Source organism: Pseudomonas fluorescens, from assembly GCF_000730425.1.
Lineage (GTDB): Bacteria > Pseudomonadota > Gammaproteobacteria > Pseudomonadales > Pseudomonadaceae > Aquipseudomonas > Aquipseudomonas fluorescens_X.
Genome location: NZ_CP008896.1, coordinates 510326 through 566224 on the forward strand (window position 1 = coordinate 510326; position 55899 = coordinate 566224).

The 55899-nt window shown below is 60.2% G+C and carries 55 protein-coding genes (2 of these 55 only partly in view); 21 read left to right on the plus strand and 34 right to left on the minus strand.

All coding sequences use genetic code 11. The features are described 5' to 3' along the window. The 3 genes from HZ99_RS02115 to HZ99_RS02125 form a co-directional block, all read left to right on the plus strand. On the plus strand, positions 1-187 hold the 3' portion of the coding sequence (locus tag HZ99_RS02115) for an AzlC family ABC transporter permease (protein ID WP_032860728.1). 509 nt of this gene lie to the left of the window's left edge; the window shows 187 of its 696 coding nt (coding positions 510-696); its start codon lies off the left edge, out of view; its stop codon occupies positions 185-187. Further along, on the plus strand, positions 184-495 hold the full coding sequence (locus HZ99_RS02120) for an AzlD domain-containing protein (protein ID WP_038441003.1): 312 nt from the start codon (positions 184-186) through the stop codon (positions 493-495). Before HZ99_RS02115 ends, HZ99_RS02120 begins: the two co-directional genes overlap by 4 nt. 82 nt (positions 496-577) lie before the next feature. After that, positions 578-931 (plus strand): hypothetical protein, encoded by a 354-nt coding sequence (locus tag HZ99_RS02125; RefSeq protein ID WP_038441004.1) that lies wholly within the window; start codon positions 578-580, stop codon positions 929-931. A gap of 124 nt (positions 932-1055) precedes the next feature. Here HZ99_RS02125 and HZ99_RS02130 read toward each other — a convergent pair whose 3' ends face one another. The 6 genes from HZ99_RS02130 to modA all read right to left on the minus strand — a co-directional run bounded on the left by HZ99_RS02130 (position 1056) and on the right by modA (position 7202). Beyond that, on the minus strand, positions 1056-1760 hold the full coding sequence (locus tag HZ99_RS02130) for a YoaK family protein (RefSeq protein ID WP_038441005.1): 705 nt from the start codon (positions 1758-1760) through the stop codon (positions 1056-1058). Between the two features lie 80 nt (positions 1761-1840). Next, positions 1841-3475 (minus strand): ABC-F family ATP-binding cassette domain-containing protein, encoded by a 1635-nt coding sequence (locus HZ99_RS02135; protein WP_038441007.1) that lies wholly within the window; start codon positions 3473-3475, stop codon positions 1841-1843. Positions 3476-3642: 167 nt separating this feature from the next. Beyond that, positions 3643-4647 carry a DNA topoisomerase IB gene (locus HZ99_RS02140; RefSeq protein ID WP_038441009.1) on the minus strand — a complete coding sequence of 335 codons (1005 nt, stop codon included), beginning with the start codon at positions 4645-4647 and terminating at the stop codon, positions 3643-3645. A gap of 66 nt (positions 4648-4713) precedes the next feature. Then, positions 4714-5793 (minus strand): molybdenum ABC transporter ATP-binding protein, encoded by a 1080-nt coding sequence (modC, locus tag HZ99_RS02145; protein ID WP_038447787.1) that lies wholly within the window; start codon positions 5791-5793, stop codon positions 4714-4716. Positions 5794-5798: 5 nt separating this feature from the next. Beyond that, positions 5799-6479 carry a molybdate ABC transporter permease subunit gene (gene modB / locus HZ99_RS02150; RefSeq protein ID WP_038441011.1) on the minus strand — a complete coding sequence of 227 codons (681 nt, stop codon included), beginning with the start codon at positions 6477-6479 and terminating at the stop codon, positions 5799-5801. Continuing rightward, positions 6480-7202: a molybdate ABC transporter substrate-binding protein gene (gene modA / locus HZ99_RS02155; protein WP_235205590.1), complete on the minus strand. Its 723-nt coding sequence runs from the start codon at positions 7200-7202 to the stop codon at positions 6480-6482. It lies immediately after the preceding gene. A gap of 319 nt (positions 7203-7521) precedes the next feature. On the opposite strand from modA, the gene HZ99_RS02160 reads away from it, so the two are divergent. Then, positions 7522-11277 carry a hypothetical protein gene (locus HZ99_RS02160; protein WP_038441015.1) on the plus strand — a complete coding sequence of 1252 codons (3756 nt, stop codon included), beginning with the start codon at positions 7522-7524 and terminating at the stop codon, positions 11275-11277. Here the strand turns inward: HZ99_RS02160 and HZ99_RS02165 are convergent. The 5 genes from HZ99_RS02165 to HZ99_RS02180 form a co-directional block, all read right to left on the minus strand. Next, positions 11274-12344, minus strand: a complete 1071-nt coding sequence (locus HZ99_RS02165) for an NAD(P)H-dependent flavin oxidoreductase (protein ID WP_038441017.1) — start codon at positions 12342-12344, stop codon at positions 11274-11276. The genes HZ99_RS02160 and HZ99_RS02165 overlap by 4 nt on opposite strands. Positions 12345-12426: 82 nt before the next feature. Continuing rightward, complete coding sequence (ada, locus tag HZ99_RS02170) at positions 12427-13503, minus strand: bifunctional DNA-binding transcriptional regulator/O6-methylguanine-DNA methyltransferase Ada (RefSeq protein ID WP_051903006.1); 1077 nt, start codon at positions 13501-13503, stop codon at positions 12427-12429. Between the two features lie 87 nt (positions 13504-13590). Beyond that, positions 13591-14259, minus strand: a complete 669-nt coding sequence (alkB, locus tag HZ99_RS02175; RefSeq protein ID WP_038441019.1) for a DNA oxidative demethylase AlkB — start codon at positions 14257-14259, stop codon at positions 13591-13593. A gap of 32 nt (positions 14260-14291) precedes the next feature. Beyond that, positions 14292-14459 carry a hypothetical protein gene (locus tag HZ99_RS28925; RefSeq protein WP_181883275.1) on the minus strand — a complete coding sequence of 56 codons (168 nt, stop codon included), beginning with the start codon at positions 14457-14459 and terminating at the stop codon, positions 14292-14294. A 29-nt stretch (positions 14460-14488) separates the two neighbouring features. Then, entirely contained in the window at positions 14489-14791 is a 303-nt protein-coding gene (locus HZ99_RS02180; protein WP_003173824.1) for a DUF1883 domain-containing protein, read from the minus strand. 214 nt (positions 14792-15005) lie between these two features. On the opposite strand from HZ99_RS02180, the gene HZ99_RS02185 reads away from it, so the two are divergent. From HZ99_RS02185 to HZ99_RS02200, 4 genes are all read left to right on the plus strand, one after another. Continuing rightward, positions 15006-15356, plus strand: coding sequence for a hypothetical protein (locus tag HZ99_RS02185; protein WP_029294633.1), 351 nt, complete (start codon positions 15006-15008; stop codon positions 15354-15356). A gap of 181 nt (positions 15357-15537) precedes the next feature. After that, positions 15538-16188, plus strand: a complete 651-nt coding sequence (locus tag HZ99_RS02190; RefSeq protein ID WP_038441024.1) for a c-type cytochrome — start codon at positions 15538-15540, stop codon at positions 16186-16188. A gap of 68 nt (positions 16189-16256) precedes the next feature. Then, on the plus strand, positions 16257-17108 hold the full coding sequence (locus tag HZ99_RS02195; protein ID WP_404942447.1) for a c-type cytochrome: 852 nt from the start codon (positions 16257-16259) through the stop codon (positions 17106-17108). A 73-nt stretch (positions 17109-17181) separates the two neighbouring features. Beyond that, positions 17182-17412, plus strand: a complete 231-nt coding sequence (locus HZ99_RS02200; RefSeq protein ID WP_038441033.1) for a hypothetical protein — start codon at positions 17182-17184, stop codon at positions 17410-17412. Between the two features lie 9 nt (positions 17413-17421). On the opposite strand, the gene HZ99_RS02205 is transcribed toward HZ99_RS02200, so the two are convergent. The 3 genes from HZ99_RS02205 to HZ99_RS02215 form a co-directional block, all read right to left on the minus strand. Then, on the minus strand, positions 17422-17703 hold the full coding sequence (locus HZ99_RS02205) for a hypothetical protein (RefSeq protein ID WP_038441036.1): 282 nt from the start codon (positions 17701-17703) through the stop codon (positions 17422-17424). Positions 17704-17869: 166 nt separating this feature from the next. Then, positions 17870-18505 (minus strand): fimbrial protein, encoded by a 636-nt coding sequence (locus tag HZ99_RS02210; protein ID WP_080727767.1) that lies wholly within the window; start codon positions 18503-18505, stop codon positions 17870-17872. 536 nt (positions 18506-19041) lie between these two features. Beyond that, positions 19042-19227, minus strand: coding sequence for a hypothetical protein (locus HZ99_RS02215; protein WP_038441038.1), 186 nt, complete (start codon positions 19225-19227; stop codon positions 19042-19044). A gap of 308 nt (positions 19228-19535) precedes the next feature. Between HZ99_RS02215 and galU the strand changes: the two genes are divergently transcribed. Beyond that, positions 19536-20375, plus strand: coding sequence for a UTP--glucose-1-phosphate uridylyltransferase GalU (galU, locus tag HZ99_RS02220; protein WP_029294645.1), 840 nt, complete (start codon positions 19536-19538; stop codon positions 20373-20375). A gap of 101 nt (positions 20376-20476) precedes the next feature. Continuing rightward, entirely contained in the window at positions 20477-21835 is a 1359-nt protein-coding gene (gene gorA / locus HZ99_RS02225; protein WP_038441040.1) for a glutathione-disulfide reductase, read from the plus strand. 1 nt (position 21836) lies between these two features. Here gorA and HZ99_RS02230 read toward each other — a convergent pair whose 3' ends face one another. Further along, the gene (locus HZ99_RS02230; protein ID WP_038441042.1) at positions 21837-22844 is read right to left on the minus strand and encodes a DNA-binding protein; all 1008 of its coding nucleotides are present in this window, start codon (positions 22842-22844) and stop codon (positions 21837-21839) included. A 197-nt stretch (positions 22845-23041) separates the two neighbouring features. On the opposite strand from HZ99_RS02230, the gene HZ99_RS02235 reads away from it, so the two are divergent. The 3 genes from HZ99_RS02235 (at position 23042) to ahpF (ending at position 26350) form a co-directional block, all read left to right on the plus strand. Beyond that, complete coding sequence (locus HZ99_RS02235; RefSeq protein ID WP_038441044.1) at positions 23042-23974, plus strand: site-specific integrase; 933 nt, start codon at positions 23042-23044, stop codon at positions 23972-23974. Between the two features lie 132 nt (positions 23975-24106). Beyond that, the gene (gene ahpC, locus HZ99_RS02240; protein ID WP_038441046.1) at positions 24107-24670 is read left to right on the plus strand and encodes an alkyl hydroperoxide reductase subunit C; all 564 of its coding nucleotides are present in this window, start codon (positions 24107-24109) and stop codon (positions 24668-24670) included. A 126-nt stretch (positions 24671-24796) separates the two neighbouring features. Further along, on the plus strand, positions 24797-26350 hold the full coding sequence (gene ahpF, locus HZ99_RS02245; protein WP_038441047.1) for an alkyl hydroperoxide reductase subunit F: 1554 nt from the start codon (positions 24797-24799) through the stop codon (positions 26348-26350). 123 nt (positions 26351-26473) lie between these two features. On the opposite strand, the gene gloA is transcribed toward ahpF, so the two are convergent. Then, positions 26474-26995: a lactoylglutathione lyase gene (gene gloA, locus HZ99_RS02250; protein ID WP_038441049.1), complete on the minus strand. Its 522-nt coding sequence runs from the start codon at positions 26993-26995 to the stop codon at positions 26474-26476. A 192-nt stretch (positions 26996-27187) separates the two neighbouring features. Between gloA and HZ99_RS02255 the strand changes: the two genes are divergently transcribed. Next, positions 27188-27724: a DUF4946 domain-containing protein gene (locus HZ99_RS02255; RefSeq protein WP_038441051.1), complete on the plus strand. Its 537-nt coding sequence runs from the start codon at positions 27188-27190 to the stop codon at positions 27722-27724. Positions 27725-27923: 199 nt separating this feature from the next. Here HZ99_RS02255 and HZ99_RS02260 read toward each other — a convergent pair whose 3' ends face one another. From HZ99_RS02260 to HZ99_RS02270, 3 genes are all read right to left on the minus strand, one after another. Next, positions 27924-28289, minus strand: a complete 366-nt coding sequence (locus tag HZ99_RS02260; RefSeq protein WP_038441053.1) for a histone-like nucleoid-structuring protein, MvaT/MvaU family — start codon at positions 28287-28289, stop codon at positions 27924-27926. A 198-nt stretch (positions 28290-28487) separates the two neighbouring features. Then, entirely contained in the window at positions 28488-30029 is a 1542-nt protein-coding gene (locus HZ99_RS02265) for a cyclic diguanylate phosphodiesterase (RefSeq protein ID WP_038441055.1), read from the minus strand. A 225-nt stretch (positions 30030-30254) separates the two neighbouring features. After that, entirely contained in the window at positions 30255-31130 is an 876-nt protein-coding gene (locus HZ99_RS02270) for a LysR family transcriptional regulator (RefSeq protein ID WP_038441056.1), read from the minus strand. A 77-nt stretch (positions 31131-31207) separates the two neighbouring features. Here HZ99_RS02270 and HZ99_RS02275 point away from each other — a divergent pair, with 77 nt between their 5' ends. The 3 genes from HZ99_RS02275 to HZ99_RS02285 all read left to right on the plus strand — a co-directional run bounded on the left by HZ99_RS02275 (position 31208) and on the right by HZ99_RS02285 (position 34941). Next, positions 31208-32137 carry a DMT family transporter gene (locus HZ99_RS02275; protein WP_038441058.1) on the plus strand — a complete coding sequence of 310 codons (930 nt, stop codon included), beginning with the start codon at positions 31208-31210 and terminating at the stop codon, positions 32135-32137. A gap of 269 nt (positions 32138-32406) precedes the next feature. Then, positions 32407-33483, plus strand: a complete 1077-nt coding sequence (gene hppD / locus HZ99_RS02280) for a 4-hydroxyphenylpyruvate dioxygenase (RefSeq protein WP_038441060.1) — start codon at positions 32407-32409, stop codon at positions 33481-33483. 249 nt (positions 33484-33732) lie between these two features. Then, entirely contained in the window at positions 33733-34941 is a 1209-nt protein-coding gene (locus HZ99_RS02285; protein WP_327156635.1) for a dermonecrotic toxin domain-containing protein, read from the plus strand. A gap of 50 nt (positions 34942-34991) precedes the next feature. Here HZ99_RS02285 and rarD read toward each other — a convergent pair whose 3' ends face one another. Continuing rightward, on the minus strand, positions 34992-35876 hold the full coding sequence (gene rarD / locus HZ99_RS02290) for an EamA family transporter RarD (protein ID WP_038441062.1): 885 nt from the start codon (positions 35874-35876) through the stop codon (positions 34992-34994). A gap of 133 nt (positions 35877-36009) precedes the next feature. Here rarD and HZ99_RS02295 point away from each other — a divergent pair, with 133 nt between their 5' ends. Continuing rightward, complete coding sequence (locus HZ99_RS02295) at positions 36010-36486, plus strand: Lrp/AsnC family transcriptional regulator (RefSeq protein WP_038441064.1); 477 nt, start codon at positions 36010-36012, stop codon at positions 36484-36486. Positions 36487-36514: 28 nt separating this feature from the next. On the opposite strand, the gene HZ99_RS02300 is transcribed toward HZ99_RS02295, so the two are convergent. The 11 genes from HZ99_RS02300 to HZ99_RS02350 form a co-directional block, all read right to left on the minus strand. Next, positions 36515-37525 carry an aldo/keto reductase gene (locus tag HZ99_RS02300; protein WP_038441066.1) on the minus strand — a complete coding sequence of 337 codons (1011 nt, stop codon included), beginning with the start codon at positions 37523-37525 and terminating at the stop codon, positions 36515-36517. Positions 37526-37579: 54 nt separating this feature from the next. Then, positions 37580-38752 (minus strand): acyl-CoA dehydrogenase family protein, encoded by a 1173-nt coding sequence (locus HZ99_RS02305; RefSeq protein WP_038441068.1) that lies wholly within the window; start codon positions 38750-38752, stop codon positions 37580-37582. Positions 38753-38760: 8 nt separating this feature from the next. Beyond that, positions 38761-40401 carry a dipeptide ABC transporter ATP-binding protein gene (locus tag HZ99_RS02310; protein WP_038441070.1) on the minus strand — a complete coding sequence of 547 codons (1641 nt, stop codon included), beginning with the start codon at positions 40399-40401 and terminating at the stop codon, positions 38761-38763. Next, positions 40398-41249, minus strand: a complete 852-nt coding sequence (locus tag HZ99_RS02315) for an ABC transporter permease (RefSeq protein ID WP_038441071.1) — start codon at positions 41247-41249, stop codon at positions 40398-40400. Before HZ99_RS02315 ends, HZ99_RS02310 begins: the two co-directional genes overlap by 4 nt. Next, positions 41246-42574: an LLM class flavin-dependent oxidoreductase gene (locus tag HZ99_RS02320; protein ID WP_038441073.1), complete on the minus strand. Its 1329-nt coding sequence runs from the start codon at positions 42572-42574 to the stop codon at positions 41246-41248. The genes HZ99_RS02315 and HZ99_RS02320 overlap by 4 nt, the downstream gene beginning before the upstream one ends. Positions 42575-42600: 26 nt before the next feature. Further along, a complete protein-coding gene (locus HZ99_RS02325) occupies positions 42601-43842 on the minus strand; it encodes an acyl-CoA dehydrogenase family protein (RefSeq protein ID WP_038441074.1) in 1242 nt (413 codons plus the stop codon). Positions 43843-44026: 184 nt separating this feature from the next. Continuing rightward, entirely contained in the window at positions 44027-44950 is a 924-nt protein-coding gene (locus HZ99_RS02330) for an ABC transporter permease (protein WP_038441075.1), read from the minus strand. Beyond that, positions 44947-46659: an ABC transporter substrate-binding protein gene (locus HZ99_RS02335; RefSeq protein ID WP_038441078.1), complete on the minus strand. Its 1713-nt coding sequence runs from the start codon at positions 46657-46659 to the stop codon at positions 44947-44949. The genes HZ99_RS02330 and HZ99_RS02335 overlap by 4 nt, the downstream gene beginning before the upstream one ends. Positions 46660-46675: 16 nt before the next feature. Beyond that, entirely contained in the window at positions 46676-48736 is a 2061-nt protein-coding gene (locus HZ99_RS02340; protein WP_235205555.1) for a TonB-dependent receptor family protein, read from the minus strand. A 442-nt stretch (positions 48737-49178) separates the two neighbouring features. Further along, the gene (locus HZ99_RS02345) at positions 49179-50021 is read right to left on the minus strand and encodes a hypothetical protein (protein ID WP_038441080.1); all 843 of its coding nucleotides are present in this window, start codon (positions 50019-50021) and stop codon (positions 49179-49181) included. Between the two features lie 174 nt (positions 50022-50195). Beyond that, positions 50196-51506: an MFS transporter gene (locus HZ99_RS02350; RefSeq protein ID WP_038441081.1), complete on the minus strand. Its 1311-nt coding sequence runs from the start codon at positions 51504-51506 to the stop codon at positions 50196-50198. Positions 51507-51676: 170 nt separating this feature from the next. On the opposite strand from HZ99_RS02350, the gene HZ99_RS02355 reads away from it, so the two are divergent. The 3 genes from HZ99_RS02355 to HZ99_RS02365 all read left to right on the plus strand — a co-directional run bounded on the left by HZ99_RS02355 (position 51677) and on the right by HZ99_RS02365 (position 54625). Further along, positions 51677-52777, plus strand: coding sequence for a sugar diacid recognition domain-containing protein (locus HZ99_RS02355; RefSeq protein ID WP_038441082.1), 1101 nt, complete (start codon positions 51677-51679; stop codon positions 52775-52777). A 138-nt stretch (positions 52778-52915) separates the two neighbouring features. After that, positions 52916-54052, plus strand: coding sequence for a glycerate kinase (locus HZ99_RS02360; protein WP_038441085.1), 1137 nt, complete (start codon positions 52916-52918; stop codon positions 54050-54052). Between the two features lie 60 nt (positions 54053-54112). Then, positions 54113-54625, plus strand: a complete 513-nt coding sequence (locus tag HZ99_RS02365; RefSeq protein ID WP_038441086.1) for a GNAT family N-acetyltransferase — start codon at positions 54113-54115, stop codon at positions 54623-54625. On the opposite strand, the gene HZ99_RS02370 is transcribed toward HZ99_RS02365, so the two are convergent. From HZ99_RS02370 to ccoN, 3 genes are all read right to left on the minus strand, one after another. Beyond that, complete coding sequence (locus HZ99_RS02370) at positions 54613-55314, minus strand: aspartate/glutamate racemase family protein (RefSeq protein WP_038441088.1); 702 nt, start codon at positions 55312-55314, stop codon at positions 54613-54615. The two genes, HZ99_RS02365 and HZ99_RS02370, sit on opposite strands and share 13 nt — an antisense overlap. 184 nt (positions 55315-55498) lie before the next feature. Continuing rightward, positions 55499-55720 carry a hypothetical protein gene (locus tag HZ99_RS02375; protein WP_038441090.1) on the minus strand — a complete coding sequence of 74 codons (222 nt, stop codon included), beginning with the start codon at positions 55718-55720 and terminating at the stop codon, positions 55499-55501. Further along, a protein-coding gene (ccoN, locus tag HZ99_RS02380; RefSeq protein ID WP_038441092.1) for a cytochrome-c oxidase, cbb3-type subunit I crosses the window boundary here: on the minus strand, positions 55720-55899 show its end. It continues 1248 nt past the right edge of the window; the window shows 180 of its 1428 coding nt (coding positions 1249-1428); the start codon falls outside the window, past its right edge; its stop codon occupies positions 55720-55722. The genes HZ99_RS02375 and ccoN overlap by 1 nt, the downstream gene beginning before the upstream one ends.

Consider the following 55899-nt stretch of genomic DNA (forward strand, 5'->3'; position numbering starts at 1 on the left):
CGCGACCTTTATCGCCTTGATCACCCCGGTAGTGCGCGATGTGCCAACGGTGGTGTGCGTGGCCGTGGCCTTGCTGTTCTCGGTGCTGCTCAGCTACTGGCACTGGGAGTCGGCGGTGGTGGTGTCGGGGTTGTTGGGGATGAGTGCAGGGTATGCCTGCAAACGCTTGGGAGTGGGGCAACGATGATTTTCGTGATGATTATCGGCATGGGCCTGGCGGTGTTTTTCAACCGTTACCTGTTTCTGGAGCCGCGTTTGCCGGTGCGCCTGAACCGCGGCGCCCGGGAATTTCTTGGTTTCGCGGTGCCTGGCATGTTGACGGCGATTTGCGGGCCGATCATTTTCCTGGCCGAGCATAAGCTCGACCTGAGTCCCACCAACCCTTACCTGCTGGCCGGGATCTGCGCGGTGGCCCTGATGTTCTGGACCCGCAGCGTGTTGACGACGGTGCTGCTGAGCATGGGGCTGTTCTACCTGTTTCGCTGGTTGCTTTAGGGGGGCTTGCCGACGATAGCGGCCGAGAACTCACCACACACGTTCAATGATACAGTCGCGTTTTTTTCAAGGAAGCGATGGCATGCGGAAGGTGGTGATAGGTGCGTTGGTGCTGGCGGCGCTGGCCGGTTGTGCAGGCTCTAAGATGAAAGACGCGCGCTCTGGTGCGCCTTATAAAACCCTGGCCTCAGACAAGGCGGCACTGATCGTCGCCCAGTGCATCCAGTTCGGTTGGCAGGACGAGGCCGTATTCGGTGTCGATGCTGGCGGCTTCATGGAGCCAGCCCAAGGTGGGGGCCATACGGTCTACACCACGGGCGGCGACTACTTTGTCGATGTGCGCAGTGCAGGCACCCGCACCACCGTCAGTTACTACGCTGCCGAGGACAATTGGGCCGCCAAGCGTCGCCTGGCAGCCCTGGCCACTTGTCTGTAGATTTCTTCAGAAATACCCGGCGGACACACCGTCGGCTTTGCCTTAAAATGCCCGCGCTTGCCCGACATGATGGCTCTTTACCAGTACATGGATGTCGAGGTCTAAATGTCGGGCAAGCATCTTTTCACCGTGGCATATAGCCTAAGTGCCACCGCCTGGGAATCTTCAACGACACCAGGCCCAGCAGCGCCGACAACAGGCCGCTGACCAGCAGGGCCCTGATTCCCAACTGATGCTCCAGCAAGGCGCCGATCACCGCGCCGACAAACATCCCGGCCCAGGGAATCAACTGTACACGCCAGCCATTGCGGCGCTCCCCCAGCATCCAGCGCCCCAGCCCGCGCCCGAAACGCGACAGTGCGCCGGTCACGTACGTCAGCCCCACAGGCAGGCCGTTGACCTGTTCCACTGCCGCATTGAGCATGCCCATGGCAATGATCGCGGCCAGTACTGCCGGCAACTGTTCAGCCATCGGCCACGCCGCCGCGCCGCACAACAGGGTGGCAATACACAGCAACAGCGGCAGCGCGTGGCGCTTGCTGATACGGCTGATGATCACACCCAGCGCATTACCCAGGATAAACGTCGCCACCAGCAGGGTAAGGCGCCCGGTGAGCCCCAGGTCACCCTCACTGATCGCCACCGCCAGCCGCGTGGTGTTGCCGCTCATGAACGAGACAAAATCGCCACTGGCCATAAAACCGATAGCGTCGGTCATGCCCGCCAGCACCGAGAGGCTGGCCACTAGCGTCAGGCCAATGCGGCCCCGCCATTTGTGCTGGTGCTGCAGAGCGGTATTGACCATGGGTTTAGGGGAGGAGGGCAGCACGTCGAGAGGTTCCTCAGTGAGATTATCCGGCCACTACCGTAGGACGCTTTCCTGCCGACTGCAATGATTTGGCACATCCTTCAGTTCATCTCCAAGCGCCAGCCCATGGCTTGCCAGGTCAGCACATGAGTCGGCTTGAGCGCCTTGAGAAACGCCGCGTCATGGGAGACCGCAATCAGTGCTCCAGTAAACCCTTGCAAAGCCTGCTCGAAAGCCATCACCGACTCCAGGTCCAGGTGGTTGGTGGGTTCGTCCAACAGCAACAATTGCGCCGGGGTCTTGCGCCATAAGGCAATCGCCATGGCCGCCTTCAGGCGCTCACCGCCACTGAGCTGGCCGGTGGGTTGGGTCACGCGCAAGGCATCCAACTGCAACAAAGCCAGGCGTGTGCGCAACTCGGCTTCGGCCAGTGGCGTGTCCATCCACTTCAGTTGTTCGACGATCGATTGCCGGTCATCGAGCAGCGCCAATGGTTGGTCGAGATAGGCGCAGGGCACGTGAACCGTGCATTCGCCGCTGACGGGTTGCCATTGGCCCGCCAGTAGCTTGAGCAGGGTGGATTTGCCGCAGCCGTTCGGCCCGTTGACGGCGACCCGTACCGGCCCACACAGGCTGGCGTTGATGAAGGTGCTCGGCGCGCGCGGGTCGAGCCAGGGCAACTGACTGTCGACCAACGTTAATACCTGGCGACCCGCTGGCAATGATGTGCCGGGCAAGGCGAGGAAGGTCGGGGTTTGGTCTACCACCCGCTCGTGGGCCGAGCGCACGCGTTCGTTCAACGTCTGTTTTTGCTGGACATGGGCGCTGCGCACATTGCTCACGATTTCGTTGGCGGCGCCTTTCCAGCGGGCCTTGGTGAAGGCGTCGACGTTGGCGGTTTCCGCATATTTACGGGCGCTGGCAGCGTGGCGCTGGAAGCTGTCAATAGCCTTTTTCAGGCGCTGGTGCTCACGCCGTCGATCCAGCCGGGCATGCTCCAGGGCCGCCTGGGCGGCGTGTTGTTCGGCATCACGCTGCGCACGATAGTCGTCGTAGTTGCCGCCATAGAGCCGGGCTCCGAGGGGGGACAGTTCGATGATCCGCTCCAGGGTATTGAGCAGGCGCCGGTCATGGCTGACCACCACCAAGCCGCCGCGCCAGCTACTGAGGGTCGCTGACAGCCAGTCGCGGCCGGCGCTGTCGAGGTGGTTGGTGGGTTCGTCGAGAATCAGTAACTGCGGCATGCACAACAGGGCGCCAATCAGGGCGATCCTGGCCAGTTGGCCGCCGCTGAGTTGCCCGGCGGGCTGGCTGGGATCTATCTCGGACAAACCGGCACCGTCGAGGGCCTGGCGCAGGCGTTCGGCCAGGTCCCAGCGATCATCGATCAGTTCCAGGTCGCCGGGCAGCGCTTGCCCTCTGGCCAGGCGCTCAAGACCAGCCAGGATTGGCGCGCAACCGCAGACCTGGGCCACGGTCTGCCCCGGCAACAGCTCGATGGTTTGTGGGACATAGGCGATACGGGCCGACGATTTGATAACGCCGCAGGAAGGAAGAAGCACGCCGGCCAGCAGGCGTGCCAACACACTCTTGCCCATGCCATTACGGCCGACAATCCCGGTCGGGGTGTGATCGATAGACAGGTTGAGGTCTTTCAGCAACGTCGCGCCATTGGCGAACTGGAAACCCACGTGATGCAAGGAAACAAGTACAGGCAGCCGGTTGACGTCAGTCATCAGCACCTCCAGAACAATGTGGCACAAGCCAACAAGCGCGCCAGGCGGCTCATTGCGTTTACATGTTGGAAGGCTTAGTTGTTCACGTCGGCGGTCGTCCTGCGGGAGGAAAGGCCCCATAGGCTAGCGCAACTGAGTTACTTTTCCTACACCTGTGCTGCCAGCGCCTACAGTTGCTCAAGAAACATCGCCAGCCCGACCTCTTCAGCTTTCAACCCTTTGCGCACCCTGGGCCTGGGCAGTTTCGCCAGGCTACCCAGGGTGAAGTGCTCCAGCACGGCGGGGTGGATGTAGCACTTGCGGCACACCGCAGGGGTATTGCCCAATTGTCGGGCGACGTGCTTGACCATCTCCACCACATGCTTTTTCGCATCTGACTCCGGTTGCCACGCCAGTTCCCGCAGCACTGCCAGGGCCAGGGCACTGCCGGCCCAGGTGCGATAATCCTTGGCGGTAAAGTCGGCGCCGGTGAGGCTGTGCAGGTACGCGTTGACGTCGGTGGAACTGACGGTATGCCGCTCGCCGTCTGCGTCCAGATACTGGAACAGGTCCTGCCCTGGCAACTCCAGGCAGCGCTTGAGTACGCCAGCCAGGCGCCGGTCCTTGACGCTGACCTGGTGTTCGACACCGCTCTTGCCACGGAACTGGAACTGGATTTCGCTGCCCTTGATGTCCACATGGCGGGTGCGCAAGGTGGTCAGGCCATAGGAGCGGTTATCGCGAGCGTATTGGCTGTTGCCGACGCGGATTAGCGTAGCGTCCAGCAACAGTACGACAGTGGCCAGGACCTTCTCCCGGTTAAACCCCGGCGCTTCGATTTGCGCTTGCAGGTGCTTGCGCAGTTTGGGCAACGCATTGCCAAAATCCTGCAGGCGCGAATATTTGTCGCTGTCGCGCACTTCACGCCAGCGTGGGTGATAGCGGTATTGTTTGCGGCCTCGGGCATCGCGCCCGGTGGCCTGCAGATGGCCCTTGGGGTCGGCGCAGATCCAGACGTCGGTATAGGCCGGCGGGATGGCAAGGGCGTTGATGCGCTGGATTTCGTCGGTGTCGGTGATGCGTTGGCCGTTGCTCTGGAAATACTGGAACGTGCCCCGCAGTTTGCGGCGACTCAGGCCCGGCTGATGGTCGTCAACGTAGTGCAGGTCGCGGGGCAGGGTGGAGTCGGGCATGGGACGCAGTCCTTGGCAGCAAATCAGGCCGGTATGGCTGATTGACCGCAGCACTGTGCCGTCCGTTCAAGCCAGTACGGCGACGGCCTTGATTTGTGCCCACAATGCCTGGCCGGGATGCACTTGCAATTGGTCTCGCGAGTAGCGGGTGATCCGCGCGAGCAACGGCGTACCCGCCGCGTCGAGCCGTACCAGCACGTGGGCGCTGTTATCGGCGGGAATCTCCTGGGTCACCGTTACGGGTAAGCAGTTGAGGATACTGCTGTGCTCCCCGGGCTGCAGGCTGAGGCTGACATCCCGGGCCTGGACCTTGAACCGCAAGTATTTGCCCTGCTCCAGCGGGGCGTGGGCCACGCGCATCTGCAGTGGGCTGTCGGGCAGTTGCAGGGTCAGCAGTTGATAGTGGGCGTCATGGCCACTGACCGTACCGTTGATCACCACGCCGGCATCGTCGCCCAGGGCCAGCGGCAGGTCGAGCCGCGCCAGGGTTTCGCCAATCGGCCCACTGGCCAGGGCCTTGCCCTCACTGAGCAGGACAATGTGATCGGCCAGGCGGGCCACTTCATCCTGGGCATGGCTGACGTACAGCACCGGGATTTCCAGTTGGTCGTGCAGGCGCTCCAGGTAAGGCAGGATCTCGTCTTTGCGCTGGCTGTCGAGGGCGGCCAGGGGCTCGTCCATCAGCAGGAGCTGCGGGCTGGTGAGCAGGGCGCGGGCGATGCCGACGCGCTGGCGCTCACCGCCGGACAAATGCTGGGGATGGCGATCGAGCAGGTGGCCGATGCCCAGCAATTGCGTGGCCTGGGTCATGTCTACGCGGCGTTGGGCCTTGGGGATACGCTTGAGGCCGAATTCCAGGTTGGCCAACACCGACAGATGGGGAAACAGGCTGGCTTCTTGAAACACATAACCCAAGGCACGTTTGTGCGGCGGCACAAACAGGCCATTGCGGCTGTCTTGCCAGATTTGATCATTGATTTGCACAAAGCCATCGCCGGCCCGCTCCAGCCCGGCAATACAGCGCAGGCAGGTGGTCTTACCCGAGCCTGAGTGCCCGTAGAGCGCACTCACGCCACGGCCCGGCAGCTTCAGGTCTACGTCCAGGGCAAACCCGGAATATTTCAATTGCAGGCGTACCTCGATCATCGACATCAACTCCAGCCCGCTTTGGTTTTACGGCTGGAGTAGAGCGCCAGCAACACCAGGAAAGAAAACACCACCATCGCCCCGGCCAGCCAGTGGGCCTGGGCATATTCCATGGCTTCGACGTGATCGTAGATCTGCACCGAGACCACGCGGGTCTTGTCGGGGATATTGCCGCCGATCATCAGCACCACGCCAAACTCGCCCACGGTATGGGCAAACCCGAGGATCGAAGCGGTGATAAAGCCGGGACGGGCCAGCGGCAGGATCACCGTGAAAAATGTATCCCAGGGATTGGCGCGCAGCGTGGCGGCGACTTCCAGGGGACGGCTGCCGATGGCCGAGAATGCGTTTTGCAACGGTTGCACCACAAACGGCATGGAATAGATCACCGAGCCAATCACCAGGCCGGCGAAGCTGAAGGTCAGGGTGCCCAGGCCCAGCCATTGGGTGAACTGCCCGAGGTAGCCATGAGGGCCCATGGTCAGGAGCAGATAGAAGCCAATGACCGTGGGTGGCAGCACCAGCGGCAGGGCGACGATCGCGCCGATGGGGCCGCGCCACCAGGAACGGGTGCGCGACAACCACAGGGCAATAGGAGTGCCGATGACCAGCAGGATGGCCGTGGTCAGCGACGCCAGTTTCAGGGTTAGCCAAATGGCAGAGAAATCGGCACTCGATAGCGGCATTTACAGTTGATAACCGTAGGATTTGATAACGGCAGCGGCTTTGGGGCCCTTGAGGTAGTCGACCAGTGCCTTGGCGGCCGGGTTGTCCTTGCCTTTGTTGAGAATCACCGCGTCCTGTTTGATCGGGTCATGCATCTGGCCGGGTACGATCCACGCCGAGCCGCTGCTGACTTTGCCGTCTTTATAGATCTGCGACAAGGCGACAAAACCCAACTCGGCATTGCCAGTGGAAACAAACTGATAGGCCTGGGTGATGTTCTGGCCTTCGACGAGTTTGCTCTTGACCTGATCGGTCAGGCCCAGCTTGGCCAGCACCTGGGTGGCAGCGAGGCCATAAGGGGCTGCTTTCGGGTTGGCGATGGACAGGTGCTGGTATTCATTTTTCTTCAGCACTGCGCCCTCGGTATCCACATAACCTTCCTTGGCCGACCATAGCGCCAGGGTGCCCACGGCATAGGTAAAGCGTGAACCCTTGACGGTGTCGCCTTCGCTTTCGAGTTTTTGCGCGGTGGTGTCGTCGGCGCTGAGGAACACTTCAAACGGTGCGCCGTTTTTGATCTGGGTATAGAACTGCCCGGTTGCTCCATAGGCGGCGACCAATTTGTGGCCCGTGTCCTTTTCGAAGTCAGCGGCAATGGCCTGGATCGGTGCGGTGAAGTTGGCGGCGACCGCCACCTGGACTTCATCGGCCTGGGCCATTGCGGTGACGAACACGGCAACCATTGTGGCCAGGCACGTCGGGATAAAGCGAGGGGTACTGAACATCATGAGCGGCTCCGCGAGAGGGGGGGATTCAACGGGTCTGACACGGAAGCAACGCTCTGTGTTCAGGCGTTGTATGTATAAGTATATAGCGCAAAAATGGCAAGAAGAATCAACTCGCTGGACCTGCCTCGGGCCTCGGGAGTTGTGCGGTGTAGCGCGCTGACTTTTCTCTTCTCTCCTCAAACCTGTCCTTACAGCTTAAAGCGGTGCATGTGCTGATAATTGGGCCTTATCTGGGGTAATTGCCGCCCTGAAAAGAGCTTCAAGGGAGAGCTACATGGAAAAGGAATATGCCTACATCGATAGAAAAGCTGATGAACAGGGCAGTAGCGAGGCTTATGTACAACGCTGGCTTGATCGTGTTCTCGACAATTCGACGCTTGACCTCAATGCCAAGCATTTAATTAAAACCCAGTCAAAGCTGCCCGTGGAGTTCCGGATATTTGACGGTACTGAGGAGGGGGAGGAGCGCACCCCGACGATTGTGGTGCGAGAGGAGGTGGCCTTATGGCACATCCTCAATGACCGGTACCCCTGGTGCAGCTTTTATGGCAAGGCGCAAATGGACGGTAACGTTGAGGCGGCCGTGCAAATGCCCAAATTTTACGGCGCGTTGGCGCGGGAGTTGACGGCTGCGAAGTTTTTCATGAGCCGGGTCCGCTCCAGCGGCCAGCACACCGTGAATCAATTAGTCCGCCATAACCTGGATTTGCCAGACAGAGCACTGCTCAAAACCGAGGTTGTACTGCTGTCGGTCTGGGGGGTGAGTAAGCGCTTGTTGGCTGAGATCTGGTTTGAGGTTTTGCCCACTGAACTGGGCGCCAGCCGGTGGCCAAGAATGATCAGCGGTGAATGGCCTGGCATGCGCATAGGGGTGAGGAGCGGTGATCGCTACAGCTATTCATCTGATCCTGCCGATAACCAACTGTGGCTCAAACGTTTCGATGAGGAGGTGCTGGATGTGGACATCAGCATTTATCCGCGTTGGTCGGCATATACCCTGCAGCTGCCTGACGATGACATGGAGTCCGATCAGATTGTTGAAGTCATGCTGAGCAACATCCCGGGAGAGTCACGCAAATCAAGGTATGTAATCAACGTCCCAGCAAAGTTTGGGCGCAAGGATCAGTGGCAGTATTACGTCGGGATCTACCTCAGTTACCGCTGTCCCTGGTTGCTGTATGGCGTCTTGAATCAAGAGGGCGTGGTCAAGCCGGTCAGAAATCAGCAGAACCACTGGTTCGCCCGGTGCGATGCCACGCAGATAGTGGTTGATGTTCGCCTGTTACCCTATGAAATGGCGCAATGGACGGTAGACCTTGCCCCGGGCCAGCCCCTTCCCGTGGCCATACAGTCATGGCAAAAGTGGGATGCTCTGATGACAGGGGTTGGAACCGTAGAGCTGACCACCGGTTATGTGCGCACACTTATCGACCGCAGCCTGGCGAAGTCCGGCTTGCCTGAGCAAACCCAGGAGGACTTCAGGGCTCAGACGGCTTTCCGGTACAAGTACCAGGCGGGGTATCCGGTCTATTCGCCGAACTTCACCGCGTATGTTCCGCCGCGATACCGGTACTTTTCGTTTAACCAGATAATGGTTGGCGAGCCCCAACGCATTGCATTCTTGCAGGAAACGCTGGCAGCTGTGCAACTGCGTAACCAGATACTTTCCGAAGCTGAAGTAAAGGCGCTGGCCGGGTTGAGGGATACCCTGTTGAGTGAGTTTTTTGCCGATATCGACAACTTGCTTAACGCCGTGCAGTACAAACAGTTGTTCAATGACACCTGTAGTGCGTTGAGCAGGGTCAGAGTCGGCAGGTTCCTGGCCGCTGACAAGGCACAGGACTCAGCATTACGAGAGTGTGCATTTGCTTTTTTGCATGGCGAATTGAAGCCTCGCCTGCTGTTGTTCCACGGAAAAGTAATACCCAACATCATCGTGCTCAAGCACAGCTCGCAGAAAGCCTTGTTGGTATCGCTGAACATGGAAGAACAGCCATGGGTGAAGTGGGAGCCCAGTACCGTACCTGGCCAACCCAGCGATGCGTTGGTGGCGTTCATGACAAACCACCTCCCTTTTCCGGAAAAAGCCAACACGACCCGCAGCGACTTTTTTCCGAAGAAAAACCGGTATGGCTATCACTACCGCCGCAACCCAGCAGAACCGGTGTCTTTTCGCGAGACAGAGAATATCAACAGTTCTTTGCTGGAGGCGGCGATTGATGAGCTCAAACAGCAGATGAACTATGTGGTGTTTTCTTCCAATGAAGAACGTCGCAGGGACCAGGCGCGGCTATTCAAGACCACCTTGCGCGCCGTTTCCGGATTGGTGATCGCGGCTGTAGGGCCCCTGTCGGGAGTGGGTGCGTTACTCCTTGCAGGCGGTGCACGGTTGATAGCGAACATGGGCGATGCCAGTGTCAGCTATTTTTTGGGACAAGAGGCCGATCGCCCCCACGACTACGCAGCCTACGTCCAGGAATGCAAGTTGGGTGTGCTGTTAGGACTGGTTGACCTGGGCGCAGATATAGCCCTGGCCAGGAACAAAATGCGGGTGGTATTGAAGCAATCGACCCTGGCGAGCAAAACAATAGTTCCCTTCTTTGTCCGACATCACGTCACGGATTCGCCCATTAAATTGGAGCTGGAAAGTGGGTCTGACCTGTTTGTTCCCAGCCCCGACAGCGTCAGCGAGTTGCGCGACCGGCTGGAAAAGACCTACCGGGATGGCATCGGGCTGCCTGTCCTGCGCGATGCAATAAGAGCTTCGAGCCCCTCGGGTTACATCGAATCGCAACAGTGCGCAGACTATTTGCAGGGCAAATCCTGGGGCGTCCAGATGATTGGCATATTGATCTTTTCCGAGCTCAACGATAACGCTCCGCGAGGTCATTTTGCTCTGTCTGTCAGGAACAACGGTGATGTCGGCGTACTGGATATGACGATAAGACATTCGGCCCCGAACGCTGAAGGGCGCGCCTACTTTGGAACATTCGACAGTTGGCAGGTGTACTTGCGCTCTCTGGTGGGCCTGCGGGAGAAACTGGTGGTCTGCAAGGTCTACGATAATTTGGCCATGGCCAGCTATGAGATTGATGCGTTGTTTGCTCTGGGTGTCAGTTGGGGGCACTTTTTCAATACGGGGAATTATCGCCTGATCTCCTTGCCTTCACGGTTTATTCCCCTGTTGGAACAGCAACTGAGGCGGCTCTGGACCGGCGTCTTCCTACAGCATTCCAGCATTCCTGTACCCATCCCCAGTGTTATCGAGAGCGGCCCGGCCCCGTTCGGGCAGGATGAGCTGCTGATGCAGGTTAGTACGCTCAACAGTTTTATCAGTGAGCCTGAGCAGCTGCTGCGCAGTAGTATCGGGGTCGATGGTATTGGTGGGTTGCGCTCCCAACTGCTGGGCTATTTGCAAACCTGGCGCACTGACGCGATGGAAGGGTATCGCGAGCTCATGGACGGGGTTGTCGTTGAAGAGGCAGATTTGGTGCGTGGTGCGTTGTTGCACCTCGATGCGCTGCAGGTCGGCGTGGACAGTCCGTTCTCCACCGCGCAAAACGCGATGGCTGATTGTGTCGACTGGATCGCCACCCGGGCAGATCAAGTGGATGAAACCTGGCGAGGGCAGTTGAAGGCACAGATCGAACGTTATGTCTCGGGCGACCAGGCCAACAGTGATATCTACCAGAGGGCGGCATTGGATCTGTTGCATGTGGCCCTTGCCAGCGGCAAGGAACGCCAGACTCAGCACAGGCGCCATGCCAACTATGAGCGCTTGTCGATCACCAGCGGTCAGACCCTGTTCCTTACAGGCCTGCGGTTTATCCAGGGGATGCCGCAGGTGCACCAGGCCGAGGGGCTTTTCGCCCTCATCATGACCTGTCAGCCCTATGGTGACAGCAACGAACTGTTTGCACGGATTATGTACGGCATCAGCGCATTGCGGCAGCAGCGCTTCTGCGTCCTTAGTCTTTCCCACGAGAGTCGGCTCAGCGGTCTGGAAACCACAGAGCTGGCAGTTGTCTAGACAGTTTTGCGGGTCAGTTGGCTGCACGCTTGCGTGGCCAGTTGGCGGGTCAATTGCGCTGTCGACAGTTGGTGCTTCAGGCCAACCGCCTGGCCTGCCCACAGGCTGCTGAAGCCCGCTTCATCCTTGGCCCGCAGGGGCAGCAACGCGCCGCCAGCGAGGGGGAAGGCCGGCGCTGCCGGATTGATTGCGCCCAATTCGGCCATTACCCGATTGACGATCCCGCGTGCCGGCCGACCGGTGAACAGGTTGGTCAACGCCGTTTCGCTTGCCTTGGCCATGTGCAGTGCCTGGCGATGGGAGGGCGTGACAGTGGCTTCGGCCGTGAACAAGTACGCGGTGCCAATTTGCACCGCTGAGGCGCCGAGGGCGAACGCAGCGACTATCCCACGTGCGTCACCGATCCCGCCGGCAGCGATCACTGGCACCTTGACTGCATCCACCACCTGAGGCACCAGGGCCATGGTGCCGATCTGGCTGCTAAGGTGCTCGCTGAGAAACATTCCACGGTGCCCCCCGGCCTCGTAACCCATGGCGATGACCGCATCACAGCCATGCTGTTCCAGCCAGATGGCCTCTTCGACGGTGGTTGCCGACGACAATACTTTAGCGCCGGTGGCCTTGACCCGGTCCAGCAGCGTTTTTTCCGGCAGGCCGAAGTGAAAACTGACTACTTCGGGGCGGAACTCTTCCACCACCTCGCAACTGGCCTTGTCGAACGGTGCGCGGTTGGAGACCGGAGTGGGCGCGTCAAAGTCAGCACCCAGCTCGCGGTAGTAGGGCTCCAGCAAATCTTTCCACCGGCGGTCGCGCTCGGGGTTGGGGGCCGGCGGCTGGTGGCAGAAGAAATTGACGTTCAGCGGGCGAGTGCTGGCCTGGCGAATGGTGGTTAGCGCCTGGCGCAGTTGTTCGATGCTCAAGGTGGCCGCCGGCATGGAGCCCAGAGCGCCGGCCTGGCTTGCGGCAATCACCATCTGTGGGCCGGTGCTGCCGGCCATGGGCGCCTGAATGATCGGCAGTTCAATGCCCAGCAGGTCGAGAATGCGGGTATCTGGCCAAGTGTTCATGGATCGCTTCTCCAGGGGTGGAACGTTCAGGAAGGCTGTCGGGCATTTTTAGCAGGTGCGCCCGGGGCAAGGCCAGTCTGTATTATTCACTGGACGCGCACGCTTGTTCATGCAACGTGTGGCGTTCGCGCTGGAGCAACTGCTGCTTGCGCTCCACGCCCCAACGGTAACCCGAAAGATGGCCATCGCTGCGCACCACGCGGTGGCAGGGAATCGCCACCGCCAGGCTATTGGCGCCGCAGGCCTGGGCAACGGCACGAAAGGCACTGGGTGCGCCGATGCGCTTGGCAATCTCGGCGTAGCTGGCGGTGCTGCCTACCGGGATTTCCCGCAGCGCCTGCCAGACCCTTTCCTGAAAGGCGGTGCCGCGCAGGTCCAGCGGTAGGTGCAGGCCCAGAGCTGGCGCTTCGATAAACCCCACCACTTGGGCAATCAACTGTTCAAAATCCGGGTCGGCACCAATCAGGTTGGCCTGCGGGAACTGGTCCTGCAGATCGCGCGCCAACTGGTCCGGATCGTCGCCCAAGAGGATCGCGCAAACTCCGCGATTGCTCTGGGCCACCAGAATCGCCCCAAGGGAACACTCGCCGACGGCAAAGTGAATATCGTTATGGATGCCTCCGGCCTTGTAGTCGCTGGGTTTCATGCCGAGCAACTGGTCGGCAGATGCGTAGAAGCGACTGTTTGAGTTGAAACCCGCGTCGTATAGCGCATCGGTCACCGACTGGTTGTCCTGCAGGTGGGCCCTGACTTTGCGTGAGCGATGGGCGCGCGCATAGCCCAGGGGCGTCAAACCGGTCAGGGTCTTGAATACCCGGTGAAAGTGGAACGGGCTCAACCCGGCGCCGCTGGCCAGTTCTTCCAGGGAGGGCGGGGTCTGGGCCTGTTCGATGTGTCGACAGGCGGCGGCAACCAACTGCGCATGGCGCTGCGCGACCTGGGTCTGATCGGCCGACGTGCGTTTGTTGGGCCGGTATCCGGCGGCTTCGGCTTGCTGCGGCGTGTCGAAAAACTCGACGTTCTTGCGCAGTGGCTGGCGTGCGCTGCTGCTGGGACGGCAATACACGCCGGTGGTCTTGACCCCGTAGACAAAAAATTGGTCAGCCTTGGGGTCACGGGCGACAATGGCGGCCCAGCGCAGGTCATCTTCAGTGCTCATGGCATTAGCTCGGCAATGGATCAGTGGCCAGGATAATCACGGGGTAGCGCCCGGACACTCCGTTGCTTGCGGTTGAATTCGCCGGGGTCAGCCGGCCGTGCGAAACGTCAGGTTGATCCGCTGTGGCCCCATGCGCGGGTGCACGCCGTCCTTGATTGGCAGCACACCATGAAAGCGCAGGCGATCGACACCACCCCATACCGCCACATCGCCATGGAACAGCGAGATTTTCTGCGTCTTGTCACTGCGTTGGTGGCCCCCAAACAGAAACACCGCCGGCAGCCCCAGAGACAGCGAGACCACTGGGGCACTGTAGTCGCGTTCGTTCTTGTCCTGATGCAGGGACATCCTGGCGCCCGGCACATAGCGGTTGATCAGGCAGGCGTCGGGTGCAAAACCGTCGAAGCCGGCCGCGCTGGCGGCGTTGACCGCTAGCTCGCGCAGCACCGCAGGCATGCTTGGCCAGGGTTGTTGACGTTCGGGGTCGAGGGGGCTGTAGCGATAACCCTGGCGGTCGGTGGTCCAGCCCAACTCACCACAACTGCTCAATGCCGCCGACATGGTAAAGCCACCGGGGGTAACCATCTGCCGGAAGGGTGCTTGGGCGAGGACTGCACGTAACTCGGGCAATAGCCGCTCAAGCCAGGGCAGGCCATAGCCCCTGAGGACGTAGGATTGTTCGCCGACTTGCTCGCGACGGGCCGGTTGTTGCAAGGCCTCGTCGCTGAACAGATCGCCGGTGGAATGAGGGTCCATGTCGCAGAATCACTCCGGTGCTGGTGATGGTTTTACAGGGCCTTGCTCACGGTGATCTCAGTGATTTCGTCACTGGCATCATGAATTTTCGCCAAGGCCGCCTGGGCTTCTTCGATGCTGGCCGCGTGCAATTGGGCAAATTCGAAGCGGCGTTCACCGTTGAGTTTGTACTTGATGACGTATTTGGTGGTTTGAGTCACGGTCATTCCTGTGGCTTGGGGCAGCGCAATCAGCTGAGTTTGGTGCTGGTACGGCGAACGATACGGATTTTATGGGACAAGGCCGGTTTACGGGTAACGCTGATGGCACGGCGCGTCACCACATCCAGGGTAATGTTCCAGAACCCGGTACTTGGCGCGGTGATCTTGGCCGGGAACTTGTCGAATGCGCCACCGTGATACGTGTGGCGGCCACCGTTTTTGAAGCTGCGAAAATTCGCATCGCTCATCAGACGGATATTACAGGTCTGCGAGCATTCAATGACGACAATGTCCCCTTCGTTCAAGTGTTCGCGCTGGTGGATGAATTTCATGAGGGGGTGTCTCCAGAAGGGCTTTTTCTGAAAAATCAGAACGATACGTAGGTTAAGATGGAGTTTATCAGCCCCAGCACGTTTATTATCGGGCCGTCGTCGACGTCTTCGACAATTTAAAACAGTTATTTACCGATATATCAGGGATAAATCCTACGTTGGCGGGAGAAAAATACCATCTCCGCTGTCGTAGGATCTTTATCGGAGGTTTTGTATGAAGTGGAGTGTATTGGTTCTGGCCCTGGCAATTGGTGGGTGTGCTTCGGTTTCAGACATCAAGCAGACACCGCCAACCCTGGCGGTTATCTCCGGGAAAAAACCGCAGGAGTATGCGGCGTGTGTCGTGCAAAAGCTGTCGTCGACCCGTCGTCCGTCGCAGATCGAGCCTCACAAGGAAGGCGTGCGGGTAATTGTGCCGCAGAAATTTTCTGCTGACCCATCGGCCATTTTTGAGATTGAAGATCGCTCCAGCGGCAGCAGCATCAAGCTCTATGAGAGCATGTCCAATGTGCCGATTCGTCCGGGTGACGTGAAAAAAGCTGCGGAAGACTGCATTTCCGGCTGAGTTCACGGCGCCGCTCATACGCGATCAACTCCGATCAGGAAGCCCGGCCTGCTGCTGCAGTGCCGGGTTTTTATTGTCTGAAATATCTTACGTGGCGGTTGTGACTGTCAGCTCATTACCCTACCATTTGTAGGCTTATGCATTGTAGGTCTAAGCATATAACTATAAAAATGGAGTCGTGATGATGTCTGTGGAGAGAGTGTTGATGGGTGGCGCCTTGCTGCTCATGCTCGGCAGCGCGCAGGCGCTGGAGGGCAAAAAAGTGTTCAGTGAAGGTGGCGCGCAGCCCGGCGCGGCAGCTTGCATGGCCTGCCACGGGGCCGATGGTCTGGGTTTGGCCGTCGCGGGCTTCCCTAGGCTAGCGGGGTTGTCGGCAGTTTACTTGAGCAAACAACTGCATGACTTTCGCAGTGGGACGCGGAGCAGCCCGGTAATGACGTCGTTGGCCAAGGCGCTTACCGAGGAAGAAATCGCGGCAGTGAGCCAGACACTGGCGGCGATGCCCGCGCCAGTCGTAGAGAGCGGCCATCGTGGTGCTATTCCCTCCCATCCCGCCGAAAAACTGGCATTGCAAGGTGCCTGGGAGCGGCAGATTCCAGCGTGCGTCAGTTGCCATGGCCCGTCGGGTGTCGGTGTTGGCGAGGCGTTCCCGCCGCTGTCCGGGCAATCGGCTGCCTACCTGGCTGCCCAGCTCAATGCCTGGCGCAATGGCACCCGGCACAATGACCTCAATGACCTGATGGGGCATGTGGCCAAATCCCTGACGGATGATGAAGTGCAGGGGATCGCCAGTTACTTCGCCTCCTTGCCTGGCCAGGAGGTCAAGCCATGAAGAACCTGTCATTTGTACCCGTGTTGGCTGCGCTGATCTGTGTGCCGGTGTTGGCGGCACCGATTGCCATGGAAGATCAGTCGCAATTGCAGGTACCGACGGCGGTGCCTGCTGCCACGGCGTTCCAGCCGCCCCAGGAAAGTGAGTTGCCCGACAACGCCTACGGCAAGCTGGTGATGCAGGGCTATGCGTTGTTTGTCGACACCAAGCGCCTGGCGCCGCAGTTTGTCGGTAACGGCCTCAATTGCAGCAACTGCCACCTGGATCAGGGGCGCCTGGCCAATTCGGCGCCGCTATGGGGTGCTTACCCCATGTACCCGGCTTACCGAAAGAAGAATGACAAGGTCAACACCTTTGCCGAGCGCTTGCAGGGTTGTTTCCAGTTCAGCATGAACGGCGGCAAGCCCCCAGCAGCGGACAGCCATGAGATTACCGCGCTGTCGACGTATGCCTACTGGCTGGCGAGCAAGGCGCCACTGGGCGTGGAGTTGCCGGGGCGCGGCTACCCCGAGGTGCCGCAGCCGGCCAAGGGCTATAGCCTGGCCCAGGGTGCCGAGGTGTACAAGGCACAGTGTGCGGTGTGCCATGGCGCCGAAGGCCAGGGGCAGAAGGTTGGCGACAACTATGTGATGCCGCCGCTGTGGGGGAGGGATTCCTACAACTGGGGCGCCGGAATGCACCGAATCAATACGGCAGCTTCCTTCATCAAGCACAACATGCCACTGGGTAAGGGCGGCAGCTTGAGCGATCAGCAGGCCTGGGATGTGGCAGCCTACGTCAATCGCCATGAACGTCCGCAAGACCCGCGTCTGGTAGACGGCTCGGTGGAGAAAACCCGCGTCAAGTTCCACGCCAACGACGGCGTGAACCTGTACGGGCAAACGGTAGATGGCGTACTGATTGGCCAAGGCATCCGTTAAACTACTGGCTGCCCATAAAAAATGCCGCTGAAACCTCAGGCTTCAGCGGCATTGTCATTTTGGAAAGTCAGTCATGAAACGTGAACGTGTCAAAGAGCGGCATGCAGAGGGTCACATCTCTGCGACCCATGTGATTCAAAATCCGGCCAACTCCGGGGAGTGGATCGTATTTTTCAAGAAAAGCGGGGGACGCAGTTTTTTCCTGGTGGATGACCAGGATGAGGTCGAGTCCTTTGAGCGTCTGGATGACCTGATCGACACTGTCCGTGGGCTGGGGATCAAGTTCGCCGAGATTCACATGTAGCCACCCAGGTTACTTGCAGACCACCACCACACTGCGGCTTTTGAAGTTGCCGACATCCGCACCCAGGGTCTTGTCACTTTCCTTCAAGGCCGGCGTACCTTCGGTGCCAACAATGCGGTAACCGGTGCCCGCGCAAGAGGCGTCGGCCTTCTCATAGCAACTGGCCCAGGAGTTGGCCTCGCCCGAGCAATCAATGGTTAGCCCTTGCTCACCGTTTTTCAGGTAGGTATCGGACGTGGTGGTGCAGCCGGCAAGCGCCAGTACCGAAGTCAGTGCCAGGATTTTGTTCATGAATTGGGTCGTCGTCGAGGGTGTTGGAGGGGCGCTGACACTGTCGTGGGGCGTTGATGCCAGAGTATAACGGACTGCCAGTGGGTACTCGCAGAAATAGTATCTGCGACTGCGCAAGCCTCAGGATGCCACGGGATGATTTCGCCTTCGCCTTGTCGCCATTAGGTTACGGCACACCCATCACGAGCACGCCACTTCCGCTGACCGCACCGGGAGTCGGAAGGGATCCGGCTCGCCGAACGAGTGCGAACGTCACATCATCCCCGCCTACGCTATCGGTAATGCGTAATAGGAATGAACTGCCTACTTGGACAGCAGCCCCGCCACGTAAGAGTGCCGTGCCGACATCCGGGTTGGTCATTGTCAGGAGGTTGGCGTTGAACGACGATGGGATGCCTTTGTAAGTAATGGTGATGGGTGTAGTAATCCCCGGATCCGGGCATGCATATGTGAGTCGGCGGTCACGGCGGACGGTGGTAGTGAGTGGATCCGTACCGATTGCCCTTTGGTGTACATCGCCAAAGTCGATCTTGATCGGATTGTTATTGTTGATCGTGCAGGTGGACGGGGAGACAGTGAAGTTGTTATTGGCAATGTACCTGACTGCGAGTCTCGCCCCTTCGAGCAAGATGTAGGGCTGGTCCGTTTCCAGTCGCACGTTTACGGGAACTTCCAGGTTTATAGTGCCGCTACCGATTAAAGTTACCCACGCTCCGCCATTTACACGGCAATCAACCGCTCTCGCTATCGGCGTAACGCACATCAGTACGAAAAGCATAATGGCTGTATGTCGTCGTTTCATGTTGATATCTCGTTGCTTCTCCATCCAGGCACCGTCCAGCGAGCATCAGCCGACACTTTAAAAGTCATCCAGAAGAGAGTTGAGGTTTGCCTGAGGTTGTTTTCTGTCTATATCAGATTTAAGAGAACAGGCACCCGAGTGGACCGATCCCAAAAACGTAACGGTTCCATCCGCCGCTTGAGCTGTGGAAATCGAACCTGCGAATAAGCCGAGAGGTAACAGTGCAGTTTTAAATTTAATTTTCATTAATTTTAAAAATGGCTATAAAAATCAGGCTACATGATTTTATGTGGGGGGGGGGGCAGGAAGTTGCTATAGGAATCTGGCTATTTTTTAAAAAAATAGTGCCTGTCAGGCCTTGTCAACTAATTTGCCGTTTCGGGAAATTAGTTATTTCACTCGACTTGTCCAGCGTTGAGCGTTTTTATCAACGTGCATTTGGTAGCAGTGTGAGGTGGCCCCGACGGGTTGGCAGGTCGGGATAGCGAACACAAAAAAGCCCCGATCAACGGGGCTTTTTTGGGTGTCGCAGAGGCTTACTTCCCCTTCGGCCTTTTGCTCGATGCGTGACCGGCTTCGTCCACAAACACTTCGGCTACCGCAATAGCCTGGCTTTCGGCGGCGAATGCCCCGGCGACGCTGTCTCCGTGAAAATTGATCAGGTGCCAGCCATCTGCTCGTTTAGTGATCAGGTAGCCGTTTACGCCTTTGGGTTCTGACATCGATTGACAATCTCGTGGTCTGGTTCAAGCGGGTAATGATAGCGCCAAATGCCATGGGGGCGCGCAAGTTGTTGCAGGTCAGTGCTATGCACCCTAAAGCGTGCTAAAACAAATGAAGCCCTTTTAAACAGGGGCGCGCGTCTTGCTTGCTCACTGCGCTGCCGACGCGAATTACAGGATCGGCGGAACTTACGTCGACATTTTTTCTCTATGATGACAGCGCAATGCCAGTAGCCCCCATTGTAAGGTGGCTACGGCCTGATTAGACTGCGCCGAATTTCGTACGCACAGCCCTTTTAAGGACTCATATGATCAAGAAATGCTTGTTCCCAGCAGCCGGTTACGGTACTCGCTTCCTGCCAGCGACTAAGGCCATGCCTAAAGAAATGCTGCCGGTGGTAAACAAGCCACTGATCCAGTACGGCGTCGAAGAGGCACTGGATGCCGGCCTGAACGAAATCTCCATCGTGACCGGTCGTGGCAAGCGCGCGCTGGAAGACCATTTCGACATCAGCTATGAGCTGGAAAACCAGATCAAGGGCACTGACAAGGAAAAGTACCTGGTCGGTATCCGCAAGCTGCTCGATGAATGCTCGTTCTCCTACACCCGTCAAACTCAGATGAAAGGCCTCGGCCATGCCATCCTCACCGGCCGCCCATTGATCGGCGACGAGCCATTTGCCGTGGTCCTGGCGGACGATCTGTGCGTGAACCTGGAAGGTGACGGTGTCTTGACCCAAATGGTCAAGCTGTACCAGAAGTACCGCTGCACCATCGTTGCTGTTCAAGAAGTAGACCCTTCGGAAACCAACAAGTACGGCGTAATCGCTGGCGATGACATTGGTGATGGCTTGATCCGTGTACGCGACATGGTCGAGAAGCCGGCGCCGGAAGATGCACCTTCGAACCTGGCAATCATCGGTCGCTACATCCTGACCCCGGACATCTTCAAGTTGATCGAAGAAACCGAGCCGGGCAAGGGCGGCGAAATCCAGATTACCGACGCATTGTTGAAACAGGCCAAGGACGGTTGCGTCATTGCCTACAAGTTCAAGGGCCGTCGTTTTGACTGTGGTGGCGCAGAAGGCTACATCGAGGCAACCAACTTCTGCTACGAGCACTTCTACAAGACTGGCAAGGCTTATTGATTCTAGCGTTGCCTGTTGAGTCTCAGGAAAGCCACCTTCGGGTGGCTTTCTGGTTTTTTGGATGCAAGCGGGTATCCTGACATCCTGCCGAGGAGAGTGAAATGGCCTACGATTTTGATCTTTATGTAATTGGCGCCGGTTCCGGTGGTGTTCGAGCGGCACGCTTTGCCGCAGGTTTTGGTGCGAAGGTGGCCGTGGCGGAAAGCCGCTATCTGGGCGGGACGTGCGTCAACGTTGGTTGTGTGCCAAAAAAACTGCTGGTGTACGGTGCGCACTTTGCCGAAGACTTCGAGCAGGCCAGCGGCTTTGGCTGGTCCCTGGGCGAGGCGGACTTTGATTGGGCGACGTTGATCGCCAACAAAGATCGCGAAATCAACCGCCTCAACGGGATCTACCGTAACCTGCTGGTCAGCAGTGGCGTGACCCTGCACGAAGGCCATGCGCGTCTGACCGGGCCGCACGAGGTCGAGATCAATGGTCAGCGCTTCACTGCCAAGAATATCCTGATCGCCACTGGCGGCTGGCCGCAGATTCCTGAGATCCCAGGGCACGAGCATGCGATTGGTTCCAATGAGGCGTTCTTCCTTAAAGCGTTGCCCAAGCGCGTACTGGTGGTGGGTGGTGGCTACATCGCAGTGGAGTTCGCTGGGATTTTCCACGGCCTGGGTGCGCAGACGTCGCTGCTGTATCGCGGCGATCTGTTCCTGCGTGGATTCGATGGCGCGGTGCGCAAGCACTTGCAGGAAGAACTGACCAAGCGCGGCCTGGACCTGCAATTCAATGCCGATATCGCGCGTATCGACAAACAACCCGATGGTAGCCTCAAGGCCACCTTGAAAGACGGCCGTGTGCTGGAGGCCGATTGCGTGTTCTACGCCACCGGTCGGCGCCCGATGCTGGATAACCTGGGTCTTGAACACACCGGGGTCAAGCTGGATAAGCGTGGTTTTGTCGAGGTCGACGACCTGTACCAGACCGCCGAGCCGTCGATCCTGGCCATTGGTGACGTGATCGGTCGCGTGCAGTTGACGCCAGTGGCCTTGGCCGAAGGCATGGCTGTGGCGCGGCGCCTGTTCAAGCCTGAGCAATACCGCCCGGTGGACTACGCGATGATTCCGACGGCGGTATTCAGCCTGCCGAATATCGGCACTGTGGGCTTGAGCGAAGAACAGGCCAGGGCGGATGGGCATAACGTGCAGATCTTTGAAAGCCGCTTCCGGCCGATGAAGCTGACTTTGACCGAGTGCCAGGAGCGCACGCTGATGAAGCTGGTGGTCGATGCCGATACCGACAAGGTGTTGGGTTGCCACATGGTCGGGCCGGATGCGGGCGAGATCGTCCAGGGTCTGGCGATCGCCCTCAAGGCGGGAGCGACCAAGCAGCATTTCGACGAGACCATCGGTGTGCACCCTACGGCGGCGGAAGAATTCGTCACCATGCGCACGCCTGTCGCTGGCTGAATCAGGGCTGGGCTGTTGCCTCTGGCGCCGTTGCAATGACGGCAGCCAGGCGCAGCGCCTCGATGGTGGCATGGGCCTTGATCAGGTCCAGTTCCAGGGTTTTGTGGGTGTGCTGCTGTACGGCCAATGCGTCCTGGCGTGACTGGCTGTCCAGCACAGCAACCCGCAGGCGCTCCTGGAGCAGGGTGCGCTCGCTCTCAACCAGGCTCACCTGTTCGCTCAACTTGAGCTGTTGGGCCTGATCCTTGCGGCTTTGCTCCTGTAGGGCAACCAACTCTTTCGCCGTAACCCGGTGTTCAATCAATAGCCGTTCATTGTCACGATGCAGCTGGGTGATTTCATCCTGACGCACCATCGTGCTCTGTTGTGATTGGCGCAATTCAGCCTGGAGTTGTTGCAACTGCCCTTCATGGCGACGTTGTTCCTGTTCGCGCTGATCTTTGATGGCATTGCGGTAGTGCTCAAGGGCGTCGCGGGCGTGCAGGTGTTTTTCTTCCAGTGAGCGAACCTGTTCGTCCTTATCCGAAATCCGTAGCTCGTAGTCGCTGCACGCCTGGCTAAGCCCGGCGTTGCGGGTTTGCTCGGTCTGCAGGCTGGTGCTGGCGGTTTGCAGGGCGGCGCTTTCTTCTGCCAGGGCGGCGGCCTGGATATCGAATTGCTGCTGGAGTTGGCTGTGTGCGGCTTCAAGCGTTTCTACCTGGGCGAGCAGGGCGGTTTTCTGCTGCTCGAACTGGGCCAGGGCCAGGTCGATGGGTTCCTGGGCTTTTTCTTTCAGGCGCCTGGCCAGGCGCGAGACCAGTTCGCCCAACTCATCATCGATGGGTGCGTCGGTGATGGTGAGGCGGGTTTCGCTCTCGTCCAATTCCTTTAAATAGCGGTGGATAGTGGTTTTCGAGCCGGTATTGCCCATCTCGATGCGTACGGCATCGATGCTGGGGTTTTCGCCGCGGGCAAGGATTGCCAGGCGTGCCGTTTGAACTACTGCTTTATTGATGCCGCCGCGAGCCATGGGGTCTCCGTCGATTTAGTACTGTGGTATGTATTATGTAAGTACATACTATATCACGAATAAAATAACGTTTTAATTCACGGTTTAACAGATGGGATATTGGCGTATTATCCCGTGTCATGGGCGACCTGACTCCATCCGAGCCCAGTCCCCGTACACCAACCCCCTGTAGGAGCCGGCTTGCCGGCGATAGCGGTATGAGTGAACTAGATCGTTACCTGAACGCCGCCACCCGCGATAACACCCGCCGTAGCTATCGTGCTGCGATCGAGCATTTCGAAGTGAGCTGGGGCGGCTTCCTGCCAGCCACGAGTGACGGCGTGGCGCGCTACCTGGTGGCCTACGCCGGAGTGCTGGCCGTCAACACCCTGAAACTGCGGCTCTCGGCGCTGGCGCAATGGCACACCAGTCAGGGCTTTCCAGACCCGACCAAGGCGCCGGTGGTACGCAAGGTGCTCAAGGGCATCCGCGCCTTGCACCCCGCCCAGGAAAAACAGGCCGAACCCTTGCAGCTCCAGCATCTGGAGCAGGTGGTCAGTTGGCTTGAGCGTGAAGCTGGGCAGGCGCGGGCAGAGGATGATCGGCCTCGCTGGCTGCGCGCCAAGCGTGATGCGGCATTGATCCTGCTGGGCTTTTGGCGCGGATTTCGCAGTGATGAGTTATGTCGGTTGCAGATCGAACATGTGCAGGCTGTGCCGGGCGCAGGTATCACCCTGTACTTGCCGCGCAGTAAGAGCGACCGCGAGAACCTCGGCCAGACCTATCAAACCCCGGCGCTGTTGCGCCTGTGTCCTGTGCAGGCCTATACCGAGTGGCTCAGTGCCTCGGCGTTGGTGCGCGGCCCGCTTTTTCGCGGGATCGATCGCTGGGGCAACCTGGGGGAGGAGGGGTTGCATGCCAATAGCGTGATCCCGTTGCTGCGCCAGGCCCTTGAGCGTGCAGGCATTGCCGCCGAGCAGTACACCAGCCACTCCTTGCGCCGGGGTTTCGCCACCTGGGCCCATCGCAGCGGCTGGGATTTGAAGTCGTTGATGGCGTATGTCGGCTGGAAGGACATGAAGTCAGCCATGCGCTATGTTGAAGCGACACCCTTTCTTGGCCTGACTCAGGCCCGTGCCCCGCTGGTTTAAGATTTCTTCTATTAATACAGTTGGTTGATAGCCAAAACCAATCGGCAGCATCAGGTTTGCCAATGAGCCATTGGCGATGAGACTGGGTAGGATTCACCCATCAACTTACTAACCCCTGACGGAGAGTCAACGATGCCTATCATCAACAGCCAAGTAAAACCGTTCAAAGCGACCGCTTTCAAAAACGGCAACTTCGTAGACGTGTCGGACGCTGACCTGAAAGGCAAGTGGTCTGTCGTGTTCTTCTACCCAGCCGACTTCACTTTCGTCTGCCCAACCGAACTGGAAGACCTGGCTGACAACTACGCCGAGTTCCAGAAACTGGGCGTCGAGATCTACAGCGTTTCCACCGACACCCATTTTGCCCACGCTGCCTGGCACAACACTTCGCCAGCCATCGGCAAGATCCAGTACACCATGATCGGCGACCCGACCCTGACCATCTCCCGCAACTTCGATGTACTGATCGAAGAAGCTGGCCTGGCAGACCGTGGCACTTTCGTGATCAACCCAGAAGGCCAGATCAAGATCGTTGAACTGAACGACGGTGGTGTTGGCCGTGACGCTTCCGAGCTGCTGCGCAAAATCAAGGCTGCTCAATACGTTGCTGCCCACCCAGGCGAAGTGTGCCCAGCCAAGTGGAAAGAAGGCGAGGCTACCCTGGCTCCGTCCCTGGACCTGGTCGGCAAGATCTAAGTCTGTGAAGCATCAAGGGCGGATCGCCGCACCTTAAGTAAGCTGCACCGCCCTCAAAAACGCCCGGGCGAGATTCGCTCGGGCGTTTTTTTTTACCGAATTGATTTGAAATAGGAAATCGCCCGTATGTTGGACGCCAATCTTAAAGCTCAGTTGAAGTCATACCTGGAACGGGTCACCCAGCCGATCGAGATCGTCGCCTCCCTCGACGACGGTGCGAAATCCCAGGAAATGCTTGCCCTTTTGCAGGATGTAGCCAGCCTCACCACGCTGATTACCCTGAAAACCGATGGCAATGATGGGCGCAAACCGTCGTTCTCCATCAACCGCCCGGGTGCCGATATCAGCCTGCGTTTCGCCGGCATCCCCATGGGGCATGAATTCACTTCGTTGGTGCTGGCCCTGCTGCAAGTCGGTGGCCACCCTTCGAAGGCCAGTGTCGAAGTGATTGAGCAGATTCGTAGCCTTAAAGGTGAGTTCAGCTTCGAGACTTACTTCTCGCTGTCCTGCCAGAACTGCCCGGACGTGGTCCAGGCGCTGAACCTGATGGCTGTACTCAACCCGAACATCCGCCACGTTGCGATCGATGGCGCACTGTTCCAGGCTGAAGTCGACGAGCGCCAGGTGATGGCGGTGCCCAGCGTCTACCTCAACGGTGTGAACTTCGGCCAGGGCCGCATGGGCCTGGAAGAAATCCTCGCCAAGCTCGACACCAGCGGTAGCGAAAAAGCAGCCGAGAAAATCAGTGCCAAGGACGCTTTTGATGTTTTGGTCGTCGGTGGTGGTCCTGCCGGTTCTGCAGCCGCTATCTACGCCGCGCGTAAAGGTATCCGTACCGGTGTGGCCGCTGAGCGTTTTGGCGGGCAAGTGCTCGATACCATGTCCATCGAGAACTTTATCTCGGTGCAGGAAACCGAAGGCCCGAAACTGGCCAGCGCCCTGGAAGCCCACGTGCGTCAGTACGATGTGGACATCATGAACCTGCAGCGCGCCAGCAGCCTGGTCCCGGCGAAAAATCCCGGCGAGCTGCACGAAATTCGCTTTGAAAGCGGTGCGACTCTCAAGTCCAAGACTGTGATCCTGGCGACCGGTGCGCGCTGGCGCGAAATGGGCGTACCAGGCGAGCAGGAATACAAGGCCAAGGGCGTGTGCTTCTGCCCGCACTGCGATGGTCCGCTGTTCAAGGGCAAGCGCGTGGCGGTGATCGGCGGAGGCAACTCTGGCGTTGAAGCGGCCATCGACCTGGCGGGTATTGTCAGCCATGTGACCTTGCTGGAGTTTGACAGCAAATTGCGCGCCGACGCGGTGTTGCAGCGCAAGCTCTACAGCTTGCCGAACGTTGACGTGATTACCAGCGCGCTGACCAGTGAGGTCAAAGGTGATGGCCAGAAAGTTACCGGCCTGGCCTACAAGGACCGCGATAGCGGCGAGTTCAAGACCATCGACCTGGAAGGCATCTTTGTGCAGATCGGCTTGCTGCCCAACACCGATTGGCTCAAGGGTACCGTCGAGCTGTCACCCCGTGGCGAGATCATTGTCGATGCCCGTGGCGAGACCTCACTGCCGGGTGTATTTGCCGCCGGTGACGTTACAACCGTGCCGTACAAGCAGATCGTGATTGCGGTGGGCGAGGGTGCCAAGGCGTCCCTGAGTGCTTTTGATCACCTGATCCGAGCATAAGGCCTGAAACTGAAAAACCCATGAGCGATCATGGGTTTTTTGTGAGTGCCACTTTTGTGGAAGCTGGCTTGCCTGCGATGCAGGCGACTCGGTATGGCAGTTACCCGGCTATGTGTGCCCGCTTTACAGCGGCGTTGGCTGGATGATCTCTACCCAGTAGGCGTCCGGATCCTTGATAAACGCCAGGCTTTTCATGCGGCCATCGCTCAGGCGTTTCTGAAAGTCACAGCCCAGTGCTTCAAATCGCTCGCAGGCCGCAACGATATCCGGCACCGAAATGCAGATATGGCCAAACCCGCGCGGGTCGGTATTGCCATTGTGGTAGGCGAAGTCGGTGTCGTTTTCGGTGCCATGGTTGTGGGTCAGTTCCAGGATGCCCGGGATCGACTTCATCCACTCGGTACGCGCGCGCGCATCGGCCGGAATCTGCGCCTTGTCGACCAGAGCGAGGAAGTACAGGCTGAATTCGGCTTCCGGGAAGTCGCGTTTTTCAATCAGGGAAAACCCCAGGACGCGGGTGTAGAAGTCCAGTGACTGGGTGATGTCCTTGACCCGCAGCATGGTGTGGTTGAACACGAAGTTCGAGGTGGCGGTGTCGGGCTGGGCGGTGACGCCCGGGAAGGTGTTCAATTCGTGCAGGCTCATGGGCCCTCCAGAAAAATGGGGCAGACGCAGCTCGTGGTTTGAGCGGTCCCTTGGCTTGCGGCAGATCCGTGCAGCGGGGGTCATGATACGCAAGCTCCGATGGCCGCGCCAAATGAAAAACTCACGCGGGCCTTGCGAGCATCCCACGGGCAGGCTCAAACTTTGCAGCTTGAACTTCGAGTGTTTTTCGCAATGAGCCGATTGAACAAAGCATTGTTGACCACCTTGTGCCTGATCTTGGGCGGCGGCGCTGCGTTGGCGGCAGACCCCGAGATTCATTGGCCCAGCGGCTGGCAGGTGGAGGAGGTGGTAGCCGATGCCGATGCGCCGGCTACGCCGTCACCGGTTTCCCGCCAGCGGGCGATCAAGAATGATGAAAACGGCGAGACGCTGATGGTCATGGAGCTGACGGGTACGCCGATCGAGCCTGGGCATGTGGTCAACCTGCAAGGTGTGTTGCTGGAGATGCGCAAGTCTATTCAGAAGGACTTTGCCCGCAGTGGTTATCAAAGTGTCTGCAACAAGATGCACCCGAGCACCTTAAGTCATCTTGAAGCCCTGGAAACTACCTGCGTGATTACCGAGAACGGCCGGCATGTGCTCTCGCAAACACTGGTGGGGGCTGTTGATACGAATAAGGCTTATGTTTTTTCATACGCTGGACAAGCGCAGGCTTATGAGTTGAGCAAGGACGAAGTCAGCTCGGTGCGTGCAAGCCTGAAACTTTGATCAGCGATGGCTAGATGGCTGACATCGCGCAGTGACAGAAAATACATAACTACAGGGTCGCAGGGTGAAGCTACTGGCCGGCGGATTTGTACGAGTTGAAATGTATTTAAAAGTTCACTTCCGAAAACGGCAGATTCTATGGAATCGTCGCGCACAAAAAAGCCCCGCATCTGCGGGGCTTTTTATTAGTGCGCTGGTACTAGCCGCGCAACCAGGAATCTACAGTGGCTGCGCCATACTGTTCTTTCCAGGCCTTCAAGCCGCGGTGGTTGCCGCCCTTGGTTTCAATCAGTTCGCCAGTGTGCGGGTTGTGGTACACCTTGACCACACGTGCGCGGCGGGTCTTAGGTGCGGCGGCTGCTTGAATCCCCGACTTGCCCGGGTTTGGATCAAGGATGGAAATGATGTCGCGTAGGCTCTTGCCGTAGGTTTTCATCAGCCCTTGAAGTTTTTCTTCAAATTCGATTTCTTTCTTCAAGCCAGCGTCGTTCTTCAGGGATTCCAGCTGGGCGAGCTGCTCTTGAAGGGCTTTTTCTGCTGCGCGAAATTCGGCGAGTCTGGACAAAGTTTTTACTCCAATAGTGTATTTGGCTGATACCAACTGTAAACAAAGCTATAAGCCAAGAGCCTCAGCATGACTCGGTAAATGTGGCTCTCCTGCCAATTCAGCGCAGGCAGGAAAAATTGTAGTAGTTAATGAGTCATGAGTAAATCATGTCTTTTGTATAAATAACAATATTTCACGATGATGCTAGATCGATATTCAAGCGCCACGCAAAGACTTAATGAATGCGTCAAAAGGTACTGGGCGGCCAAACAGGTAACCCTGCAAGAAGTCCACGCCTTGCGCCGCCAGATAATCGCATTGTTCTTGGGTTTCCACGCCTTCGGCGACGATGCCCAAGTCAAGCTTGCCCGACAACTCGATGATGCTGTCGAGTATATGCCGCGATAAAGCATCGGCCCCGATCATCGCCACAAAGCTTTGATCAATCTTCAAGTAGTCAACATTGAAATTGCGCAAGTAACCCAGGCTGGAGTGGCCGGTGCCGAAGTCGTCAATGGCGATCATCACCCCCAACTCATGCAGGGCCTGGAACAGCTGGCGGGTCACGTCGGTGGGCTCGATCAGTTCGCGTTCGGTCAACTCCAGGGTCAACAGGACCTGGCCCGGCTTGAAGGCCGCGAGGAATTCCCGGCAGTCCTGCACCAACTCCAGGTCCTGGCAATGCCGGGCGGTGATATTGATGCCTACGTGGAAGTTCTCGCCCAGGCGATCGGCATGGGGCGCCAGTTGTGTGGCGACCTGGCGCATCAGCGCGCGGGTCATGGGCACGATCAGCCCGGAGTGTTCGGCCAGGGGGATAAACAGGTCCGGGCGTACCAGGCCTTCCTTTGGATGCTGCCAGCGCATCAGGACTTCACAGCCGGCCCATTGCAGGTTGTCGCCGCGGACCACCGGTTGGTAGTACGGCACGAACTCATTGGCACCCAGTGCCCGTTGCAGTTCATGGGTGGGGGCGGAAGAGCGCTTTTGCAGCCAGTGGGCGAGCACGCCTGCCAGCACACCGAAAAACACCAAGAGGCTGAACAGGGCCGGGTAGCGCGCTTCCATATAGCGCCACACTTCACCCTCGGGCATCCCGGCTTCCACACTGTAGTCGTAACGCTGGGAACCGAGTTGGTGGTGGGCCACGGCAAATACCGGCGGCGCGGTGGTGTGGACTTTGCCGTCGCTGCCCAGCCAATTGGGCCCGACCTGCAATACCAGGTCGGCATAACGACTGATCAGGCGCAGAGCATTGGTCAGGTGATAGCCGTCAATCGAGGCAAACGCCGCCTGGTCACCGTCCACCAGCCGATACACCAGCAGCGCGGTATTGGGCGTGACCGGATTGCCATTCATCAGCCACAGGCGCCCATTGACATAGTCGTCAGGGTTGACCGGTGACACATAGGCGCTGCCAAACAACGAGCTGCAATAAATGGTTTTTTGCCAGGACAAGGTGGTTGCACGCACGAACGGGCGCCGGGTGACTTGCTCGCGAAGCGCCAGTTGTGCCGTGTTGTCACAGTCCTTGCCTGCCAGTGGCAGCAGGTCCTGGGCGGCGAGGGCGGTGTTATTGAGCATCAGGTCGAATTGGCGCACGGCCTCAATGGCCGTCTGCTCGGTACTGTGTTCCAGGGTGCGCTGGGCCTGCATATACAGAATGAGTACGCCCAGCAGAATCGGCAGCAGGCCGCACAACAGGGAGATCGAGTAGCGGGCGGCACGTTTGCGCGGGCCTTTGAGGGTAAGGGGCATGTAGGCAGCCTGTAGCGGAGTAAGAGAGACGCCTGGTAACGGCTACAGGCAATACGTCGGATATCAGGAGGATAGTTGGCCTGTGGAAATAAGCATTTTCAGTGCGTGGAACCAGCCACCTGGCCAGACCCCGTGTTTTTAGCTTTGCCAAACTTAGCAACATATTTTGACGGGGAAAGGTTGTTTGGTCTATTGCGTTATTGCTCGGATTGGTAGCTTTTCTGATCAAAAATCAGCAGCTACGCCCTGCGCCACCTGGATAAACGCCAGGGTCGCCGGAGACGACTGACGCCGGTCCAGTACCGCCAAACCGATGTGCCGCTCCACCTTGGGTGATAACGGTCGCTGCACGTAGGGCGGCTGATGGCCCTGCGGCAACGAGGCCTGGGCCACTACACTCACGCCCGCGCCCCGGCTGACGGTGTCCAGGGTGCTGAGCAGTTGCGAGCAGCGGTAACGCACATTGGGCTTGAGCCGCGCACTGTGGAATAACCGCTCCACCAGCTCCGAAGAACCGGCTTCAGTCAGCACAAACGGGTCGTGGCACAGCTCGTTGAGTTTCACGCTGGCCTGCTGGGTGAGGGCATGGCCTTCGGGCAGCAGGGCGACCATCTGGTCTTCGAACAAGGCAACGGTGTCGAAGCGCTCCTGTTCCAACACCACAAAGCCCACGTCAATGCGCCGCTCTTCCAGCCACTGCAGCACCTGGCGGTCGGGGCCCTCATCCACATGCACTTCGATCCCCGGATGGGCCTGGTAGAAGTGTTCAAGGATCCTGGGCAACAGGCGGATGGACGCGGTTGGCCCGAAGGAACCGATACGCAACGTCCCGCTCTTCATTCCTCGGGCATCGGCTGCTTCCTGTTGCAACGTACTGGCCAGCCCCAGCATCGCCCGTGCCCTTGGCAGCAGTTGCTGGCCGATATCACTGAGTTCGACCCGTGACTGCTGGCGACGGAACAGTTCCACCCCCAGTTCCTGTTCCAGAGACTTGATGGCATGGGACACCGCCGACTGGCTGATGCCCAGGCGATGGGCGGCGCTGGTGAACCCTTGCAGTTGTGCCACCAGCGAGAAGATTTCCAGTTGCGTGAGGGTCATGAGGTTTTACTCATTTTACGATGACTTTGTATTAGGAAAAGAATACGTCAAACCGCCCCTAGATATTCAGGATCCTTATGCTCAGTTCAACCTTTGTGTGTGTTGGCGACCGTCTCACCTACGCCAGGCTGGCGGCGGTGAGCATGATCTGGGGTGGTACTTTTGTTGCCGGCCGATTCCTCGCGGCGGATCTGGATCCGCTGCTGATCGCAAGCCTGCGTTTTGTTCTGGCCAGCCTGGCGTTGTTGCTGTTCATGGCCTTTGCCCGCACCCCCCTGGCGTGTCCTACGCCTGCGCAAATGGCGCGGTTACTGCTACTGGGCTTTTTCGGGATCTTCTTCTACAACCTGTGTTTCTTCTATGGCCTGCATTTTATCAATGCCTCGCGTGCTTCGTTGATTGTGGCCCTCAACCCGGCAGTGATTGGCCTGGCGTCATGCTGGTTGTTCAAGGAGCGGCTGGGGCGCAGCCAAGTGTGGGGCATCACCCTGTGCCTGGGCGGTGCGGCGTGTGTGATTGTCAGCCGCGACCCGTTGCTGTTGCAGGGCAGGGCGGATGCGTGGATAGGCGACCTGATGATTTTCGGCTGTGTGCTGAGTTGGGGCGTGTATTCCCTGGGTTCCCGTGCGCTGAACCACAGCCTTGGTCCCTTGCAGACGGTAACCTGGTCGGTGCTGCTGGGCACCTTGATGTTGTGCCTCACCACCGTGGTGACTGACAGGGTGACGGTGCAGGCGCTGGATGCCATCCATTGGCCGCATCTGCTGGGCCTGCTTTACCTCGGCGTACTGGGCTCGGCCTTGGCCTATATCGGTTACTACGACGGTATCCGGCGGATCGGCGCGACCCGTGCAGGCGTTTTTATCGCCCTCAACCCGCTGACGGCCGTGGTCTGTGGCGCGCTGCTGCTGGACGAACGGTTCAGCCTCCCGATGTTCTTCGGCGCGGCGCTGATCCTGCTGGGCATCTACCTGTGCAATAAACCCCTTGCACCCGCCGGGGCATAGGGATTTGATAAGGAATACGGACAAAGCTGTTTACGCTGTGTAGAATCTGGTTACGCATACAAGAATAAGCGCCTGTTTTCATGCAGGCCTCGTCCGTCAGAGACGCCCGTAAGAGAATGATCCAACCATGAAGCTACTCGGGTTCCAACTCATCTACGGTGACTTCCTCGCCCGCAGCGTGCGGGGTATTTCCTGTGCGCCACCTGCCTGCCTCATCCTTGCTGGCAATTAATTTACTTAATTCTAAAAAGATGATGAGGCGCCAAATCATGGCAGATCTATACGAAAACCCGATGGGCCTGATGGGCTTTGAGTTCATTGAATTCGCATCGCCGACCCCGGGCACCCTGGAGCCGATCTTCGAGATCATGGGTTTCACCAAGGTTGCGAGCCACCGCTCGAAAAACGTGCACCTGTACCGCCAGGGCGGGATCAACCTGATCCTCAACAACGAACCCAACAGCATCGCCTCGTACTTTGCCGCCGAGCACGGTCCGTCGGTATGTGGCATGGCGTTCCGCGTCAAGGACTCGCAACAGGCCTACACCCGCGCCCTGGAGCTCGGCGCCCAGCCGATCCATATCGAAACCGGCCCGATGGAACTGAACCTGCCGGCCATCAAGGGTATCGGCGGCGCGCCGCTGTACCTGATCGACCGTTTCGGCGAAGGCAGCTCGATCTACGATATCGACTTCGTGTTTATCGAAGGTGTGGATCGCAACCCGGTGGGCGCGGGCCTGAAGGTCATCGACCACCTGACCCACAACGTCTATCGCGGGCGCATGGTCTACTGGGCAAACTTCTACGAGAAGCTGTTCAACTTCCGTGAAGCGCGCTACTTCGACATCAAGGGCGAGTACACCGGCCTGACCTCCAAGGCCATGAGCGCCCCGGACGGCATGATCCGCATCCCGTTGAACGAAGAGTCGTCCAAGGGCGCAGGCCAGATCGAAGAGTTCCTGATGCAGTTCAACGGCGAAGGCATCCAGCACGTCGCCTTCCTCACCGAAGACCTGGTCAAGACCTGGGATGCGTTGAAGAAGATCGGCATGCGTTTCATGACGGCGCCGCCAGACACCTATTACGAAATGCTCGAAGGCCGCCTGCCAAACCATGGCGAACCGGTGGACCAGTTACAGGCACGGGGTATTCTGCTGGACGGCTCGTCTGTAGCCGGCGACAAGCGCCTGCTGTTGCAGATCTTCTCGGAAACCCTGATGGGCCCGGTGTTCTTCGAGTTCATCCAGCGCAAGGGTGATGACGGCTTCGGCGAAGGCAACTTCAAGGCCCTGTTCGAGTCCATCGAGCGTGACCAGGTGCGTCGTGGGGTATTGACCGCCGACTGATGGTTTGATGCATGGAAAAGCCCGGTAAAGGTCGCCCTTTACCGGGCTTTTGCGTATATGGGCTGTTAACCGGAGTCAAAGGTGTCGAGTGCTCAAGCTGATCCGCCGTCACTGTTTGTAGTGATTGGCACGCATTGGCTTTGGAGATAAGTGTGGCTAGCGAACCACGTAGGGGATGAGTGGGCAATGCTCGCCCCTCGATACAGGATCGCCTCTAAGGCATTAACCACTGTTTGAGACTTCATCATTATGCATATCACTCATGATCAGTCCCTGCATCTGACAACGCTGTTTCCCCAGCCGCTCCAGTCAACACACACCACCCACTCGCTAAGCAGTGGGTCGTCTGCTGATGGTGCTCGCAGAACATTCCAGGAGCGCTCTAATACAGAATTTTTGAACGGTACGCTGAGTCATGAGGGGCGGGCGATGGCCAGCGCCACGCTGGAGCCTGACAAAGTTAGTACGCCGGGCGTGCAGGTCTCTACCTTTGCGGTGGATGGCGCTCAGTCCAAAGACATTGTTCTGGTCAAGCGTGTCCCCACTACGGCTGAGGGGCCGAATTTCCTGCTGTTTGTACCGGATAAAGACGGGAAGTCATTTCATGAGTTCAATACTCGCGAAGAAATGACCGCCTGGCTCAAGGAGCAGGTCTATGATCCCGAAAAACTGGAGGCTTTTGCGAGCCACTTCTCCATCGATGCGGCACCCGGCCAGGTTGATCGAGTCAAGGAGGTGATGACTCGGTTTGCCGCTGACGATATCAACGCAGTGGTCGGCAGCTATTGCTACGAAAAGGGGGATATTTTCACGCGATTGCACAAAGACGTCACTGTTGCGCCTGTTGACGTCAACGGTTTGACCCAGACGCGCGTGCACCAGCTTGAGCCTGACGGCAAGGCTACCTACATAGGGACCCGGGAAGATGGTCAGAGTGTTCTCTACAAATACGATGCCTATGGAAACTTGCACGGCGCCAGCAAGGGTAATTTCTACTTTGTGAGAAACGGATTGAACAACGACGCCCCACTCGTTGCGATGACGAAGACCGAGTACCTGAGTAAGGTGATCAACGTTTCACTGGACAATGTCGGTGCCAACGACAAAAGCGGAATCTTCCATGAGTTTCTCAAGCAACTGAGAAATCCCGGCGAAGGGCTTGGAACGGCACTGACCCAGTTGGGAGTGCCACCGGACATAGCGCATTCTATCGAAGAGATCGTGAAGAACCCGGGGGTAGGCTCGTTACATGAGCTGAACCGTGGCAATCGTCTTGGTGATCTGTTTGGTATCGATCAGCAGACGACGGATGAGCACCTCAGACAGGTCGGCATTAAAGTGCAAGGTCGTATTCCTCACTACAATAAAGTGCGTGAAGCGTTGAACAGTATTGCTGACTTCCTGGAAACGGTAGGGCCTGAAGCGCCTGACATGACAGCCCAAGTCAATACGCGCTAGACCCCCAAAGGGGTATGGATGCCCCTACGACAGACATCCACCGGCCGTGCTCAGTTAGACCTTGCCTGACGTACCAAATGCTTGAACCCTTCGTACACAAGTACCATGACTGCGATCCAGATCGGTATGTAGGTCAGCCATTCTCCCGCATTGATTCCTTCACCCAACAACAGCGCCACCCCCAGCAACAACACCGGCTCCACATAGCTGAGCAAGCCAAACAGGCTGAACGCCAACAGCCGGCTGGCGATGATGTAGCACACCAGCGCCGAAGCACTGATCAGCCCGAGCATCGGGATCAACCCATACAACCCTGTGTGCGCATCCAGCACGGCGAAGCCCTGTTCGCCACTCTGGACAAGCCACAGTGCCACCGGCAGCATCAGCGCCATGTCCAGCCACAGGCCGCCCAGGTGGTCGGTCGCCAGGCGTTTGCGCAACACGAAATAGATCGGGTAGCCGATGATCACCAACAGCGTCGCCCAGGAGAAACCGCCCACCTGGTACAACTCGTTAAGCACGCCAATCGCGGCAAACACCACCGCAATCAGCTGCAGCCGCGAGAGTTTTTCGCCATACACCAAACGCCCGGTCAGGACCATGGTCAGTGGCAGCAGGAAGTAGCCCAGGGACACATCCAGGCTGCGGCCATTGAGCGGTGCCCACATGAACAACCACAGTTGCACCCCCAGCAGCACCGACGACAGCACAACCCCACCGATCAGCCGTGGCTTGCCCGCGAGCAATCGCAGCAACGCCCACACTTGACGCCACTCCCCGCTGACCACCATGAACACCGTCATGCACGGCACGGTCAGCAACATGCGCCAGCCGAAAATCTCCAGGCCACTCAAGGGCGTGAGCAGTGATGTGAAGTAATACATCACGGCAAACAACACCGAGGCCGCTACCGATAAAACAACGCCTTTAGACACGCAGTCCTCGCCAAACCGATTCAAACAAAAGAGGGGGGAATTTCAGGTGGGAATATATTGCTTTTGAGGTGAGACGTTTGCTCTGTTTTGCGGCATCTTATGGGAAAATTTCTCACACCCAAGGCTTGCCAACATGCCCGTCAGCCCCCAGCCCCCCCTGGATGATTTCGACCGCGCGATTCTCAAGCACCTGCAACGCGACAACACCACCGCGCTACGGGTGATTGGCGAACAGGTCAACTTGTCGACCGCTGCGGTACAGCGGCGTATCAAACGCATGGAACAGAGCGGGGCGATCAGCGCCAATACGGCGGTGGTCAATCAGGATGCGGTGGGCAAACCGATCACGATCCTGGTGGAGGTGCACGCCGAGCGCACCCATATTGAAGACCTCGATGTGCTCAAGAGGCAGATGTCGATTCCCGAGGTGCAGCAGTGCTACTACGTCACCGGCGATGCGGACTTCATGCTGGTGGTCGTGGTGGAAACCATGAAGGCCTACGAAACCCTGGCCCGCACGCTGTTCTACGAGAACCGCAATATCAAATGGTTTCGCAGCATCGTGGTGATGGACCGGGTCAAGGTGAGCCTGGATGTGCCGCTGGGCTGAGCGCCCCCCAAAGAATGTAGGCGCTGGCTCAGGGGCGGTGGATACGCCCCGAAACGAAATGCCCCACATCATTGAACCCTGGCGTCGACGCATGCCCCGGCGTCACCAGTGAATCAATGAATGCTTCGTCCTCGGCACTGATCTTGACATCGAGGGCCCCGGTATAGGCATCCCACTGCGCCTCGGTACGGGGTCCGACAATCGCTGAGCTGACTGCTTGGTTGTTCAGGACCCAGGCAATCGCAAACTCGACAATCCCCACGCCGCGTCCCTGGGTGTATTGCTGGATCTGTTGGGCGATGCGCAGCGACTCCACGCGCCATTCGGTTTCCAGGATGCGTTTGTCCTGGCGTGCGGCGCGGCTACCGGCTTCGGGGGTGATGTCCGGGGCGTACTTGCCACTGAGCACGCCACGGGCCAGCGGGCTGTAGGGCACCACGCCCAGGCCATAGGCCGCCGCCGCGGTGATCTGTTCCACCTCGGCCTGACGGTTGACGATGTTGTACAGCGGCTGGCTGATGATCGGCCGGTCGACCCCCAGTCGTTCGGCCACGCGCACCATGTCGGCGATGCGCCAGCCCCGGTAGTTGGACAGCCCCCAGTAACGGATCTTGCCCTGGCGGATCAGGTCGCCGATGGCCGAAATCGTGACTTCCAGCGGGGTGTCGTGGTCTTCGCGGTGCAGGTAATAGATGTCCAGGTAGTCGGTGTCGAGTCGGGTGAGGCTGGCGTGCAGCGCGTTGAACATGCGCTTGCGGCTCAGGCCGCTGCGGTTGGGCAGGCCGTCCGACGGGCCAAAGCCGACCTTGGAGGCGACGATCCAGTCGGCGCGATGGCGGCTGATGGCCTCGCCGACAATTTCTTCCGAGCGCCCGCCGGTATAGACGTCGGCAGTGTCGATGAAGTTGATGCCCTGGTCCCAGGCCTTGTCGATGATGCGCAGCGAATCTTGCGTGTGGGTCTGTTCGCCAAACATCATGGTGCCCAGGGTCAGTGCGCTGACCTTGAGCCCGGACTGGCCCAGTGTGCGGTAAATCATGGTGAGTTCCTCAAAAGCACAGACAGTTGTCATGCAATACCAGAGAGCAAGGCTCTAGAACAAGCCCGAGGTCGGTGGCTCGGTGCCCTTGAGCCGATAGGCGCCGACCACTGCGGCCTTCCAGTGCCGCGGGTTGTGGTTGGCCACGGTGCGCGCGTTGCGCCAGTGCCGGTCGAGGTTATGGCTGCGCCCGGTAGTGGAGGCGCCGCCCACGTCAAACAGCAGTTCGGCAGCCTTGAGTGCCGACTCGGCGGCAATGTATTGGGCCTGGGCCACGTCAATGGTGGCGCGGGTCACGGCCTCATGGCTCAGCTCCTCGGCCCAGGCTGTGTCGATGGTGTCGGCGGCGCGTAAAACCACCGCTTCAGCGGTAAACGCGCGAGCCGAGATCTCACCCACGGAAAATTCCACATAGGGATCGTCCACCGAACGGCTGGCGCTGCTGTGCTTGATCGGTCGTGCATGGTCCCGAGCAAACGCCACGGCATCGTTCAAGGCATTGCGCGCGATGCCGGCCTGCACCGCGCCGAGGAACAGTTGCAGAAATGGGGTGATGATCGATCGCTGGCCTTCCTCCACCACCTGCGTGCGGATTTCCTCGCGGCGCACCAGCACGTTGTTCAGGCGGGTGGTGCCGCTGGCGGTCAGGCGCTGGCCCATGGCGTCGAAATCATCCACCAGCTCCAGGCCTTCACGGCCGCGCGGTACCACGAACGATACCGGCTCCCCGTTCTCATCCAACGCCACCGCGCCAATCCAGTCGGCATACAGCGCGCCAGTGCTGTAGTACTTGCTGCCATTGGCGCGAAAATGCTCACCCTGCGGCACAATCCGCGCGCTGACCTGGCCGTTGGCGCCGCCGATTTCCCAGCCGGCGTTGCCGAACACCTCGCCCTGCAGGTAGTGGGCAAACCACAGCTGGCGCTCGGCTTCGGACGGCTGAACCAACAGGCTTTCGATAAAGGCAAAGCTGGGGCGCAGGGTCTGGGCAATGTTGGAATCCACCGCCGCCAGGTCGATGACAAACTGCACCACCTCGCGCACGCTGGAGCCGCTGCCGCCGTAGCGCTGGGGAATGCGCAGGGTCAACAGGCGCGCCGCTGCCAACTGGCGGATCTGCTCATGGGGCAGTTGCCGGGTGCGCTCGCGCTCGGCGGCGCCCTCGGCGATCTGCGGCAACAACACAGCGGCGCGCTGCAACAACTCTGTGACGGATAAAAAGCTCATGACAATCCTTAAATGGCAATGGCATAGGTAATGAAGTGGTGCCCGGGTACCGGGGCGGGCCGGTCGATCTGCACGATGGCATCGAGCAGGGCGCGGGTGTAGGCATGTTGTGGGTGGTCAAATACGTCGCGCACCGTGCCGCTTTCCACCACCTCGCCGTCCTTCATCACCAGCACCCGTTCGCTGACCTGATTGATCACCCCCAGGTCATGGGAAATGAACAGGCAAGCCAGTTTCAGGCGTGACTTGAGGTCGGCCAGCAGGGCGAGGATCTGCGCCTGCACCGACACATCCAGGGCTGACACCGGCTCGTCGCACACCAGCACCTGAGGGTTGGGCGCCAGCGCACGGGCAATGGCGATGCGTTGGCGCTGGCCACCGGAAAGCTCCAGGGGGCGTCGGTTGAGTACGCTGGCATCCAGGCGCACCAGCTCCAGCAACTCCAGGGTGCGCGCCGGCCATTCCCGGCGCGGCAGACCGGCGACGTGCAGGGCCTCGTTGAGCACCCGAGCCACGGTGTAGCGCGGGTCAAACGAGCTTTGCGGATCCTGGAACACCACCTGGATGCGCTGGCGCAGTTGGCGGCGTTGTTGATTGTCGAGCGCGCTCCAGGGCCGCCCGTTAAGCCACACGTCACCGGCGTCCGGGCGTTCCAGGCCCAGCAGCATGCGGGTGAGGGTGGTCTTGCCACTGCCGGACTCGCCGACAATCCCCAGGGTTTCCCCGGCCCGCAGGCTGAAACTGGCGTTGTGCACCGCGACATGGGGCTGGCCGTCGGGGCCGATAAAGGTTTTTTGCAGGTTGCGCGCCTCGATCAGCGGCAGGTCGAAGCGCTCGACACTCGCCACCTTCGGCATCGCCCGGGCCGGGCGTTGGAAATGCACAGCGCGCCCGGCCCGCAGCAGCGATTGGGTGTAGGGGTGCTGGGGATCATGCAGGATCGCGTCCACCGGACCCTGTTCGACAATCACCCCGTGATGCATCACCGCCACCCGGTTGGCCAGGCGCGACACCACCGCCAGGTCATGGCTGACCACCAGCATCGCCATGGCTTGGGAACGCAGGGACTCCAGCAGCCCCAAGACTTGGGCCTGCACCGTGGCGTCCAGCGCCGTGGTGGGTTCATCGGCAATCAACAGGCGCGGGCCTGCGGCAATTGCCGAGGCGATCAGTGCCCGCTGGCGCAGCCCGCCCGACAGTTGATGGGGATACTGCAAGGCCCGCAACTCAGGCTGCGGCACGCCGACCGCACGCAGCAGTTCGATGACCCGTGCCCGGCGTTCATCGCGGTCCAGTTCAGTGTGTAGGCGCAAGGGCTCGGCAATTTCCTTGCCCACCGGGCGCAGCGGGTCGAGGGAGCCGAGGGCGTCCTGCATCACAAAGCCGATCTGCGCACCGCGCAGGGTCTGCCAGGCGCGGTCGTCCAACTGGCGCAGGTCGATGCCGGCAAACGCCAGGCGCTCGGCCTGTACCCGCGAGCCGGCGCCGTTCAGGCCGCTGAGGGTACGGGAAGTAACGGTCTTGCCCGAACCGGACTCGCCCACCAGCGCCAGGCATTCGCCGGCGGCCAGGGTGAACGATAGGCCCTTGATAATCGGCGTGTGGCCAAACTGCACCCGCAGGTCTTGTACATCCACCAACGTACTCATCGCGATTTGCCCTCGCTGCGCGCCAGCCAGTCACGGCCAATGGCGGTGATCGAGACCACCGTCAGGATGATTGCCACGCTCGGCCAGGCCACCAGCCACCAGGCATTGGCCAGGTAATTGCGGCCCATGGCGAGCATCGAGCCCCATTCCGGTGCAGGCGGCGAGGCACCAAAGCCGAGGAAGCTCAACGCCGCGCCGGTGATGATGTTGTGCCCGATGCCAATGGTGGCGAGGATCAGGATCGGCTTGATCGCATTGGGCAGCACATGCCGCAAGACCACGGCGGCGCGATGCCGGCCGAGGGTGGTGGCGGCTTCGACATAGGGGGCATCGCGCACCACCAGGGTCTGCGCGCGCACCATCCGCGCAAAGCGCGGGATGCTTGCCACGCCCACCGCGATCAGCGTGATCCACAGGCCCTGGCCCCAGAACGTGATGATCACCAGGGCCAGCAGCAGGTCGGGAAAGGCCAGCAATACGTCGATCAAGCGCATGATCGCGCCATCCACCAGGCGCGGGCCAAGCCCTGCCGCCAGGCCAAGGACGATCCCGGCGCCCAGGCCGATGGCCGTGGACACCAGGCCCATCAACAGCGAAGGGCGCACCCCGTGGATCAAGCGGGCGAGCACATCGCGGCCGTTCTCATCGGTGCCCAGCCAATGGCTGCTGCTCGATGGCAGATAGGCGTTGCGGGCGACGGCGGCCAGTGGGTCGACACCGGTCAACCAATGGGGCACGAGCGCTGCGACCAACAAGCCGATGACAAACAGCCAGGCCAGTGTCAGGCCGGGGCGAACGGTGCTCGGCCAGGCCAGGGTAACGCGCCAGGGCAGCGCCGAGGTGCTCATGCCAGGCTCCTTGCATACTGGCTCTGCGGGTACGGCAACCCCAGGTGCTCACGCAGGGTGCTGGCGCTGTACTCGTGACGGAACACCCCGCGCTTGCGCAGCAGCGGCACCACCTCATCGACAAACACTTCGACCCCCGAAGGAAACATGTCCGGCATGATGTTGAAGCCATCGGCCGCGCCTGCGAGGAACCAGTGTTGCAGCGTGTCGGCCACCTGTTCCGGGGTGCCCACCAGCAGCCGATGACCGACCAGGATGCGCCGCGACAGTTCGCGCACCGTCAGGCCTTCGCGGCGGGCCAGGTTGAGCTGGGCTTCAAGAAACCCCTGGGAGCCTTTCTCATAGCTGCCGACTTCACCGATCCTCGCCCATGGCAGTGGCGCATCCAATTCCAGTTCCTGTGCCGGGATGCCGATCCGCGCGGCCACTTGCTGAATCAGGCCATGTTCGCCGTGGTAGGCATTGAGTTGATCAAAGCGCGCATGGGCTTCGGCTTCGCTGCTGCCGATCACCGTGGACAGGCCCGGCATGATTTTCAGGTGCTCGGGGTTGCGCCCCCATTGCTGGGCGCGCTGCTTCATGTCGCGGTAGAAGTGCTGGCCATCCTCCAGGCTGGTCTGGGTGGTGAAAATCACGTCGGCATACCGCGACCCCAGGGCCTTGCCACCTTCCGACGAGCCGGCCTGCACCAGCACCGGCCGGCCCTGGGGCGAGCGGGGCAGGTTCAGCGGGCCCTTGATGGAAAAGTGCTGGCCGACAAAGTCCTGGGTGTGGATCTTGTCTGGGTGTGCGTACCGCCCGTTAGCCGCATCGCCGATGATTGCGTCGTCCTCCCAGCTGTCCCAGAGCTTGAACGCGATATCGATAAACTCCTCGGCACGGGCATAGCGTTCGCCATGCTGCAACTGGTTGGCCAGGCCGAAATTCTGCGCGGCGGCGTCCGTGGCGTTGGTCACCACATTCCATGCTGCGCGGCCCGCGCTGATGTGGTCCAGGGAGGCAAAGCGCCGCGCCAGGTTGTAGGGATCGTTATAGGTGCTGGAGGCGGTGGCGATCACCCCGATGTGTTGCGTGGCCAGGGCCACGGCGGTCAGCAGGAGGGTCGGCTCCAGACGGCCCAACGGTTGCGTGGCCACGTCGCCTACCAGGGCCGGGCCGTCGGCCAGGAAGATCGCATCCAGGCAGCCACGCTCGCAGATACGCGCGATATTGCGGTAATACTCCACATCCAGGTAAGCGTCGGCCGGCACTTCGCCGACCCGCCAGGCCGCCGCGTGCGCGCCGAAACCGAGGATGTTCATACCAATGCTCATGTGATTGTTCATGCAAGCTCCTTGAGTTAGCCCTCGGCTTAGACAGCGCTGGCTTCATCGCGTGCGTTGGCATGTGCGGGGTTGTCGGCCAGCGCCTGTTCCTGGGCGGCGCGCCAGGCGGCGGCAGGGCTGACAGCGTTGAGGTAGAAATCGCCCAGGGCCCGTTCGCGGTAGATCGCCGGGTTGTGCGAGGCCAGGGTGCGGGCATTGCGCCAATGCCGGTCAAGGCTGCGGCCCCGGCTGGTGGCCGAGGCACCGCCGACTTCGAACAGCAGGCTGGTGGCTTCCAGCACCAGCGGCAGGATCACTTGCTGCGCCTGGTAGGTGCGCACATCCGCGTCGACGTAGTGTGCTTCGCTGATGGAGCCGTCGAGCACGGCCTCGTGGGTGGTTTGCAATACCTGCGCGGTGCTCTGCACCAGGCTGTCGGCGGCATAGGACAGGCTCGACAATTTGCCCACCACCCGTTGCACCAGCGGGTCCAGGCGCGGGCTGGACTGCCCGGGAATGCCAAAGGCGCGGGTACGGCCCTGGACAAACTCGACGGCGTCACGCAACGCCGCACGGGCGATCCCGGCCAGGGTCGCCAGGTGGAACAACTGGTAGAACGCCGAGATATATGACTCGGCGCGCAACTCGCCGGGTTTGAAGCGCCGCAGCACCTGATGCTCGGGCACCGCCACCTGGTCGAAGCGCGTGGTGCCGCTGCCGCTCAGGCGCTGGCCAAAGCCGTCCCAGTCATCCACGCGGGTCACGCCGGGCGCATCGGTGGGCACCACCACGCTGATAAAGTCGGTACCGTCGGCGGCGGCCACGGCGATCCAGTCGGCATACAAGGTGCCGGTGCAGTAATACTTCTGGCCGTCCAGTTGCCAGCCTTCGGCGGTGGGTTTGAGCGTCACCGAGTTGTTGGTGGTGTCACTGCGCTCGGCCATGGCTGCGCCCCACAATTGCCCAGCGACCACCTTGGGCAACCAGTAGGCCTGGGAGTCATGGTCCTGGCTCACGAGCCGGCCTTCGACGAAGCCGAAATGCGCGCGCACGATCTGTGGCAGGTTCGAGTCGGCGCTGCCCAACTCGGTGAGCAAGTCGAACAGCTGCGGCAGGCTGGCGCCCAGGCCGCCTTGGCTGCGCGGCACCCGCAGGGCGCCGAAGCCGGTGTCTTTCAACCAGCCGACGGCCTCGAAAGCCAGGGTTCGTTCCTGTTCACGCTGCACCGCGCCTTCGGCGATGCGCTGGAAGACCGGGGCGAAGCGTTCGTGCAGTTGGGTGTCGCTCATATTCGGTTCCTAATCTGAAATTAAGTCATTCAAAGCTGACGACAATCCAATGTGGGAGCGGGCTTTTGTGGGAGCGGGCTTGCTCGCGAAGGCGTTGGATCAGTCAACCTATGTATTGACTGAAACGCCGCCTTCGCGAGCAAGCCCGCTCCCACACAAGCCAGCCCGAACATAAAACCGGTGTTCATCGCGGTTTAACCCGTGGGTCAATCAACCCGTTGAGCACATCCACCAACAGGTTCACCACCACGTAAATCAATGCCGCCAACAGCGTGATCCCCAGTACCACCGGCGCATCCTTGGCCACGGCGGCATCGAGCATCATTCGCCCGATGCCCTGGCGGGCGAACAGCATTTCGGTGACCACTGCGCCCCCCAGGAGGCTGGCGAAGATGAACCCGGACAAGGTCACCAGCGGCACCAGGGCATGGCGCAACGCGTGGCGCAGGCGCACGGCGGTCTGCGACAGGCCGCGGGCGCGGGCCATGGCGATAAAGGGTTGTTCGAGGATGTCTTCCAACGCCTGGCGCAGCACCTGGCTGAGCATCCCGGCAATCGGCAGGGCCAGGGCGAGGGTCGGCAGGATCAGGGTTTGCCAGCCGTTGGAGCCTGCCGGCGGCAACACCGGCCACTGGAAGGAAAACACCAGCAACAGCAAGATCCCCAGCACGAACGACGGCGAGGACGACAGCACCAACTCACTGGCCGACGCCACGTGGCGTACCCAGGGCCTGCGTTTGGCAGTGAGCACCGCGCTGGCCAGCGCCAGGACGATGGCCAGCGATGCCGCACTCACGGCCAGTTGCAGCGTGGCGCCGATCTGCTTGCCGATCGCCTCGGTGACAGGAATGCGCAGGCGGTACGACTCGCCAAAGTCACCGTGGGCGATCCGCCCCACATAGCGCCCGTATTGCACCCACAAGGGTTGGTCAAAACCGTATTCCTCGCGGACCTGGGCCAATTGCTGCGGGGTAGGGATGGCGTCCGGCCCGCCGAGAATCGCCAGCACCGGGTCGCCGGCACTGAAATGGATGGCGATGAAGGTCAAGGTGGCTGCGCCCCACAGCACGCCCACGCCGGCCAGTAGTCGAGCGGCAAGCCATTTCATGGCGCCTCCTGGTCCAGCCAGACGCTGGTAAAGAATGGGGTGTTGTGCACGGTATCGAAGATCAGCCCCTTGACCACCGTGCGATAGGCAATCAGCACCTGGCTCTCGAAGTCCGGCACCGCCGGCACCACCTCGGTCAGGCGTTGTTGCGCGGCGCTGTATAGCGCCTGCAACTGCTCCGGGTCATGGGAGCGGCGGGCGGCGCTGAGCAGTTGGTCCAGGCGCGGGTCGCTGAGGTTGCTGAGGTTGTTGCCGCTTTTGGTGGGCGAGGCCCGCGAGTCGCTGTGGTACAGGATGTACAGGCCGTCGGGGGTGTTGGTGTGCCAATAGCCTCCGCCGATGGCATCGTATTTGCCCGCCGTGCGGCGGTCGGTGAGCTGGGCCAGGGGCATCATTTCAATGATGAATTGCATGCCGACTTTTTTCGCATCCGCCTGCACCGCCACCGCGACGCTGCTGGGGAACGGCGGGCTTTCAAAACCCAGCAAGTGCGCCGACAGGCGTCGGCCATTCTTGACCCGATAGCCCTCGGCATCGCGCTCGGTCCAGCCGGCCTCGTCCAATTGGCGGTTGGCGGCGTCGACGTCATATTTCAAGACGTCGCGATAGGCCGGGTCGTAGAACGGCGTGTTCACCGCCAGGTAATCGCTCTTGGGCAAGAACTCGCCGAACCCGGCGATCCAGGCCAGGCCGTCACGGTCGATGGCCTGGGCGATGGCCTTGCGTACCCGCACATCGTCGAATGGAAAGCGCAGGGTGTTGAAGGTGATGCTGCGGTAAGGGCTGGCCATGCGGATCCGGTTGCGTACCACCAGGTTTTGCGAGGCGCGCATCGCCGCCGTATTTTGCGCCGGCGCATCCAGGGTGAAGTCCGAGCGCCTGGATTGCAGGGTGCTGTAGCGGGTCATGGCCTCGGGCACGATGCTCAGCTCGATACGGTCCAGGTAGGCCGGGCCGATGTGCCGGGTGACCGGCGGCGCCCAGTGATAATCGGCGCGCTTGATAAAGGTTGCCCCTTGTTCGCGGGTATAGCTTTGCAGCACGAACGGCCCGGAACCGATGGGATGCTCGGCAATGCTCTTGGGCGCTTCGCGGATCTGTTTGGGCGAGATCATGCTCAGCCAGGACTGCGCCAGCACATACAGGAACGGCGAGTAGGGTTCGCGCAGGTGGGCCTCGAAGGTGTAGTCGTCGATGATCCGGCCATCGATGTAGGGCGCGATGTACGCCGCCGCCAGCGGCGACTTGGTAGCCGGGTCGCGCATATGCTCCAGGTTGATCTGCAGCGCCTGGGCGTTGAATTTTTCGCCGTCGCTGAAGGTCACGTCGTCGCGCAGGTGGAAGGTGTAGGTCTTGCCATCCGGCGAGACGTCCCAGGACTTGGCCAGCCAGGGCGAGAGCTTGCCGTTCTCGTCCTGATACAGCAGGCAGTCGTAGACGATGCGCGCCAGCCATTGCACGTTACCGTGGTAGCTGGAATGCACATCGAAGGTGCCGGTATCCAGGGCAGCCGACACACGCAGGGTGCCGCCTGGCGTGCCCTGGCGGGTTTCGTGGTAGTCGCTGGGGTCGTAGCTGAGCAGGCCCTGGGCGTCGAGGTGCCCGTCCACGCGCTGCACCGAGCTGGGCGGTGGGGCGTCCGGCGAGCAGGCGCCCACCAGCAGCAACCCCAGGAGCAGGCCGAACCTGCTCCGGTGATTGATCGGCATTGTGAAGGCCCTCACCTTAGAAGTTGAACGCCACACCGGTGAAGGCGCCAAAGCCGTCCCCCGGGTACAGCGCGGCAACGTCCTTGCCCTGGGCGTCGTAGATCGGCTGGATGGCGGTGACATAGTTCTGGTCGGTGAGGTTTTTCACGTCCAGGTACACCTGCCATTTCTTGCTCGGGGCTTCATACCCCAGTTTGGCGCCGAAGATCGTGTAGGAGGGCGCATACAGGGTGTTGGCGTAGTCCACGGCGGTACTCGATACCGAACGCACATTGACCCCGGCATAGAACCCGTCGGGATGGCGGTATTGCAGTTCGGCCTGGTACACGTGCCTGGGCAGGCCCGGCAGCTCGTTGGAGCCAAAGCGTTCGTCGTTGCGGTAGTAGAAGTCGTTAAGGGTGTAGGCCTGGCGCAGGCTGACTTTTTCGCCGCGCGCACTTTGCCACAGCTCGGTGTCCAGGCCGGCTTCGATGCCCTGGTGAATGGTCGGGCTGGCGTTGGACGTCGAGTTGACCGCCGCTGTGGTACGGGTGGCCGGAATCACTTCGACGGTGAGCAGTTCATCCTTGATCCAGGAGCGGTACACCGCCAGGCTGGCGTCGAAAATCCCGGCTTTGCCGCGCACGCCAAATTCAACGGTATTGGCCTTCTGTTCGGTGAGGGTCTTGGCGTAGTTGCTGGTGACCCCGGAGCCTGACGACGACCAACTGCTGGGCGGGTCGATGGAGCGGCTGACGTTGCCGAACACCTGGAAACTCGGCGTGATTTCGTAGCGTAAACCCAGGCGTGGCGCGACGTTCCAGCTGTCGTAGTTGTAGTGGTCAGGGTAGGGCGAGGTATTGGCGCGGTCCGAGTAGCGCACCTCGATATCACGCTTGATCTGGCTCAGTGACAGGCCGGTGGACAGCCACAGGCGGTCAGTCAGTTGCAGGTCATTGCCGGCGGCAAACACGCGGTCGAACGAGCCGGTGTAGCGTGCCTGTTTCTGCAGGGCGCCGTAGGTGCTGGAGGCCGGGTTGCCGTTGTAGGTCTTGACCCCGGCCTGCAAGTGCTGGGTGCTGGTCAGGCTCAGGGAGGTGTTGCTGGTGTGGCCCTGGATCTGGTCGCTGCGGTTATAGGTCAGCGACAGGTTCAGGTCGCGCCAGTCCCAATAGTTGGGGTTGACCGTGCTCTTGCGGTACAGCACCTGCGGGTAGTTGTGGTAGACCAGGCCAAAATCCAGGGTGGCGTCGTCGTCGAAGGTGTAGGTGGTCTTGCTGGCGACCCAGGTCGAACCGCGCTTGGTGGAGTCATCGCGGCTGGCCAGGGCCACCGGGTTGGTTTGCGATGAGTCGTGCTTGAGCTGGGCCTTGGTCAGGGTGCCGGAGCTTTCGTGGTATTCCTCGCGGTAGCGCACGAACAGCCGGGTTTCCAACTTGGGGTTGAAGCGGTAGCCGAAGTTGGTCACCACGCCCTTGGCCTTGGTGAAGGTCCAGTCCTGGTAACCGTCGCGTTCGGAGTTGCTCAGGCTGACGTAGTAGTCGCCATTGTCCACCACGCCGCCGGTGCTCAACTGCTGCTTGCGCCAGCCAAAGCTGCCAGCCTCGAAGCGCGCGTGATTGCCCGGTGACGTCAGGCCGGAGTGAGTCACCATGTTGATCGCGCCACCCAGCGACAGCGCGCCGTACTGGAAGGCATTGGCCCCGCGCAGCACTTCGGTGTAGTCCAGGCCCTGGGTTTCCAGGAGCTCATAGGGCGTGCCGCCGGATCCGGTCAGGGCCAGGCCGTCGAACAGGAACTTGGTGCCCTCGCGAAAATACCCGGGGGAGGTATTGGCCCCGGAACCGCGGATGGAAATCTTGATCGCATCGTTGCCGCCCGCTGACTGCGCATACACGCCGGGCTGATAGGCGAGGGTGTCTTCCAGCGTCGCCGAACGGCCGCGCTCCACGTCGCCAGCCTTGACCAGGCTGACGCCGCCGGCCACCTCGTCGAGCTTGAGCTGGGCTTCTTCGCTGGCGGTGACCTTGCTGGCCTGGACCGTTACGGTCTGCAGGCGCGAATCCTCGGCGTGGGCCCACTGGGAAGCGAGGATCAAGGTCAGAGCGCTGACGGTTTTAAACGAGCTGGAGGAGTGTTGAGGCAGAGGCCTTGAGATCAACTTCAATTGTGCATTCCCTGTGATTGGCTACGAGTGGAGGCGAGTTTCTATTCGTATAGTCAATCTCTGGCAGGGATAGAGCAGAAAGCATGCCAAGCGCCAAAGCGGGTTTTTATAGGGGATTTGGTTTTAATCGGCATGTCGTTTATGCCAAAAAACGACATCTGTGTTGAATAACTGTTCGAATTTGAACAGTGCTGGAGAGCCCCTAATCGGGCACAACAAAATGTGGGCGCAGGCGTGCCCGCGAAAGCAATGGATCAGTCAGCACATACTGTTCTGTTGACTGACACACGGCCATCGCGAGCGGGCCTGCTTTCACATTGTCGATCCGCACCTGCTGCGGGGGAATGCGCAACACCCGGGCGGCGCAGTGTCTTCATACCACCGAATCAGTGACGTCGAAGCTGCCTTGAGCGGTGAACTCTGGGTGGTCCGCATGCTTGAAGGTACAACTGAAACTGCCGACGGCATGACCTGTGGCGGGCAAGGACTCGATTGTCAGTTCCCCCTTGTGTGCCATGACTACACCGTACGTATCCAGCCTGATAAATCTGACCTGTGCCCGGGTTTCTGACTCGCTCAACGAATAGGTGCCCGGCGGCAAACTATCACTCAGCGCGACAGTTACGATGTTACGAATAGGAGGAAACTCCTCAGTAACTTGGCCTCGAATAAATTTAGTATGATTTCCATCGAGGTCAGTTCTGTCGTAGATGTCTAAAACCTGAGCTTCGAAGTCTTTTAGGGGGGCTGAATTTCCGTAAAAATCAACTTCAAAGTTGCCGTAGCCCATTTGCACCTGAATTTCGCCGTTATGTACCTTGATTTCCTTGTCTGCGGACTTGGCCAGCAACTTAAAGGTGGCGCTCATTTTTCCTTTTTTTAAAGACAGCGTTATGTTGCCAGTATCGGCAATGTAGTCTGTGCTGTGCATGGTGACGATGACTGTGGCGCTGTCTGGGTCAGCCTGCTCGCGAATGGAATAAGTATGTTCCGTTCCATTACCGGGAAAATCGTCAGGTAGCTCAATTCTGATGACATACGTTTCCCACGTCTCAGTGATCTGGACTCCGCTGATAAGCCAGTTGCCGTTCATGGTGGGGCGAATTTCTGATCTGTCGAGTTGTGCAACAAAGGCGTGGTTATGTTCACCTTCTATTTGCGCCGTGAAGGACCCACTGATGTTTTGGACGGCTGAGTCGTTTAGTGTCTGTGTCATGTCAAGGCTCCCTATCCTGTTATTGCTGGAAGAGAGTGGATGCTATTAATTGAAAATGTCCTTGTATACTGTCAAATATGACAGGTTTAAATAATGATTTTTTATTGCGGCCAGTGCTATGGCATAACGGGTAGACGCTGTTGGCGCCCCGCGTTCCGGGGCGCCATTTGCGTGTTACACCTTTAACGTGCGGGTCATGCGCAACGCCAGCACGCTACCGGCGACAATCACCGCCGCCAGCAGGTACAGCGCCAGGTCGGTCGACCCGGTGGCATCCTTCACAAAACCCACCACATAGGGGCTCAAGAAGCCCGCCATCTGGCCCATGGAGTTGATCAACGCCAGGCCGCCCGCCGCAGCGCCGGCGCTGAGCATGGCCGTGGGCACGGGCCAGAACATCGGCAGGCCGGTGAGGGCGCCCATGGTGGCGATGGTCAGGCCGAGGATGGCAATGGCCGGGGTGGTGGCGAAGTTCACCGCGATGATCAGGCCGACAGCGCCCATCAGCATCGGCACCACCAGGTGCCAGCGGCGCTCCTTGCGCAGGTCGGCAGAGCGGCCCACCACCAGCATGAATACCGCTGCCAGCAGATAGGGGATCGCACTGAGCCAGCCGATCACCAGGTTATCGCTAAAGCCCATGTTCTTGATGATCGACGGCAGCCAGAAGTTGATGGCATACACGCCGCTCTGGATGCAGAAGTAGATCAGGCCGAACGCCCAGATTGCCGGGTTCTTGAACACTTCCAGCAGCGAGTCAGTGGTGGTCTTGGGCTTGTTGGCCAGGTCGGTGGCCTGGTCGGCTTCGAGCACTGCGCGTTCGTGGGCGGTCAGCCACTTGGCGTTGGCGAAGCTGTCGCTGAGCAGGAAGTAGGCGAGGGCACCAAGGACTACCGTCGGCACACCTTGCAGCAGGAACATCCACTGCCAGCCCGCGAGGCCGCCTTGACCGGCCGCGAAGTGGTTGAGGATCCAGCCGGAGAACGGGCTGCCGAGCAGGCCGGACACCGGGATCGCCGACATGAACAGCGCCATGATCCGCCCGCGGCGGAAGGTCGGGAACCACTGCGAGAGGTACAGCACCACACCGGGAAAGAAGCCCGCTTCAGCTGCACCGGTAAACAGGCGCAGCGTGTAGAAGTGGGTCGGTGTGGTCACAAACAGCAGGCAGGTGGACAGGGTGCCCCAAGTGATCATCATCAGCGCGATCCAGCGTCGTGGGCCGAACCTGGTCAGCGCCAGGTTGCTTGGCACGCCACACAGCACGTAGCCGATAAAGAAAATCCCGGCTCCGAGGCCGTACACGGTCTCGCTGAACTTCAGGGCGTCGAGCATCTGCAGCTTGGCGAAACCGACGTTGACGCGGTCCAGGTAGTTGAACAGGTAGCAGATGAAAATGAAGGGGATCAGGCGCAGGGTGATGCGCTTGTAGACGGCGTTTTTGTCGTCATCGTTGGCCAGGGTAGCGGCGGCGCTCTGTGACATGGCGTTCTCTCTTTATTATGATTTTTCGCGATGCGAGGGTAACGTTGATCGCCCCAAGAGTCTCGGTCACGGGACGGTGCCGTGTCTTTGTGCCCCCGCACAGCGATCCATCCATTGCGCTGTGCCTTTGAACAATCGCGTAATGCAGCGCTTTCAAGGAATTTAGCCCCATGTTCGAACTCGATCATGACCTGGCGCAGGATATCGTCAATCGCACGATGGCCATTTTGCCCTATAACGTCAACGTCATGGACAGCCAGGGCCTGATCCTCGGCAGCGGCGAGCCGGAGCGGATCAACACCCGCCATGAAGGCGCGCAATTGGTGCTGGCCAACGGGCGTGTGGTGGAAATCGACAGCCAGACCGCCAAGCACCTCAAGGGCGTGGCGCCGGGGATCAATCTGCCGTTGCTGCATGACCAGCGCTTGATCGGGGTGCTGGGCATCAGCGGTGAACCGCAACGACTGCGCACCTATGCCGAACTGGTGCGCATGACTGCCGAGATGCTGGTCAGCCAACGGCATCAACAGGCAGAGCAACAATGGCGGCGCCAACGCTGTGATGATCTGCTGGCGTTGCTGCTGGCCGAGAGCGGCGAATCGCCGCGCCTGGTGGACGAGGCCCAGCAACTGGGGCTCAAGCCGCAGTTACCGCGCACCCCTTATTTGTTTGAACTGGGCCTGGGCCAGACCGCCGAAGCACTGGCAGGCTGGCTGGCCTCCCGTTACCCGGACAGTTGGTGCGTCAGCTGCGCACCGTTTTCGCTGCTGTGGTGCCGCCCGGCGTCGGTGCAGGTCGACAACCCGCGGCTGCTGGAAAAACTCGAGGCTTCGGGCTGGAGCATCCTGCGGGTGGCCGTGGGCGGCCAGGCAGATGGCTTGGCCGGGCTGCGCCGCTGCTATCGGCGCGTGGCGGACTTGCTCGCCTATGGCCGCGATGTACTGCCCCAGTTGCGTCTGCTGACCCTCAACCGCTACCGGTTGCCGGTGATGCTCTGGCGCCATCGCAACGACGATGCCCTCGACGAACTGCTCAACCCGTTGCGCAAGGTCCTGGCCAAGGACAGCAACGGACAGTTGCAGGCCACGCTGCGCAGTTGGTGTGAGCACGACGGGCAAAGCCAGGCCTGCGCCGATGCCCTGGGCATCCACCGCAACAGCCTGCGCTACCGCATGGAGCGCATTGCCGAATTGAGCGGCGTCGACCCGCTGACCCTCGATGGCATGCTCGCGCTGTACTTGGGCGTGCAACTGCTGCCCCAAACCCCGTAGAAGCCGGCAAGCCGGCTCCTGCAAGGTAGGGGCTTTTGTAGAAGTGAACAACAAACCCCAGCCACGCTTGTGCATCGGACAGGCGTCATTGCCGGTGCCAACTGGCAGCATGGGCGTCATAAAAATCGGAGAAAGCCCATGAAAGTCATCATTGCCCCCGACTCGTTCAAGGACAGCCTGAGTGCCGAAGGCGTGGCCCAGGCCATTGCCCAAGGGCTGGCCCAGGTCTGGCCCGATGCCGAACTGATCCAGTGCCCGATGGCGGATGGCGGTGAAGGCACGGTGGAGTCGGTCCTCGCCGCCTGCCACGGCCAATTGCGCAGCCATACCGTGCAAGGCCCGTTGGGCGGCACCGTCGAGGCGCGCTGGGGGTGGTTGGCCGAGAGTGCCACGGCCATTATCGAAATGGCCGAAGCCAGTGGCCTGCAACGGGTCCCGCCGGGGCAGCGCGATGCCTGTTCCAGCAGCACCTTCGGCACCGGTGAGCTGATCCGCGCCGCCCTGGACGCTGGCGCCCGGCGGATCATTCTGGCGATTGGCGGCAGTGCCACCAATGACGGCGGCGCCGGTGCCATGCAGGCCCTGGGCGTACAACTGCTCGACGCCCAAGGCACCAGCCTGGCGCGCGGTGGCCTGGCGCTCGCGAACCTTGCCCGCATCAATCTTGAACCGTTGGACCCACGGCTGGCCCAGGTGCGCTTCGACATCGCCGCCGATGTCAATAACCCCCTGTGTGGCCCCCACGGGGCCTCGGCGATTTTCGGCCCGCAAAAAGGGGCCAATCCACAGCAAGTGGCGCAACTGGATCAGGCCCTGGGACACTTCGCCGACCATTGCGCCGCAGTCTTGCCCCGGGACGTGCGCGACGAACCGGGCAGCGGCGCGGCGGGTGGCCTGGGCTTTGCCGCCAAGGCCTTCCTCGGCGCACAGTTCCGCCCAGGTGTGGAGGTGGTCGCCGAACTGGTGGGCCTGGAAAACGCCGTGCGTGGTGCCGACCTGGTGATTACCGGTGAAGGCCGCTTCGACGCCCAGACCCTGCGTGGCAAAACCCCGTTTGGCGTGGCGCGGGTCGCCAGGCAGCATGGGGTTCCCGTTATCGTGATCGCCGGAACGCTGGGTGAGGGCTACGAGGAGATGTACGCCCATGGCGTCGACGCCGCGTTCGCCTTGCCTGGCGGCCCGATGACCCTGGAACAGGCCTGTAGCGAAGCGCCGAGGCTGTTGCGTGAGCGGGCGGCGGACATTGCGCGGGTGTGGCGTTTGGGCGCGGGATGACAGCGCTTGTTATCACCGCCTACACTGATCGGCCACTTGTCTTTCAAAGGATGAAACACAATGCCTGCACCTGACGCCAAGATCGTGATCCAGCGTTTTGCCGAAAGCCACCTCGAAGGCATGCAGGCGCTCTATAACGACCCAGCCGTGTGCCGTCAGGTGTTGCAGATGCCTTTCCAGTCACTGGAGGTCTGGCGCAAGCGCCTGGCAGATACCAATGAGCGATTGCTCAGGCTGGTGGCGGTGCAGGCGGGCGAGGTGATTGGCAGTTGCACTCTGGAGCAGTATGCGCGCAGTCGTCAAAGCCATGTCGGCGGTATCGGCATGGGGGTGGCGGTGGCTTGGCAGGGCAAGGGTGTTGGCACCCAACTGCTGGGCGCGGCACTGGAGGTGGCCGACAACTGGATGAACCTGCACCGGGTGGAACTGACGGTGTATGTCGACAACGAGCCGGCCCAGGCGTTGTACCGCAAGTTCGGTTTCGAGACTGAAGGCCGGCTGCGCGATTATGCCGTGCGAGATGGCACATTTGTCGACGCCCTGAGCATGGCGCGCTTGCGTCAGACTGCCTGATCGCCCAGGGCAAACGCCACCGCAGCCTGGGCGTGCAGTTCGGTAGTGTCGAGCAACGGCAGGTGGCTGTGTTCGGGCCTGACCAGCAGGCCAATCTCGGTACAGCCCAGGACAATGGCCTGGGCGCCACGGGCCGCGAGGTTCGCGATGGCCTGTTGGTAGACCTGGCGCGATGCATCGCTGATCACGCCGACGCACAATTCTTCATAAATGATCCGGTGTACGGCGCGGCGCTCGTCGGCATCGGGCACCAGTACGGTCAAGCCCTGGGCCGCCAGGCGCGTCTTGAGAAAGTCCTGTTCCATGGTAAACGCCGTACCCAGCAGGCCGACGGTCAGGGTATTGGCCTTGACCGCCGCCGCGCCCGCCGCATCGCCGATGTGCAGGAACGGCAGCGATACGGCGGCCTCGATCTGCGCGGCCACCCGATGCATGGTGTTGGTACACAGCACGATGCAGTCGGCGCCCCCGGCTTGCAGACGGCGCGCGGCGTCCTGCAGGATCAGCGCCGCGTCGTCCCAGCGCCCGGCGTGCTGGGCCTGCTCCACCGGGCCGAAGTCGACGCTGTACAGCAGGATTTGCGCCGAGCGCAGCGGCCCCAAGCGGTCGCGCACCTGTTGGTTGATGATCCGGTAGTACTCGGCGCTGGACTCCCAGCTCATGCCGCCGATAAGGCCGATGGTGCGCATGCGAACTCCTCAAGCTGTTGGGCGAAAGCCACACCTTACCCAACACACGGGCGTTAGTCATACCGCGCCGCTGCACGATGCCCATTTCCCGGCTGCGCAGTTGCGCAACCTGATTTCATGATGCATGGGCATCGCCGCACATCCAATGTGGGAGCAAGCCCCCACAAAAGACCAACATCGGCCTTCAGACCTCTACGTTGCCCCAGCCCGGCTTGGCTTCCTCAGGCGCTACGGCGTTGACCTGCTTGCCCGTCGCCAGCTCGACCCGTCGTGCCACCTCAGGGTCGTCGGCAAACGGAATCAGGCTGGCTTCATCCAGCTCTGTCCCCGATTGTCCCCGCAAGCAGTACTCCACGGCGCCATACAGGCAGATCACCGCCGCCAGGTTAAAAATGACTTCCCACATCAGGCGATCTGCGCATCACGGTGCGCCACCTTCAAGTCTGCGACCCGCACGGTGCGCCAGGTGTTGTAGGCCATCAGCAGCATGCCGCCGAGGAAGAACACGCCGCCGGCAAATCGCACGACAAACCCAGGGTGGCTGGCCTGCAAGGCTTCGACAAACGAATAGGTGAGGGTGCCGTC

Excerpts from the sequence above, each read along its gene's own strand:
- gloA (WP_038441049.1), bottom strand. The coding sequence starts at position 26,995 with ATGAGCCTGCACGAATTGAACACCTTCCCGGGCGTCACCGCCCAGCCC.
- HZ99_RS02275 (WP_038441058.1), top strand. The coding sequence starts at position 31,208 with ATGCTCAGTTCAACCTTTGTGTGTGTTGGCGACCGTCTCACCTACGCC.
- HZ99_RS02140 (WP_038441009.1), bottom strand. The coding sequence starts at position 4,647 with ATGCCCGACTCCACCCTGCCCCGCGACCTGCACTACGTTGACGACCAT.
- HZ99_RS02360 (WP_038441085.1), top strand. The coding sequence starts at position 52,916 with ATGAAAGTCATCATTGCCCCCGACTCGTTCAAGGACAGCCTGAGTGCC.
- HZ99_RS02330 (WP_038441075.1), bottom strand. The coding sequence starts at position 44,950 with ATGAAATGGCTTGCCGCTCGACTACTGGCCGGCGTGGGCGTGCTGTGG.
- HZ99_RS02355 (WP_038441082.1), top strand. The coding sequence starts at position 51,677 with ATGTTCGAACTCGATCATGACCTGGCGCAGGATATCGTCAATCGCACG.
- HZ99_RS02205 (WP_038441036.1), bottom strand. The coding sequence starts at position 17,703 with ATGAACAAAATCCTGGCACTGACTTCGGTACTGGCGCTTGCCGGCTGC.
- HZ99_RS02135 (WP_038441007.1), bottom strand. The coding sequence starts at position 3,475 with ATGACTGACGTCAACCGGCTGCCTGTACTTGTTTCCTTGCATCACGTG.
- HZ99_RS02375 (WP_038441090.1), bottom strand. The coding sequence starts at position 55,720 with ATGTGGGAAGTCATTTTTAACCTGGCGGCGGTGATCTGCCTGTATGGC.
- HZ99_RS02230 (WP_038441042.1), bottom strand. The coding sequence starts at position 22,844 with ATGGCTCGCGGCGGCATCAATAAAGCAGTAGTTCAAACGGCACGCCTG.
- HZ99_RS02190 (WP_038441024.1), top strand. The coding sequence starts at position 15,538 with ATGATGTCTGTGGAGAGAGTGTTGATGGGTGGCGCCTTGCTGCTCATG.
- HZ99_RS02350 (WP_038441081.1), bottom strand. The coding sequence starts at position 51,506 with ATGTCACAGAGCGCCGCCGCTACCCTGGCCAACGATGACGACAAAAAC.
- HZ99_RS02210 (WP_080727767.1), bottom strand. The coding sequence starts at position 18,505 with ATGAAACGACGACATACAGCCATTATGCTTTTCGTACTGATGTGCGTT.
- HZ99_RS02270 (WP_038441056.1), bottom strand. The coding sequence starts at position 31,130 with ATGACCCTCACGCAACTGGAAATCTTCTCGCTGGTGGCACAACTGCAA.
- HZ99_RS02325 (WP_038441074.1), bottom strand. The coding sequence starts at position 43,842 with ATGAGCGACACCCAACTGCACGAACGCTTCGCCCCGGTCTTCCAGCGC.
- HZ99_RS02200 (WP_038441033.1), top strand. The coding sequence starts at position 17,182 with ATGAAACGTGAACGTGTCAAAGAGCGGCATGCAGAGGGTCACATCTCT.
- modC (WP_038447787.1), bottom strand. The coding sequence starts at position 5,793 with ATGATCGAGGTACGCCTGCAATTGAAATATTCCGGGTTTGCCCTGGAC.
- HZ99_RS02165 (WP_038441017.1), bottom strand. The coding sequence starts at position 12,344 with ATGAACACTTGGCCAGATACCCGCATTCTCGACCTGCTGGGCATTGAA.
- HZ99_RS02320 (WP_038441073.1), bottom strand. The coding sequence starts at position 42,574 with ATGAACAATCACATGAGCATTGGTATGAACATCCTCGGTTTCGGCGCG.
- HZ99_RS02160 (WP_038441015.1), top strand. The coding sequence starts at position 7,522 with ATGGAAAAGGAATATGCCTACATCGATAGAAAAGCTGATGAACAGGGC.
- gorA (WP_038441040.1), top strand. The coding sequence starts at position 20,477 with ATGGCCTACGATTTTGATCTTTATGTAATTGGCGCCGGTTCCGGTGGT.
- alkB (WP_038441019.1), bottom strand. The coding sequence starts at position 14,259 with ATGGACCCTCATTCCACCGGCGATCTGTTCAGCGACGAGGCCTTGCAA.
- HZ99_RS02305 (WP_038441068.1), bottom strand. The coding sequence starts at position 38,752 with ATGAGCTTTTTATCCGTCACAGAGTTGTTGCAGCGCGCCGCTGTGTTG.
- HZ99_RS02365 (WP_038441086.1), top strand. The coding sequence starts at position 54,113 with ATGCCTGCACCTGACGCCAAGATCGTGATCCAGCGTTTTGCCGAAAGC.
- HZ99_RS02315 (WP_038441071.1), bottom strand. The coding sequence starts at position 41,249 with ATGAGCACCTCGGCGCTGCCCTGGCGCGTTACCCTGGCCTGGCCGAGC.
- HZ99_RS02195 (WP_404942447.1), top strand. The coding sequence starts at position 16,257 with ATGGAAGATCAGTCGCAATTGCAGGTACCGACGGCGGTGCCTGCTGCC.
- HZ99_RS02255 (WP_038441051.1), top strand. The coding sequence starts at position 27,188 with ATGAGCCGATTGAACAAAGCATTGTTGACCACCTTGTGCCTGATCTTG.
- HZ99_RS02310 (WP_038441070.1), bottom strand. The coding sequence starts at position 40,401 with ATGAGTACGTTGGTGGATGTACAAGACCTGCGGGTGCAGTTTGGCCAC.
- HZ99_RS02235 (WP_038441044.1), top strand. The coding sequence starts at position 23,042 with ATGAGTGAACTAGATCGTTACCTGAACGCCGCCACCCGCGATAACACC.
- HZ99_RS02285 (WP_327156635.1), top strand. The coding sequence starts at position 33,733 with ATGCATATCACTCATGATCAGTCCCTGCATCTGACAACGCTGTTTCCC.
- HZ99_RS02185 (WP_029294633.1), top strand. The coding sequence starts at position 15,006 with ATGAAGTGGAGTGTATTGGTTCTGGCCCTGGCAATTGGTGGGTGTGCT.
- HZ99_RS02345 (WP_038441080.1), bottom strand. The coding sequence starts at position 50,021 with ATGACACAGACACTAAACGACTCAGCCGTCCAAAACATCAGTGGGTCC.
- ahpC (WP_038441046.1), top strand. The coding sequence starts at position 24,107 with ATGCCTATCATCAACAGCCAAGTAAAACCGTTCAAAGCGACCGCTTTC.
- ahpF (WP_038441047.1), top strand. The coding sequence starts at position 24,797 with ATGTTGGACGCCAATCTTAAAGCTCAGTTGAAGTCATACCTGGAACGG.
- galU (WP_029294645.1), top strand. The coding sequence starts at position 19,536 with ATGATCAAGAAATGCTTGTTCCCAGCAGCCGGTTACGGTACTCGCTTC.
- ada (WP_051903006.1), bottom strand. The coding sequence starts at position 13,503 with ATGAGCACTGAAGATGACCTGCGCTGGGCCGCCATTGTCGCCCGTGAC.
- HZ99_RS02370 (WP_038441088.1), bottom strand. The coding sequence starts at position 55,314 with ATGCGCACCATCGGCCTTATCGGCGGCATGAGCTGGGAGTCCAGCGCC.
- HZ99_RS02300 (WP_038441066.1), bottom strand. The coding sequence starts at position 37,525 with ATGATTTACCGCACACTGGGCCAGTCCGGGCTCAAGGTCAGCGCACTG.
- HZ99_RS02215 (WP_038441038.1), bottom strand. The coding sequence starts at position 19,227 with ATGTCAGAACCCAAAGGCGTAAACGGCTACCTGATCACTAAACGAGCA.
- HZ99_RS02125 (WP_038441004.1), top strand. The coding sequence starts at position 578 with ATGCGGAAGGTGGTGATAGGTGCGTTGGTGCTGGCGGCGCTGGCCGGT.
- HZ99_RS02265 (WP_038441055.1), bottom strand. The coding sequence starts at position 30,029 with ATGCCCCTTACCCTCAAAGGCCCGCGCAAACGTGCCGCCCGCTACTCG.
- modB (WP_038441011.1), bottom strand. The coding sequence starts at position 6,479 with ATGCCGCTATCGAGTGCCGATTTCTCTGCCATTTGGCTAACCCTGAAA.
- hppD (WP_038441060.1), top strand. The coding sequence starts at position 32,407 with ATGGCAGATCTATACGAAAACCCGATGGGCCTGATGGGCTTTGAGTTC.
- HZ99_RS02335 (WP_038441078.1), bottom strand. The coding sequence starts at position 46,659 with ATGCCGATCAATCACCGGAGCAGGTTCGGCCTGCTCCTGGGGTTGCTG.
- HZ99_RS02295 (WP_038441064.1), top strand. The coding sequence starts at position 36,010 with ATGCCCGTCAGCCCCCAGCCCCCCCTGGATGATTTCGACCGCGCGATT.
- HZ99_RS02180 (WP_003173824.1), bottom strand. The coding sequence starts at position 14,791 with ATGAAATTCATCCACCAGCGCGAACACTTGAACGAAGGGGACATTGTC.
- modA (WP_235205590.1), bottom strand. The coding sequence starts at position 7,202 with ATGGTTGCCGTGTTCGTCACCGCAATGGCCCAGGCCGATGAAGTCCAG.
- HZ99_RS02120 (WP_038441003.1), top strand. The coding sequence starts at position 184 with ATGATTTTCGTGATGATTATCGGCATGGGCCTGGCGGTGTTTTTCAAC.